This is a genomic window from Bacillus sp. CPT56D-587-MTF, from assembly GCF_058792335.1.
Map to the genome: position 1 here is coordinate 5,297,843 of NZ_JBYTEF010000001.1, position 57,671 is coordinate 5,355,513.

At 35.8% G+C, this 57,671-nt stretch carries 46 protein-coding genes and 6 pseudogenes (2 of these 52 running past the window's edge); 30 read left to right on the top strand and 22 right to left on the bottom strand.

Annotated elements, in window-relative coordinates; genetic code table 11:
- From AC3WVZ_RS27505 to AC3WVZ_RS27520, 4 genes and pseudogenes are all read right to left on the bottom strand, one after another.
- Nucleotides 1-370 (bottom strand): annotated as a pseudogene (locus AC3WVZ_RS27505) (IS1182-like element ISBth7 family transposase); its annotated part reaches 1,000 nt to the left of the window's first position; the annotation flags it as partial.
- A 135-nt stretch (nucleotides 371-505) separates the two neighbouring features.
- Entirely contained in the window at nucleotides 506-799 is a 294-nt protein-coding gene (locus AC3WVZ_RS27510; protein ID WP_000953396.1) for a DUF3817 domain-containing protein, read from the bottom strand.
- Between the two features lie 209 nt (nucleotides 800-1,008).
- The gene (locus AC3WVZ_RS27515) at nucleotides 1,009-1,830 is read right to left on the bottom strand and encodes a Cof-type HAD-IIB family hydrolase (protein WP_233935700.1); all 822 of its coding nucleotides are present in this window, start codon (nucleotides 1,828-1,830) and stop codon (nucleotides 1,009-1,011) included.
- A 227-nt stretch (nucleotides 1,831-2,057) separates the two neighbouring features.
- Nucleotides 2,058-3,341: a purine/pyrimidine permease gene (locus AC3WVZ_RS27520; RefSeq protein WP_233935701.1), complete on the bottom strand. Its 1,284-nt coding sequence runs from the start codon at nucleotides 3,339-3,341 to the stop codon at nucleotides 2,058-2,060.
- Nucleotides 3,342-3,436: 95 nt separating this feature from the next.
- Between AC3WVZ_RS27520 and AC3WVZ_RS27525 the strand changes: the two genes are divergently transcribed.
- The 3 genes from AC3WVZ_RS27525 (at nucleotide 3,437) to AC3WVZ_RS27535 (ending at nucleotide 5,156) form a co-directional block, all read left to right on the top strand.
- Nucleotides 3,437-4,429 carry a potassium channel family protein gene (locus AC3WVZ_RS27525; RefSeq protein ID WP_000993980.1) on the top strand — a complete coding sequence of 331 codons (993 nt, stop codon included), beginning with the start codon at nucleotides 3,437-3,439 and terminating at the stop codon, nucleotides 4,427-4,429.
- Nucleotides 4,430-4,435: 6 nt separating this feature from the next.
- Nucleotides 4,436-4,723 (top strand): YwdI family protein, encoded by a 288-nt coding sequence (locus AC3WVZ_RS27530; protein ID WP_063219918.1) that lies wholly within the window; start codon nucleotides 4,436-4,438, stop codon nucleotides 4,721-4,723.
- Between the two features lie 64 nt (nucleotides 4,724-4,787).
- Nucleotides 4,788-5,156, top strand: coding sequence for a DUF423 domain-containing protein (locus AC3WVZ_RS27535; protein WP_000688315.1), 369 nt, complete (start codon nucleotides 4,788-4,790; stop codon nucleotides 5,154-5,156).
- Between the two features lie 31 nt (nucleotides 5,157-5,187).
- Here AC3WVZ_RS27535 and gerQ read toward each other — a convergent pair whose 3' ends face one another.
- The 4 genes from gerQ to hemQ all read right to left on the bottom strand — a co-directional run bounded on the left by gerQ (nucleotide 5,188) and on the right by hemQ (nucleotide 8,600).
- Nucleotides 5,188-5,616 carry a spore coat protein GerQ gene (gene gerQ / locus AC3WVZ_RS27540; protein ID WP_000068652.1) on the bottom strand — a complete coding sequence of 143 codons (429 nt, stop codon included), beginning with the start codon at nucleotides 5,614-5,616 and terminating at the stop codon, nucleotides 5,188-5,190.
- 27 nt (nucleotides 5,617-5,643) lie between these two features.
- A complete protein-coding gene (cwlJ, locus tag AC3WVZ_RS27545; RefSeq protein WP_000538169.1) occupies nucleotides 5,644-6,066 on the bottom strand; it encodes a cell wall hydrolase CwlJ in 423 nt (140 codons plus the stop codon).
- Between the two features lie 319 nt (nucleotides 6,067-6,385).
- Nucleotides 6,386-7,657, bottom strand: coding sequence for a serine hydrolase (locus AC3WVZ_RS27550; RefSeq protein ID WP_100651790.1), 1,272 nt, complete (start codon nucleotides 7,655-7,657; stop codon nucleotides 6,386-6,388).
- 199 nt (nucleotides 7,658-7,856) lie between these two features.
- Nucleotides 7,857-8,600: a hydrogen peroxide-dependent heme synthase gene (gene hemQ / locus AC3WVZ_RS27555; protein WP_001287595.1), complete on the bottom strand. Its 744-nt coding sequence runs from the start codon at nucleotides 8,598-8,600 to the stop codon at nucleotides 7,857-7,859.
- Between the two features lie 255 nt (nucleotides 8,601-8,855).
- Between hemQ and pta the strand changes: the two genes are divergently transcribed.
- The gene (gene pta, locus AC3WVZ_RS27560) at nucleotides 8,856-9,827 is read left to right on the top strand and encodes a phosphate acetyltransferase (protein WP_000067215.1); all 972 of its coding nucleotides are present in this window, start codon (nucleotides 8,856-8,858) and stop codon (nucleotides 9,825-9,827) included.
- 48 nt (nucleotides 9,828-9,875) lie between these two features.
- Here the strand turns inward: pta and lipL are convergent, their stop codons facing one another.
- Together lipL and AC3WVZ_RS27570 are read right to left on the bottom strand one after the other, a co-directional pair.
- On the bottom strand, nucleotides 9,876-10,721 hold the full coding sequence (gene lipL / locus AC3WVZ_RS27565) for an octanoyl-[GcvH]:protein N-octanoyltransferase (RefSeq protein WP_050229024.1): 846 nt from the start codon (nucleotides 10,719-10,721) through the stop codon (nucleotides 9,876-9,878).
- A 128-nt stretch (nucleotides 10,722-10,849) separates the two neighbouring features.
- Nucleotides 10,850-11,542, bottom strand: a complete 693-nt coding sequence (locus AC3WVZ_RS27570; protein WP_000868358.1) for an RsfA family transcriptional regulator — start codon at nucleotides 11,540-11,542, stop codon at nucleotides 10,850-10,852.
- Nucleotides 11,543-11,826: 284 nt separating this feature from the next.
- Between AC3WVZ_RS27570 and AC3WVZ_RS27575 the strand changes: the two genes are divergently transcribed.
- The 6 genes from AC3WVZ_RS27575 to AC3WVZ_RS27600 all read left to right on the top strand — a co-directional run bounded on the left by AC3WVZ_RS27575 (nucleotide 11,827) and on the right by AC3WVZ_RS27600 (nucleotide 17,838).
- A complete protein-coding gene (locus tag AC3WVZ_RS27575; RefSeq protein WP_233935702.1) occupies nucleotides 11,827-12,051 on the top strand; it encodes a YuzB family protein in 225 nt (74 codons plus the stop codon).
- Nucleotides 12,052-12,363: 312 nt separating this feature from the next.
- Complete coding sequence (locus tag AC3WVZ_RS27580; RefSeq protein ID WP_000388294.1) at nucleotides 12,364-13,419, top strand: FecCD family ABC transporter permease; 1,056 nt, start codon at nucleotides 12,364-12,366, stop codon at nucleotides 13,417-13,419.
- Complete coding sequence (locus tag AC3WVZ_RS27585; RefSeq protein WP_001260757.1) at nucleotides 13,416-14,432, top strand: FecCD family ABC transporter permease; 1,017 nt, start codon at nucleotides 13,416-13,418, stop codon at nucleotides 14,430-14,432. The genes AC3WVZ_RS27580 and AC3WVZ_RS27585 overlap by 4 nt, the downstream gene beginning before the upstream one ends.
- A 15-nt stretch (nucleotides 14,433-14,447) precedes the next feature.
- A complete protein-coding gene (locus AC3WVZ_RS27590) occupies nucleotides 14,448-15,260 on the top strand; it encodes an ABC transporter ATP-binding protein (RefSeq protein ID WP_000212068.1) in 813 nt (270 codons plus the stop codon).
- A gap of 189 nt (nucleotides 15,261-15,449) precedes the next feature.
- A complete protein-coding gene (locus AC3WVZ_RS27595) occupies nucleotides 15,450-16,388 on the top strand; it encodes an ABC transporter substrate-binding protein (protein ID WP_000787724.1) in 939 nt (312 codons plus the stop codon).
- Between the two features lie 145 nt (nucleotides 16,389-16,533).
- Nucleotides 16,534-17,838 (top strand): HD domain-containing protein, encoded by a 1,305-nt coding sequence (locus AC3WVZ_RS27600; RefSeq protein ID WP_000262730.1) that lies wholly within the window; start codon nucleotides 16,534-16,536, stop codon nucleotides 17,836-17,838.
- Nucleotides 17,839-17,877: 39 nt separating this feature from the next.
- Here AC3WVZ_RS27600 and thmT read toward each other — a convergent pair whose 3' ends face one another.
- Nucleotides 17,878-18,063, bottom strand: a complete 186-nt coding sequence (gene thmT, locus AC3WVZ_RS27605; RefSeq protein WP_001147171.1) for a 2-hydroxymuconate tautomerase — start codon at nucleotides 18,061-18,063, stop codon at nucleotides 17,878-17,880.
- A gap of 112 nt (nucleotides 18,064-18,175) precedes the next feature.
- Here thmT and AC3WVZ_RS27610 point away from each other — a divergent pair, with 112 nt between their 5' ends.
- Nucleotides 18,176-18,850, top strand: a complete 675-nt coding sequence (locus AC3WVZ_RS27610) for a site-2 protease family protein (protein ID WP_000372445.1) — start codon at nucleotides 18,176-18,178, stop codon at nucleotides 18,848-18,850.
- Nucleotides 18,851-18,875: 25 nt separating this feature from the next.
- Nucleotides 18,876-19,385 (top strand): YwhD family protein, encoded by a 510-nt coding sequence (locus AC3WVZ_RS27615; protein ID WP_000136678.1) that lies wholly within the window; start codon nucleotides 18,876-18,878, stop codon nucleotides 19,383-19,385.
- 34 nt (nucleotides 19,386-19,419) lie between these two features.
- Here AC3WVZ_RS27615 and AC3WVZ_RS27620 read toward each other — a convergent pair whose 3' ends face one another.
- Both AC3WVZ_RS27620 and AC3WVZ_RS27625 read right to left on the bottom strand, forming a co-directional pair.
- A complete protein-coding gene (locus AC3WVZ_RS27620) occupies nucleotides 19,420-21,471 on the bottom strand; it encodes a transglycosylase domain-containing protein (protein WP_000372958.1) in 2,052 nt (683 codons plus the stop codon).
- A 100-nt stretch (nucleotides 21,472-21,571) separates the two neighbouring features.
- The gene (locus AC3WVZ_RS27625; protein WP_000042779.1) at nucleotides 21,572-22,297 is read right to left on the bottom strand and encodes a glycerophosphodiester phosphodiesterase; all 726 of its coding nucleotides are present in this window, start codon (nucleotides 22,295-22,297) and stop codon (nucleotides 21,572-21,574) included.
- A gap of 152 nt (nucleotides 22,298-22,449) precedes the next feature.
- Between AC3WVZ_RS27625 and AC3WVZ_RS27630 the strand changes: the two genes are divergently transcribed.
- The 5 genes from AC3WVZ_RS27630 to tnpC (AC3WVZ_RS27650) all read left to right on the top strand — a co-directional run bounded on the left by AC3WVZ_RS27630 (nucleotide 22,450) and on the right by tnpC (AC3WVZ_RS27650) (nucleotide 27,814).
- Complete coding sequence (locus AC3WVZ_RS27630; protein ID WP_000276560.1) at nucleotides 22,450-22,857, top strand: MerR family transcriptional regulator; 408 nt, start codon at nucleotides 22,450-22,452, stop codon at nucleotides 22,855-22,857.
- A gap of 5 nt (nucleotides 22,858-22,862) precedes the next feature.
- Nucleotides 22,863-24,026, top strand: coding sequence for an MFS transporter (locus tag AC3WVZ_RS27635; protein ID WP_233935704.1), 1,164 nt, complete (start codon nucleotides 22,863-22,865; stop codon nucleotides 24,024-24,026).
- A gap of 186 nt (nucleotides 24,027-24,212) precedes the next feature.
- Nucleotides 24,213-25,040: a polyamine aminopropyltransferase gene (speE, locus tag AC3WVZ_RS27640; RefSeq protein ID WP_000424696.1), complete on the top strand. Its 828-nt coding sequence runs from the start codon at nucleotides 24,213-24,215 to the stop codon at nucleotides 25,038-25,040.
- Between the two features lie 217 nt (nucleotides 25,041-25,257).
- The gene (gene speB, locus AC3WVZ_RS27645; RefSeq protein ID WP_001209831.1) at nucleotides 25,258-26,130 is read left to right on the top strand and encodes an agmatinase; all 873 of its coding nucleotides are present in this window, start codon (nucleotides 25,258-25,260) and stop codon (nucleotides 26,128-26,130) included.
- Nucleotides 26,131-26,410: 280 nt separating this feature from the next.
- Nucleotides 26,411-27,814 (top strand): IS66 family transposase, encoded by a 1,404-nt coding sequence (gene tnpC / locus AC3WVZ_RS27650; protein WP_100910632.1) that lies wholly within the window; start codon nucleotides 26,411-26,413, stop codon nucleotides 27,812-27,814.
- Nucleotides 27,815-28,045: 231 nt separating this feature from the next.
- Here the strand turns inward: tnpC (AC3WVZ_RS27650) and AC3WVZ_RS27655 are convergent, their stop codons facing one another.
- Complete coding sequence (locus tag AC3WVZ_RS27655; RefSeq protein ID WP_000996319.1) at nucleotides 28,046-29,083, bottom strand: PTS sugar transporter subunit IIC; 1,038 nt, start codon at nucleotides 29,081-29,083, stop codon at nucleotides 28,046-28,048.
- 233 nt (nucleotides 29,084-29,316) lie between these two features.
- Here AC3WVZ_RS27655 and AC3WVZ_RS27660 point away from each other — a divergent pair, with 233 nt between their 5' ends.
- Entirely contained in the window at nucleotides 29,317-29,721 is a 405-nt protein-coding gene (locus AC3WVZ_RS27660) for a YxeA family protein (RefSeq protein WP_233935705.1), read from the top strand.
- On the opposite strand, the pseudogene AC3WVZ_RS27665 reads toward AC3WVZ_RS27660, so the two are convergent.
- Nucleotides 29,705-30,691, bottom strand: a pseudogene (locus AC3WVZ_RS27665) (S66 family peptidase). The gene AC3WVZ_RS27660 and the pseudogene AC3WVZ_RS27665 sit on opposite strands and share 17 nt — an antisense overlap.
- A gap of 202 nt (nucleotides 30,692-30,893) precedes the next feature.
- On the opposite strand from AC3WVZ_RS27665, the gene AC3WVZ_RS27670 reads away from it, so the two are divergent.
- The 5 genes from AC3WVZ_RS27670 (at nucleotide 30,894) to AC3WVZ_RS27690 (ending at nucleotide 34,637) form a co-directional block, all read left to right on the top strand.
- Nucleotides 30,894-31,331 (top strand): YwiB family protein, encoded by a 438-nt coding sequence (locus tag AC3WVZ_RS27670; protein WP_000414867.1) that lies wholly within the window; start codon nucleotides 30,894-30,896, stop codon nucleotides 31,329-31,331.
- Nucleotides 31,331-33,001, top strand: coding sequence for an arginine--tRNA ligase (argS, locus tag AC3WVZ_RS27675; RefSeq protein ID WP_001086454.1), 1,671 nt, complete (start codon nucleotides 31,331-31,333; stop codon nucleotides 32,999-33,001). The genes AC3WVZ_RS27670 and argS overlap by 1 nt, the downstream gene beginning before the upstream one ends.
- 152 nt (nucleotides 33,002-33,153) lie before the next feature.
- Nucleotides 33,154-33,681, top strand: coding sequence for an RNA polymerase sigma factor (locus AC3WVZ_RS27680; protein ID WP_000391642.1), 528 nt, complete (start codon nucleotides 33,154-33,156; stop codon nucleotides 33,679-33,681).
- On the top strand, nucleotides 33,668-33,973 hold the full coding sequence (locus AC3WVZ_RS27685) for an ECF-type sigma factor negative effector (RefSeq protein WP_000656684.1): 306 nt from the start codon (nucleotides 33,668-33,670) through the stop codon (nucleotides 33,971-33,973). The genes AC3WVZ_RS27680 and AC3WVZ_RS27685 overlap by 14 nt, the downstream gene beginning before the upstream one ends.
- Nucleotides 33,966-34,637 (top strand): anti-sigma factor, encoded by a 672-nt coding sequence (locus tag AC3WVZ_RS27690; RefSeq protein ID WP_233935707.1) that lies wholly within the window; start codon nucleotides 33,966-33,968, stop codon nucleotides 34,635-34,637. The genes AC3WVZ_RS27685 and AC3WVZ_RS27690 overlap by 8 nt, the downstream gene beginning before the upstream one ends.
- A 26-nt stretch (nucleotides 34,638-34,663) precedes the next feature.
- Here the strand turns inward: AC3WVZ_RS27690 and AC3WVZ_RS27695 are convergent, their stop codons facing one another.
- The 4 genes and pseudogenes from AC3WVZ_RS27695 to map all read right to left on the bottom strand — a co-directional run bounded on the left by AC3WVZ_RS27695 (nucleotide 34,664) and on the right by map (nucleotide 47,198).
- Nucleotides 34,664-35,038, bottom strand: coding sequence for a hypothetical protein (locus AC3WVZ_RS27695; protein WP_000738221.1), 375 nt, complete (start codon nucleotides 35,036-35,038; stop codon nucleotides 34,664-34,666).
- Between the two features lie 146 nt (nucleotides 35,039-35,184).
- Entirely contained in the window at nucleotides 35,185-36,585 is a 1,401-nt protein-coding gene (locus tag AC3WVZ_RS27700; protein ID WP_233935709.1) for a M28 family metallopeptidase, read from the bottom strand.
- 489 nt (nucleotides 36,586-37,074) lie between these two features.
- Nucleotides 37,075-45,632, bottom strand: a pseudogene (locus AC3WVZ_RS27705) (SpaA isopeptide-forming pilin-related protein).
- A 771-nt stretch (nucleotides 45,633-46,403) separates the two neighbouring features.
- The gene (map, locus tag AC3WVZ_RS27710) at nucleotides 46,404-47,198 is read right to left on the bottom strand and encodes a type I methionyl aminopeptidase (RefSeq protein ID WP_003313889.1); all 795 of its coding nucleotides are present in this window, start codon (nucleotides 47,196-47,198) and stop codon (nucleotides 46,404-46,406) included.
- A gap of 157 nt (nucleotides 47,199-47,355) precedes the next feature.
- Here map and AC3WVZ_RS27715 point away from each other — a divergent pair.
- From AC3WVZ_RS27715 to AC3WVZ_RS27730, 4 genes and pseudogenes are all read left to right on the top strand, one after another.
- Nucleotides 47,356-48,140: pseudogene (locus tag AC3WVZ_RS27715) on the top strand (ABC transporter ATP-binding protein); the annotation flags it as partial.
- Nucleotides 48,136-48,855: an ABC transporter permease gene (locus AC3WVZ_RS27720; protein WP_002026630.1), complete on the top strand. Its 720-nt coding sequence runs from the start codon at nucleotides 48,136-48,138 to the stop codon at nucleotides 48,853-48,855. The pseudogene AC3WVZ_RS27715 and the gene AC3WVZ_RS27720, both read left to right, overlap by 5 nt.
- Nucleotides 48,856-49,986: a sensor histidine kinase gene (locus AC3WVZ_RS27725; protein WP_000570607.1), complete on the top strand. Its 1,131-nt coding sequence runs from the start codon at nucleotides 48,856-48,858 to the stop codon at nucleotides 49,984-49,986. It begins immediately after the preceding gene.
- Entirely contained in the window at nucleotides 49,983-50,585 is a 603-nt protein-coding gene (locus tag AC3WVZ_RS27730) for a response regulator transcription factor (protein WP_000619237.1), read from the top strand. The genes AC3WVZ_RS27725 and AC3WVZ_RS27730 overlap by 4 nt, the downstream gene beginning before the upstream one ends.
- A gap of 39 nt (nucleotides 50,586-50,624) precedes the next feature.
- On the opposite strand, the gene AC3WVZ_RS27735 is transcribed toward AC3WVZ_RS27730, so the two are convergent.
- Complete coding sequence (locus tag AC3WVZ_RS27735) at nucleotides 50,625-52,376, bottom strand: M4 family metallopeptidase (protein WP_001109512.1); 1,752 nt, start codon at nucleotides 52,374-52,376, stop codon at nucleotides 50,625-50,627.
- Nucleotides 52,377-52,544: 168 nt separating this feature from the next.
- Here AC3WVZ_RS27735 and plcR (AC3WVZ_RS27740) point away from each other — a divergent pair.
- Nucleotides 52,545-52,826: pseudogene (gene plcR, locus AC3WVZ_RS27740) on the top strand (transcriptional regulator PlcR); the annotation flags it as partial.
- A 119-nt stretch (nucleotides 52,827-52,945) separates the two neighbouring features.
- Here plcR (AC3WVZ_RS27740) and tnpC (AC3WVZ_RS27745) read toward each other — a convergent pair.
- On the bottom strand, nucleotides 52,946-54,349 hold the full coding sequence (tnpC, locus tag AC3WVZ_RS27745; RefSeq protein WP_233935200.1) for an IS66 family transposase: 1,404 nt from the start codon (nucleotides 54,347-54,349) through the stop codon (nucleotides 52,946-52,948).
- A 102-nt stretch (nucleotides 54,350-54,451) separates the two neighbouring features.
- On the opposite strand from tnpC (AC3WVZ_RS27745), the pseudogene plcR (AC3WVZ_RS27750) reads away from it, so the two are divergent.
- Together plcR (AC3WVZ_RS27750) and AC3WVZ_RS27755 are read left to right on the top strand one after the other, a co-directional pair.
- Nucleotides 54,452-55,000 (top strand): annotated as a pseudogene (plcR, locus tag AC3WVZ_RS27750) (transcriptional regulator PlcR); the annotation flags it as partial.
- Nucleotides 55,001-55,120: 120 nt separating this feature from the next.
- Entirely contained in the window at nucleotides 55,121-55,267 is a 147-nt protein-coding gene (locus AC3WVZ_RS27755) for a quorum-sensing peptide PapR (protein ID WP_000734730.1), read from the top strand.
- Nucleotides 55,268-55,283: 16 nt separating this feature from the next.
- Here AC3WVZ_RS27755 and AC3WVZ_RS27760 read toward each other — a convergent pair whose 3' ends face one another.
- Nucleotides 55,284-57,671 carry the 3' portion of a DUF4084 domain-containing protein gene (locus AC3WVZ_RS27760; protein ID WP_002184091.1) on the bottom strand. The gene runs 291 nt beyond the window's last position, so the window shows 2,388 of its 2,679 coding nt (coding positions 292-2,679); its start codon lies off the right edge, out of view; the stop codon is at nucleotides 55,284-55,286.

Below are 57,671 nucleotides of genomic sequence, written 5' to 3' on the forward strand. Positions count from 1 at the left end.
TTTCTTCGAAAATATTTGTATGAATAAAACGAGTACGACGATTCCAACTGATTGTAGAGTGATCCGGAATAGTATCCGATAGAGAAAACCCTAAAAACCAACGGTAGGCAATATTCGTTTTAATTTCCTTTTCCAATTGACGCTCAGAACGAATACCGTAAAAATATCCAATAAACATCATCTTAAATAAAACAATAGGATGAATGGACGGGCGTCCATTGTTTTCACAGTAATAAGGGCGTAACTTCTCTTCAATAAAATCAAAACTAATTGTCGCTTCAATTGCACGAAGGAAATGATCTTGTGGAACCAACTCTTCTACAGAAACAGATACACGCTCATCACGATGATTTTTTAAAGCACCCATCATAAAAAATCTCTCCTTTTCCTCTTTTTTATCAGTGTTGACACATAAAAAGAGGTTCAGACACAAAAACAGGCTGTGGAGAAGACTTTCTCCACAGCCTGAAAAGGTAGTTAACAGTTGTTAACTACCTTTTTATTATCATTGTTGCTCGTTCTTTAATTTTGCATCTAGTACAAAAGTACCAAATGGGATAACTGATGAAACGAATGCTCCAAGTGCCCATAAAATTGATTTACGGTGTACGATTGTTACTTGAATTACTGCAAAGATGAATAGAATAAATAGAACACCATGAGCCATGCCTGTAATTTTAACAGCTGTTGCAAATCCTGCGAAATATTTCAATGGCATTGCTACAAATAATAGTAATAGGAAAGAAATACCCTCAACTAGTCCAATTGCTCTTAATCGTCCGATTGGTGTAGATAACATAAAGTAGCCTCCTTTAACGTATGCTTGTATATAGTAAATTTGTATTCTTTTTCAAAATAAAATAGTCTATTTTGTTTCATTATATACAAAAAGAAAGTTTACACTACGAGAATAGTGCAAAGTTCAAAATATAGTCACAAAAGCATGAGAATTTAAATAAAAACCTATTTGAAGTATTTGACTTCAAATAGGTTTTGTGAATGAAAATATTAAACAAGTACATCCGTTTTTAAAACGAATTTCTCTACAACTTTTGCAACACCATCGTTCATATTTGTATCTGTTACGTAGTTCGCAATTTCTTTAATATCATCAGGTGCATTGCCCATTGCAACGCCAAGACCAGCAAATTCAATCATTGCTTGGTCGTTATAGCTATCGCCCATTGCGATAACTTCTTCACGCTTAATGCCAAGCTTTTGAATCAGTTTGTTTAAGCTCGTTCCTTTTGTAACACCGGCTTCTGTAAATTCTAAGAAGAATGGTTTCGAACGCATCACGCTTAATTGGCCTTCTAGTTGTTTTTGTAGTTTTGATTCTACTATTTGTAAGTGTTCCGGATTTTCTACCATTAATACTTTTACAACTGGTTGTTGTACAGCTTCTTTCAGATTATTTACTTCTACAATTGGCATACCTGTAATTTGACCTTCAATTTCTGTATAAGAGTTGTTTTTTTCAGTAATAATATCGTCACCAATGTATGTGTGGATCCAGACGTTTTCTTCTTTACTAATATCGTATAGACTGTGAACGATTTCAGGAGATAACGTACTACTGAATAATTCTTCATCTGTTTTACAGTTAATAATTTTTGCACCGTTAAATGAAAGAATGAAGCTACCATACTCTTCTAAATGTAGTTCTTTTGCGATTGTACGCATTGCGAATGTTGGACGTCCAGAAGCAAGTACAACCTTTACGCCTTGCTCTTGTGCAGTCATTAACGCTTCTTTCGTACGAGGTGAAATAGTATGGTCATCACGTAATAAAGTATCATCTAAATCTAAAATAATCATTTTATAAGTCATATAGAAAATTCCTTTCTTTAATTGAAATCAAAATACATGTTCATGAAGATGTTGAGGAATAATAGTAAGACATCAAACCTCTTTGAAAAGAAGTAGATAAATTATTATGAGTTGTTGCTCATAATATTGGTTAATAATCATTGGGGAAGAATAAAACCCCAATGATTAAAGTTTGATTTTATCGTAACAACTCTAAAGGTAGAGTGCAATAATGGAAGTTTTCCAATTTACGATATTTGTTTTGCAGCGGAACGAGAAAATAGTATTTCTAGCAAGATTGCCATTACAGATCCAAGAACGAGACCATTACTTAAAAACGATGCTAGAAATGGTGGAAGTGTGGAATATGCTCCTGCTGGAACAAACATAACTCCGACTCCTGTAAAGATTGAAAGACCGGCTACTTTAAATAATCGTTCTTTATCCTGGACAGTTTCGTATTCTCGAAAGGCGAGACCAATCATGCTTGCGAATACAGGATAAATAGCGGCATAACCAACTGCAACAGGGATTGCTGCAAAGAATGAAGTAATCTTTGGAAATATACTAACAACAATAATAAAGCTTGACCCTAATATAAACGGGAGACGTTTATAAATATTAGTCGTTGCAATAAAACCTGCTGTTCCAGAAATAGCCACAGGCCCAATAGCTGAAAATAGGCCGCCTAGCAATTGGTTGATTCCTGTTATAATGCCAGCTTGTTTAAAACGATCTGATGCAGCGTTTTCTTCATATTTAGAGACAACCTTTTGTACAACGCGAATACTTGCTAACATATTTGTTAGAAGTAAGAGTGTAACGAAAATGACCGTAATTACCATGTTCCATTCAACACGAGGCATTCCGAAAACAAATAAGGATGGAAAACGGATTATGTCTGTCACTGGTGTTATTGGATTAGATAATCCGAAACATGCGAATAATATCCAGCCGCATACGATACTGAAAAGAACGGAATATTGTCCAATAATAGGTAGCTTCATGATGAAAAAGGATAGTAAAATAACAATGAGTGAAAGAATAAATACGTTAGGTTGTACTTCTGTATGTTTTCCATCAAGGCCAAACATTCCCTTTAAGAAGGAGCCACTAAGCTGCGCGACAAGAAGAAATAAATACGTTCCAATGACTGTCGGTGTAAAATAGCGAACGAGTTTATCAATAAGTCCAAAAACGCTAAGAATAATACAAATAATACCGCTTAATAAGAAAGCATATTGAAGAACTTTAAGTGTCTCATTGCTTGATCCAAATAATACGACGCCTAAACTTGCGTAAAGGGAGAAAATTCCCCACCAAAGGCCAGCAGGACCTTCTTGAATAGGAAGTTTATGCCCAAATATAGCTTGCAAGAGACCAGCAAAGCCTAGAACAAATAACGTTCTTTGTACGAATGCGATAGCTTCAGCGCCATCAAGACCATAACTAGTTGCGACACTAATTGGTACAATAAGGCTTCCAGCTAAAATAAATAGTGCCCATTGTAAGGCGGAAAGAAATGTCTTCATTATATCAACCTCTTTCATAGATTCCGTATCTAGTATATACGTATTTTATTTCCACTGGCAAAGATTGTAGATAGAGAAAAGAGTTGAAACACGGTATGAATGCACGTAAGCAATTATGGATAGCAGTTATATGTATGACTTTTGTTGTAATTCTAGGAACGATAGGATTTATGACGATTGAAGAGATTAGTTTGTTTCAAGCATTTTGGATGACAATGATTACTGTATTGACTGTTGGATACGGAGATGCTGTTCCTGTAACGCAAGCGGGGAAAGTATTTGCGCTTCTTATTATTCCTGTTGGCGTAGGTATTGTTACGTATGCAATTGGGGTAGTGGCAGCTATGATTATTGAAGGGAATTTATTTCATGCAGTACGGAGGAAGAAGATGGATAAACAAATAGCGCAGTTGAAAAATCATATTATAGTATGTGGTTGCGGTAGAGTGGGGCTTCAAGTTGTACATGAATTGCAAGAAAAGAATATTCCATTTGTCGTTGTTGATAAAGATGAAAGTATATTGGAGCAGGAAAAGCTTTTATTTGTACATGGAGATGCAACGGAAGATCAAGTATTACATAATGCCGGAATTTTAAAAGCAGCTGGTTTAGTTGCTATTGTTGCAAATGATGCCGAAAATGTATTTATTACATTAACAGCAAGAGGGTTAAACGATACGATTAAAATTGTGGCGAGATCTGAAAAGCCAGAAACTGAAGAGAAATTAAGGCGTGCCGGTGCAAATAAGGTTATTAATCCATCTAGTATGGCGGGTATTCATATCGCAAAAGGTATTGCAAATCCATTAACCGTTCATTATATTGATACAGTGTTGTATGGAATAGAACAGTCATTTGTCATTGAAGAAATTCTAGTTGGAAAAGATTCAATATTAGTTGGTAAATCGTTACTAGAGAGTAATGTAAGGAATCAGTTTGATGTAACAATATTAGCGATTTCAAGAAATGGGGATATTATACATAATCCAGCAGGGCAGGAAAAATTGAAAGAACGTGATATGATAATAGTATTTGGTTCAGTAGAGAAATTGGGGCAATTCGAGAAAGAATTACAAAGTACGAGGTGAGAAGAAATGCAAATATCTAGCGACAAGATTTTAAATAAAATGGCGAATGAAATTGCGAAGGCAAAAGGTAGTGAAGGACAAAAGTCAAAAGAACATTTATTAGTTGTGCGTGCTTTATGTGACTTATTATTAGATGAACAAGTTGAAACATCTACATATAGAGAACCGCAAATTCCATCGCAAGTAATTGGATCACAACCAGTAACAACTATGCAACCAATTGCACCTGTTTCTGGGGAGCCAGTATATATAAAAGAAAGTGATGCAAACGGTAATTCTTTATTTGATTTTTAGAAGATAAATCGTTTGGCTTATATGCAAAAATTGCTTATGATAAAGGTAAAAAAGGGGAATTATGATGAAAATTTTCTTTTTACTAGGTTGTATTGCAGCGGGGCTATCTGTTGCATTAGGGGCCTTTGGAGCACACGGTTTAGAAAATAAAATTTCTGCAAAAATGTTAGAAGTGTGGAAAACAGGCGTTACATATCAAATGTTTCATGCAGGTGGACTATTCGTAGTTGCTTTATTGATGGATAAGGTTCAATCATCACTTTTAACTACTGCTGGTTGGCTAATGGTAGCTGGAATTATTATGTTCTCAGGTAGTTTGTATGCATTAAGTACGACAGGTATTAAGTTCTTTGGTCCAATTACACCTCTTGGTGGTGTAGCGTTTATTGTGGCGTGGATCCTAGTAGGGACTGCAGTTGTAAAAGGATTATAAAAAAACAAAAGCTGGCATTTGCCAGCTTTTTTTATGGTCTTGGAGTATAAGTTGCTTGTTGACTAGGTAAATACGTAATTTCTTCTGGAAATTCTACGTAATCTAAGTAGATCATTAGTAGTAAATAGCGTTTTCCTGATTGCGGTTCACTAATAACGATATGGTCACGGCCAGCTGCTTCAATAATACCTGTATAAGATTGTGTGCCAAGGGAACTGCCACGTTCATAGGTCATTACAACCGTAGCTTGCTTACCTTTGTTTAAACGAAGGATATTTTCAATATAGGATTGCTCTAGAGGTAACATGCCTTGAGAAATTGCATATTGAGCTTGCGCAGCTTGAGCTGTTTGTTGTTGCATCGCTTGCTGCTGTTGTTGAGTCATTTGTTGCGGTTGTACATAAGTTCCAGATGGTTGATAAAAACCTGTTCCATAGTACGGATTTTGTTGCTGTGCCATTCAAAAATCCCTCCTCATTTTCATCTCTTAATATACGCTAGGGCAGTCTTCGCCAGATGGTTGGAAGAAGCAGTGCTTTTTGAAGCGACCAGAGTTTTGTTGGTTATACCAAGTTGGCGGACAAGGACCTTCAGGTCTAAAGAACCATAAGGCAAAGTTAGCGGGCCAAAAACGTTGTCCTTGAATAGTTCGCCTTGCTAAGGCGATATCTTGTTCCCTGGCTCTTTGATAAAAATACCCTTTTTGTGTTGCCTCAAAACCACCAGGATTTTGATAAACCATTTGACGTAAATTACGTATTTTTCTAAAATCTAAACAATTTCCGCGGACACGATTTACTCCAACGTTTCCGACCATTAACATTCCTTGTTGCCCTTCTCCTTCGGCTTCAGCACGCATCAGTCTAGCCAACAACTTTACATCTTCTTCGTTATAAGCAATAACGCCCATTATGTGTCACCTCTCTTTTTGTAATACCTTTTGGAAAGAGGTTTATCCCGCATTAACGGGCAGTAAGACTCCTGCCCTAAAATTTGGTTGAAGTAAAGAAATTAGATGGGAGATCAAACTGCCCGTAAACGCCCGATTGGTTCAACTAATAATCAGCGGGGGATTCCCCCACTGATTAAAGTTTCACTTTATTTCTAGATGAAGTGTGTAACAATTACTAGTTCATACGTATGAGAAAAAGGACTCAGATATGACAACCAAACGAAGTTTTACATTGAGAGTGGAAAATAAAAAAAGCTAGCGTGAGCCAGCTTTTTTATTAAAAAATTTTAGACCATAAGTTTGAGAAGAAATCACCAATAGAGCGCATTGTTAACACAAACCAATTTGCTTTTTCAACTTCCTCTGTCGTTTTTGCAGTAACTTTCATACTTTTACTACCGTCTAAGAAACCATATTTATCAGTTGATTCTAAAGTAATTGAGCCTACTTTGGTATCTTTCTTAATAGGGGCAACTAAATGTCCATCTTCAGAAAGAGATTTATCTAATTCAGTTCCAATTTTATAAGGCTCTTTGCTACCTTTTTTCGCAATTACTGTTATTTCTTTTTCGGGTGCAACAGTTACTTGGTCTTCTTTCCCTTTTACTACAGAGATTGTATTGTTTTTATTAACTTTTAGTTTTTGTTTTTCAAAGTTATTAAATCCATATTCGATTAATTCACGAGATTCCGTGAAACGTTCATCCATTGATTTTGTTTTAATAATAACCGAGATAAGACGTACATCACCACGTTTAGCAGTAATGGTAAATCCGTATCCAGCTGTATCAGAACTTCCGGTTTTTAAACCATCAGTACCTTCATAAGCGAAAGCAGCTCCTGGTAACATCCAATTCCAGTTTTCCATACGAATTGGTTTTGGGTGATTGTCTGGGAAGTTTCTAAATCTTTGTTTTGTATCCTCTAGCATTTCTGGATACTTTGTAATCATTGCTTTTGAAAGCATACCCATATCACGAGCTGACATAGAGTTTTCTGCATTTGGATCAGTACCCTCAGGATGTTTTCCTTTTAAGTCAGCGTTATTTAAGCCAGTAGCGTTTACAAATTTATATTTCTTTAATCCTAGCTTTTTAGCATGTTCATTTGCAAGATTTAAGAAGTTTTTCTCACTTCCTGCAAGAAGTTCTGCTAAAGCAATACTAGATCCATTTGCGGAGAATATAACAATAGAATGATATAATTCTTTTACAGTATATTGACGTCCTTTTTCGAACGGTACATTAGAGAATTCATTATTACGAGAGACTTCATAAGCGTAATCAGAAATATTTACTTTCGTATCCCATGTGATTTTTCCTTCTTTAATTGCTTCTAAAACAGCGTAAACAACAATTAATTTTGACATACTAGCAATAGCTAGCAATTCATCTGGATTTTGCTCGTGAAGTATTTTTCCTGTATCTGCATCAAATAAAAGTGCAGCAGCCGCCTCAATATGTATTTTTTCTTCCGCATGGGATGTTGTTACTACTAAGGAAGAAATTGACAATACAAGCAATAGTAAAATAGACAAGATTTTTTTCATATAGATTATCACCTTCGCATCGTTATTTAGCATATAGCTCGTATCATTTTAGCATATCTTTACATATAAAAAGGTTACAATTTTACAAGAAATTTGAAAAAATGTTGGTTTTTCTTCAAAAGTGTAGAAAAAAGGAGATTTTTGAGGATAAATATAGAGAAGAATAAAAAAAGGAACGAATTTCGTTCCTTTTCACCATTTATATGTGTAAAAATTTCTCTACTTTTTCGTCTGGTAAAATGTTTCCAACGAAGAATGTTCCAAATTCACCATAACGAGCACTTACTTCATCGAAGCGCATTTCGTATATAAGTTTCTTAAATTGAAGAACATCGTCAGCGAATAATGTTACGCCCCATTCGAAATCGTCGAATCCAACAGATCCTGAAATCACTTGGCGTACTTTACCTGCGTATTGACGACCAATTTTACTATGGCTGTACATCATTTTTTTACGTTCTTCCATAGGAAGCATGTACCAGTTGTCATCACCTTGGCGACGCTTATCCATTGGATAGAAGCAAATATGATTTGCTTTCGGTAATTCAGGATATAAACGAGCTAAAATTTGCGGGTTTTGGTATGGATCCTCATCAGCTGGAAGGTAGTTGCTTAATTCAACAACAGATACGTAAGAATATGCAGGGACCATATATTCAGCTAAAGTTGTTTTATTCAATTCTGTCTCAATTTCATTTAACTCTTCCATTGTTGGACGTAAAATCATAAGCATAATATCAGCTTTTTGGCCAACAACTGTATACATTGCGTGACTACCTTTTTTCGCAGTAGCTACTTCGTTCCATTTTTCAACGACATTTAAAAATTCAGACACTGCTTGTCCGCGTTCGTCGCTAGATAATGTTTTCCATGCAGCCCAATCAATAGAACGTAAATCATGTAAACAATACCAGCCATCTAACGTTGTTGTTGCTTCACTCATTCTATTCACCTCAGTTAATGATAGTTTTACACGTTAACTATAGCATATATAGTTTTAAAATCATCTATATAAAACCTTGGCGCATAAAATTGTCACATTTAAGTGTTTAAGCAAGGTGAATTTAACGGCTGAATTTTATGAAAATATAATCATTTTTATTTTATCTATTTTTTGGGAGCTATAAGTTTAAAATATAGAAGAAAAGCAGTATTCTTAAAGATAGAGTTTTTTTAACATATGTAGGAGGGTTTATTCGTGAGCAACTTATTTACAACAGTAAAAGAAAAAGTTCAAGGAAAAGGCATTTCTATCGTACTTCCTGAAGGAACTGATGAAAGAATTTTAGGCGCTGCAGAGCGTTTAGCGAAAGAAGAGTTAGTAAAACCAATCTTAGTTGGTAATAAGGAAGAAATTAGCGCAAAAGCTGCTAGCATGAATTTAACATTAGCAGGCGTTGATATTTACGACCCAGCTACATACGAAGAAATGGATGCAATGGTAGCATCTTTCGTTGAACGCCGTAAAGGTAAAGCAACTGAAGAAGACGCTCGCAAAATCCTTAAAGACGAAAACTACTTCGGTACAATGCTTGTATACATGGGCAAAGCACACGGTTTAGTAAGTGGTGCAGCTCACTCTACAGCTGATACAGTTCGTCCAGCACTTCAAATTATTAAAACAAAACCAGGCGTTACAAAAACTTCTGGCGTATTCATCATGGTACGTGAAGAAGAGAAATATGTATTCGCTGATTGCGCAATTAACATTGCACCAAACAGCCAAGATTTAGCTGAAATCGGTATCGAAAGTGCGAAAACTGCTGAGTTATTCGGCATTGATCCACGCGTTGCTATGTTAAGCTTCTCTACAAAAGGTTCTGCGAAATCTCCAGAAACAGAAAAAGTTGTAGAAGCAACTCGCATTGCAAAAGAAATGGCTCCTGAGTTAACTTTAGATGGAGAATTCCAATTCGATGCTGCATTCGTACCATCTGTAGCTGAGAAAAAAGCTCCAGGTTCTACAATTAAAGGTGATGCTAACGTATTCGTATTCCCAAGCTTAGAAGCTGGTAATATTGGCTACAAAATCGCTCAACGTTTAGGTAACTTCGAAGCAGTAGGACCAATCTTACAAGGCTTAAACATGCCTGTAAATGATCTATCTCGTGGATGTAACGAAGAAGAAGTGTACAAGTTAGCTTTAATTACAGCAGCTCAAGCACTTTAATTCTATAATGAATTGAAATAAAGACCGTCGCTATAATAGCGACGGTCTTTATTTTTCTAAGCCAAGTGCTTTATTATTACGATCAATAATACGTTGTAAATTCGTCTCATATAAAGGAATCTCGTCTATTGTTAATTGAGATGGTGTTAACTTTGAAGCGAATTGCTGCAATGTTTTTAAAAGACGCATCATTAAATCTTGTACTGTAATGGTTTCACCAAGTAATTCTGAGAGTGAGGCCATCGTACTTGGTACAATTTCAGGGTACGTAAAGCGTGTTTCTTCTCCTTGAATTGCTAGGTTGTAGAAATCACGAACGAGTGCGGCACGCTCAGAGCCACTTCCGGTAGCACAGAGATAAATTTGGACAGCGACCCCCCCGCGAATACGACGTTGTGAAATACCAGCGAATTTTTGATCGCGAATACTTAAGTCATAACTACCAGGACAGTAAGAGCCAACAATTTCTTTTGCCTCGATAGTAACGTCGTAATCCTTTAACATCTCCTTAATTAAATGCCACATTGTATCGTATCCAAGATCAATATCAATACCTTTTTCTGTTTCTTGGAATAAAAGTGATACGTTTAAAACACCTTCATCAAGCACGACTGCAAGCCCGCCAGAATTACGAACAATAACATTGAAGTTGTGTTGTTTTAAAAAAGAAATACCTTCTTCTAAATGCGGAAGGCGTGAATCTTGAATGCCAAGGACAATTGTATTGTGATGAACCCAAGAACGCATTGTTGCGGCTGACTTGCCATTTCCAATGCTTGTGCATAATGTGTCATCCATTGCGAATGACTGAAGTGCATGGAATGTTGGTCCCAAACTAGACTGATCTACAATGCGCCACTCTGGCTGAGATAAAATGGAACGGGAATTGCTCATATAACTAACCCCTTATCTTTAAAATGACAATCTCTATTATAGCAAAAAATGAAGAATGGAGTTTTCTCACATATAAAGGGGGAGCTTAAAGGTGAAATAATAAAAAGGATGCATTGCATGCATCCTTTTTATTCTGCAATTTTTTCTAAATTACCGTTTCGGTCCATTCGGAAAGATGTTTGAGAACGTTCTTCGTCATCCATGACTGCCAATTTACGAGCACGGTTCATAATGTTCATAAGTGTTTCGTAATCTTCTTGTACAGTATGAGATTGCTTTTCTAATTTTTCTAGTTTCTTTTCTAGTTCCTCATTCCGAAGGATTTGTGCTTTAATTTCTTGTTTCAATCTCGTATTCTCGTTTTCAAGAGCTGTCACTTTTATATTTGAAGATCCGACTGTTTGTAAAAAATAAATAACATCTTGCATTGTCATAGAGCTTCTTGCAGCAGGAGCAGTAGATTCTTGATATGGAATAGCTTCTTTATATTGTACGATTGATTCTTCTTGTACTAATTCTTCATAATCAGTTATCGAATCTGAAGCTGGTGGTGTATAAAGTAAACGTTTTTTCGCTTGTTCACCGCTTGCAGCACGCATTTTATCTTTACGATGTTTTTTTGCTAGTTGAAGAGCTTGTTCATAGCTATAGCGAACAACAGCATTCCAGCGGAAACCACAAGCAGCAGATGTACGATTTAACTGATCCCCTACTTCCTCAAATGCATTTAATTGCGTACTTCCTTCTCTAACATGACGAAGTACCGTTTCAGCAAGTAATAAATCATCCTCATCTGTCCAAGCATCTTGTCTTACTTTCATAGATTCAACTCCCTTTCTTTTTATGAACTTCCTATTTTTATAATGGGCAAAAAAATAAACTTTTATACAAAGCTTTTAAAAATATGGTAGATTTCGATGAAAGGTAAAAATTTTCCCATGAATGGTGAGCGCTTCTGTAGGAGAGCATATAAATATGTATCATTATGTAGAGAATAGGCTTTGTAGGGAAACTTGCAACGAGCTTCAAAGAGCGGTAAAATACCATTTAGTGTTTATTTTTAAATGTACTTGAGAAAAGTTTAAAATAGAGGAAGTGTTATGTAATGGGAAACGAGTTTCGCGTGTGCGATGACTGTCAGGCAACGAACATTAAAACGTTAGTTCTGAAGTTAAAAAAAGTAGATTCATGTGCAACGATTGAAGTTGGATGTCAGTCTTACTGTGGTCCTGGTCGTAAAAAATCATTCGCATTTGTAAATAACCGTCCAGTTGCGGCTCCAACAGAAGATGAGTTAATCGTGAAAATTGAAGCAAAGTTAAATAAGTAAGAAAAAGAAGAGTGAAAAGATTACTCTTCTTTTTTTATGCCCATAAGAGGAATGATTTATTCTGCGAAAGTACTCTTGTGTGGACGAACATTTTCTAAAGGATGAACATAACTTTTGTATTAAAATACCAATTTGTATAAATTTATATTTCAAAATAATGGTTGACAGTCTTTTAAAGCGATAGGTAGAATAGAAGTGTCTGATTCTGAGAATCATTATCAGGGAAATAACAATTCACCTAATTTTTTTATTACTATTTGAGAATAAATTTCATTTCAATAAATATATGTTGTTGGTTAGGATGGTTGAGGGATGGAAGCGAGCGCAAGCAGTATAGAACAGCAAGAAGAGAATGTTAAAGAGATTAAGAGCAGACCGCTCATCGCTTCTATTATTTTAGTAGCGGGTACAATTTTGTTAGCTTTAAGTATGGCAGTTTCTATTTCTTTTGGGGCTGCAGATATTAGTTTAAAGACTGTATGGCAAGCTGTATTTCAGTTTGATGGATCTATTACACATCATAACGTAATTCAAGAGCTTCGCATGCCTAGAGCAATAGGGGGCGTAGTTGCAGGTGCCTTTTTAGCGGTATCAGGAGCAATTATGCAAGGTATGACGCGAAATCCACTTGCTTCACCATCGTTAATGGGGATTACAGATGGAGCTGTATTTGGAATTGCAATTATGTATGCATTTTTCCCTAATTCACCTTATTTAATGTTTGTTATCGCATCTTTTATTGGAGCTGCGTTTGGTGCAAGCATTGTATATGGAATTGGATCTTCTTCACCAGGTGGATTAACACCTGTGAAATTAGCTTTAGCAGGTGCAGCTATTAGTGCTTTATTAGGGGCAATTTCATCTGGAATCGCATTGTATTTCAATCTTGCCCAAGAGGTGAGTATGTGGAATGCAGGCGGAGTCGCTGGAGTGAAATGGCAAAGTATTAATATGTTAGTGCCAATTGGCCTTGTTTGTCTTTTTATCGCAATTATGATGTCGAGATATATTACAATTTTGAGCTTCGGTGAAGAAATTGCGATTGGACTTGGTCAAAATACGACATTGATTAAATTTATCGGAACAGTACTTGTTCTTGTTTTAACGGGTTCCGCAGTTTCCATGGCAGGATCAGTTGGATTTGTTGGTCTTGTAATTCCGCATATGACTCGTTTCCTCGTAGGCTCGGACTATAGATGGGTTATTCCATGTTCTGCGGTCTTAGGTGGGCTGTTAATTGAATGTGCAGATATGTTATCTCGCGTTATTAACCCGCCATTTGAAACGCCAATTGGAGCAATTACAGCGCTAATTGGGGTTCCATTCTTCCTCTACTTAGCACGTAATGAAGGGAGAGGAAAGATGTGAGGACGAGTGTCTTAACAAAAAAGAACATTTCTATATTAACGATTTTAGTAGGACTAATCGTTTCTATATTTCTTATTAGTTTAAATACAGGAACTTTTAAAATCCCGCCAATGGACGTATTAAAGTCATTGGTTGGACTAGGGGCTGAAGATCAGTCTGTTATTTTATTTGAATTCCGTATGCCGCGTATGGTAATTGCTATACTAGTCGGATCTGCTTTAGCTATGTCAGGCGCGATTTTGCAAGGTTTATCACGAAATCCTCTTGCTGATCCAGGTATTATAGGTATTAATGCTGGAGCGGGATTAACAGTTGTTATATTCGTCTACTTCTTCTTCGGGAAAGTAGGGACTGGTACATTTTTATCTGTATTCATTCTCCCATTCTTCGCACTAGTTGGAGCAATATTAGCAGCGGTAATTATTTATTTACTAGCATGGAAAGACGGCGTTTCATCGACTCGATTAATACTAGTCGGTATTGCCGTTGCAGCTGGATTTGGAGCTGTTAGTTTAATTTTCTCTATGAAGATGACATCTAACGATTTTCGTTTTGCTACGATTTGGCTGGCGGGAAGTCTATGGGGTACAGATTGGAAATTCGTATTAAGTGTACTTCCATGGATGGTTATTTTCTTACCGCTTGCTATAAGTAAAGCACACATATTAAATGTAATGAACCTAGGCGATTCTACAGCAGTTGGCCTTGGTGTAAACGTAGAAAAAGAAAGACGTAAATTATTATTTATTGCAGTTTGTTTAGCAGGGGCATCTGTTGCTGTTGCCGGCGGAATTGGCTTTATCGGTTTAATGGCCCCGCATTTAGCAAGGCGCCTTGTTGGTGGTAAACATCAAATTATGTTGCCCACAGCTGCGCTAATAGGAACGTTTTTACTTTTATTCGCAGACGTGATTTCAAGAAGTGTACTAACAACTTCAGAAATACCAGTCGGTCTTGTTATTTCTGTAATTGGTGCACCGTATTTTATTTATTTACTTATGAGGACAAAATAAAGGGAGGCTTTTCGTATGGCAACTTTAGCGGTGGATGCGGTATCGGTTGGCTATAATGAAGGTTTAATTATTGATGGATTAACAGTTGAAATTCCGGAAGGGAAAATTACAACAATTATTGGACCAAATGGTTGTGGGAAGTCCACATTATTAAAAACGGCGTCTCGTATTTTGAAGGCAAAGCAAGGTACTGTTTATCTTGACGGAAAAGCAATTGAGAAACAGCCAACGAAAGAAATTGCAAAGAAAATGGCGATTTTACCACAAACTGCAGAAGTGCCAACGGGTCTTACTGTATTTGAGCTTGTGTCATATGGAAGATTCCCCCATCAAAAAGGGTTTGGCACGTTGAAAGAAGAGGATTATCGCTATATTAACTGGGCACTTGAAGTGACAGGAATGAAAGAATTTGCGAATCGTCCAGCAGAAGCGCTATCAGGCGGTCAACGTCAACGTGTTTGGATTGCAATGGCTCTTGCACAAGGAACAGAATTACTTGTATTGGATGAACCAACGACGTACTTAGATATGGCTCATCAATTAGAAGTATTAAACTTATTGAAAAAGTTAAATGAAGAAGAAGGTAGAACGATTGTTATGGTTATCCATGACTTAAATCACGCTTCTCGTTTCTCCGATCATATGATTGCATTAAAAGCAGGTAAGTTAATGAAACAAGGAACGCCAGATGAAGTTATGACAAGTGAAACACTTCGTAACGTATTTGAGATTGAAGCTCAAATCGTTCCATGTCCAGTAAACTGTAAGCCAATTTGTTTAACATATGATTTAGCGATGATTAGTAATCAATTGCGTAAAAAAGCATAAGTAGAACCCCCTCGTGAAGAGGGGGACTTCTAATGGACGTTGAGCTTCTTATATAAGAATGGGAAGTTGAACGCCCGTTAGAATGGGTTATTAACAACAATTAATAAATATATATTAATTAATTGTTATATTTGTTTCTTATAGTTCGTTGTAACTTATAAGATAAATACAGCTAGAAGGAGTGGGAACATGAAGAATTTTAAAATGGCACTATTAGCAATGGTACTAGTTGTGACTTCTGTACTATTTGCAGCTTGTTCTAACAAAGAAGAAGAAAAGAAGGCAGATGCAAAGACTGAAGAGCGCACTGTAAAACATGCAAAAGGGGAAATTAAAATTCCTGCAAACCCAAAGAAAATTGCTGACCTTAGTGGTTCAACAGAAGAATTATTAATTTTCGGTATGAAACCGGTTATTACTGCTAATACATCTCAAGAAAAAATTGATGCACATATTGAAAAGAAACTAAAAGACGTTAAACCAGTTGGTTCTGCTTGGGGCGATAAAATTAACATCGAAGCAGTAGCTGCTGCAAAACCAGATTTAATTCTTGTAAATAATCGTCAAGAAAAGATTTATGACCAATTATCTAAAATTGCACCAACAGTTATGTTAAACACTCCATTAGATCAATGGCGTCCAAAATTTGAAGAAGTAGGTCAAATCTTCGGTAAAGAAAAAGAAACAAAAGAATGGTTCAAAAAGTATGATGAAAAAGCAAGCAAATTACATGACAAAATCGTCGCTAAAACTGGTGAAGCAACATTTATGAAAATGGCTGCATATCCAAATGCTTTCCGTGTATACGGTGACTACGGTTACGGTAGCGTAATCTTTAATGATTTAAAACTACCAGCAGTTAAAGGGACACCAACTGATAAACCGTTAGTACAAGTACAAAAAGAAGCTTTAATTGATTACAACCCAGATTACTTATTCGTGTTTACAACTGGTGACGGTTCTCAGCGCTTGAAAGAATTCCAAGAAGAATCAATTTGGAAAAACATGAACGCTGTTAAAAACAACCACGTATTTACAATTAAAAATGAAGACTTAAACAAAGGTTACTTCCCACTTGGGAAAGATATGATCTTAGACGAAGTTGCTGAATTCGTTTTAGGTAAATAATGTATAAAGGAAATCACTTTTACTTCGGTAAAGGTGATTTTTTCTTTTTATAAAGGGAATTAATACAGTCTTTCATTTCTTTCTGTTTCTCATTTCGTTTATAATATAAAGTAAGAATGTAGTAAAGAAAGGGGGATGTCGGAAAGTGGTATATTTAAACGACAAACTCAGCGAAACAAAAGTGTTTAAAGACCCAGTACATAAATATGTGCACGTGCGTGATCGTGTTATTTGGGATTTAATCGGAACGAAAGAATTTCAACGCTTGCGCCGTATTAAGCAGCTTGGAACGACATTTTTTACATTTCACGGTGCAGAGCATAGTCGCTTTACTCATTCGTTAGGTGTATACGAAATTATTCGTCGTATGATTGATGATGTGTTTGATGGCAGACCAAATTGGAATGCTGAAGATAGATTGTTATGTTTATGTGCGGCATTACTTCATGATGTCGGCCACGGCCCATTTTCTCACTCGTTTGAAAAAGTATTTTCATTAGATCATGAGAAATTTACGCAAAAGATTATCGTTGGCGATACGGAGATTAATGATGTATTAAGTCGTGTTGATAAGGAGTTTCCACAAAAGGTAGCAGATGTAATTGCAAAAACGTCTACTAATAAATTAGCGATTAGTATGATTTCGAGTCAAATTGATGCGGATCGTATGGATTATTTATTAAGAGATGCTTATTTTACAGGCGTAAAGTACGGAAACTTCGATATGGAACGTATACTGCGTGTAATGCGTCCGTATGGGAATCAAGTAGTCATTAAAAATAGTGGTATGCATGCTGTTGAGCATTACATTATGAGTCGTTATCAAATGTATTGGCAAGTATATTTCCACCCGGTAACGCGAAGTGCAGAAGTTATTTTAACGAAGATTTTACACCGTGCGAAATCACTGCACGAGAAGTATTATACATTTAAAAATCATCCTGTTCATTTCTATTCTTTATTTGAAGAAGAAGTAACAGTAGAGGATTATTTAAAGTTAGACGAGAACGTTATGTATTACTACTTCCAAGTATGGCAGGAAGAAGAAGATCCAATTTTAAGCGATTTATGCCGCCGTTTTATGAATCGAAATCTATTTAAATATGTAGAGTTTACAGATAAACACGGTTTAGATAATTGGATGGAATTAAGTAGTTTATTTAAAAAGATTGGACTTGATCCGGAGTATTATTTAGTAGTTGATTCAACATCAGACTTACCGTATGACTTTTATCGTGCAGGAGAAGAAGAGGAGCGTCTACCAATCCTACTTCTTATGCCAAACGGAGAGCTTAGAGAGCTTTCACGTGAGTCGGATATTGTTGAGGCGATTACAGGTAAGAAAAGAACGGATCAAAAGCTATTCTATCCACATGATTTAATCTATGAAGATGGAAGAAAAGGAAAATATAAAGAGAGAATTATTGAGTTGTTAGAAGGAAAGAAATAAGAAGCAGCTAATGGCTGCTTCTTATGAAAAAACTTGAAATTATTTGTCGCTTAAGCGTTTTCCGCCAACTGCATAATGGTTTTTAGACATTTCTTCGATGAAAACAACGATGTTTTCTTCAGGAGCACCAGTTGTTTCGCTTACTGCTGCTGTTACTTTCTCAGCAAGAGCTTTCTTTTGTTCTTCTGTGCGTCCCTCTAGCATTTTCACTGTTACGTATGGCATGTACAATCGCTCCTTTTATGTAAGTTACACTCTTATTATAGCGGATTATGGGGAAGAACAATCGAAAAAACAAATAATTTCTTTTTTTGACATATGGAAGAGGAGATGAAGTATGGATCAGTTATTTAGATATCCATTGCACGAAATTCCGTTAGTAGCAATGGCAATTATTATTGCACTATCCGTTCATGAATTTGCACATGCATATGTTGCATATAAATTTGGGGACGATACAGCAAAGAGACAAGGGCGTTTAACGTTATCACCGATGGCCCATTTAGACCCTATCGGTTTGATTGCAGTATTAATTCTTGGATTCGGTTGGGCAAGACCAGTTCCTGTTAATCCATATAACTTTAAAAGACCGCGTCTGGCAGGTATATTAGTTTCAATTGCAGGGCCGATTAGTAACTTAATTTTGAGTGCAATTGGTTTAATTATTTGGTATAGCTTATTAAAATTTGGTGTATTATACTCAATTCCATCTGCAGTGGCAGATACGTTAGCTCAATTTTTCCAGATTTTTATTATGCTGAATATCGTTTTACTTGTATTTAACTTATTACCCATCCCGCCACTTGATGGGTATCGCGTAGTGGAAGATTTAGCGCCAGCAAATATTCGCGCAAAAATGACACAGTATGAAAAATACGGGGCAATTGCGTTATTAATTCTCGTTATTACACCGCTTAGTAATTACACAATTCAACCTATTTTCCAGGTAGTTATTCCGCATGTATTTGTATTTTTAGACAGCATCATTGCGCCTATTTTTGGCCTTTTATAATTTTTAAGTGAGGAGGATTTTACATATGACAGAGAAAAAGAAAAAAATCGGTTTTAATATCGTGAAAAATGATTCAACAGATGGACATGGTGGGTTTGGTGTTGGAGCATTAAGCTTAGAAAACATTTCACCTGTATTTGTTGATGTACTAGAGAAGACTGCATTCGTTGATATCGGTGCGATGCATGCGCGTAGTACAGTAGAAAAAGGTATTAAGTTTTTAACAAATAAAGATGAAGTTCCAAATGGAAAACCATTTTGGCTTGTTTGGGTAACAATTGAAAGAACTGCGACAGGTGCGTATTACGCAGGTGTAACAGCTTGTGAAATGACAGTTGACCGTGAGATTCGCCGCGGATATAAATCACTTCCAGAACACGTAAATAAAATGGATAAATCATTGAAGCGTCACATTATGGTTGACCATATGGATGAATCATCTAAAAAGGTACTTGGTACGTTCTTGAAAGAACATAATGAAGCGATTTGGAACGAATCTAGTGAAGAATTGCGCCGTGCATTATTAAGTGAATAAAAAATAGCTGACGGATGCCCGTCAGCTATTTTTTTTACCAAGGAAGATATTTTTTCCACCAACTTGTTTTTTTCTTTTCTTCAGTTGTTTTTTCAAATTCTTCTTTATCATCGACGTGATCCATACAATATTCAGTCGGTTCGGTACCTTTAGCGAAATACATTTTCACAGAAATAGGACAATTTTTTGTAGCAATTTTACCGTTCTCTGGATTGATATTAACCGCTACGACGTCACTTGGTTGTTTAAATTCTTTTTTAGGCTGTCCATCTAAGCCCTTCTCCATCGTATCAGTCCATATTTTCTTCGCATACCCCTGTTCTGCTACGTTTGAAATAGATTTAGGTTGATCATATCCGACCCATACACCTGTTACGATTTGCGGAGTAAATCCGATCATCCAACTATCCGTTTCAGTAGAACCAGATTTGCCGGCATATGTTCTTGATAATTTTGATAACATCGATTGGCCAGTTACAGCAGCATAACTGCTTAGTTTCTTATTAAACATACCAGTCATCATTTCTTCCATTACAAATGCTTTGCTCTTGTCGAGAACTTGTTTACTCTCTAAATGAGCATCGTATAATATATTTCCTTCATGATCCATAATGCGGCGAATGAAAGTAGGTTTTACTTCTTTTCCACCGTTTGCGAACATGCTATAAGCGTTAACCATTTCAATTGGTTTTACTGGTGATGTACCGAGAGCTAGAGAAGGCACATCTTTTAATGCACTTTTAATTCCAAATTGTTTCGCTGTTTTTGCTAGCGTGTCATCTCCTAAAAACAAATTCGTTTTCACAGCATAAATGTTATCAGAGACTGCGAGAGCTTGTGCCATCGTTACGAAATCATCTGCATAATAATCTTTATAGTTCTTCGGTTTATACTTTGAAACGCCGTCACCTAGGGTGAATACAGTATATTCGCTTTTTAAGCGCGTAGCAGGCGTGAATCCTCGTTCTAATGCCGCATAATATAGAAATGGCTTAAATGTAGAACCAGGCTGACGAACGGCTTGTGTAGCCCTGTTAAATTGACTCATATTATAATCAGTTCCACCAACAAGAGCAGCCACTTCACCTGTCGTTGGATTCATAGAGACGAGAGCAGTTTGTATGTTTGTTGTGTCAGGTATATGATCTTTTACAGCTTGTTCTGCTACAGCTTGTAGTTTAGGGTCTAGCGTTGTATAAATTCGTAAGCCACCTCGTTGTAAAGCTTGTTCGTCTAATCCAACATCACGAAGAAGCGAAGCTTGTACAGCATCTTGGAAATATGGTGCGACCTCTGCTACTTTTTTCGTATCTAATGAGGCAAAAGTTAGTGTCTCTTTCTTCGCTAAGGTTGCTTGTTGCTTCGTAATATATCCTTGCTTCACCATTTCATCTAATATGAGAGCTTGTCGTCCTTTAGCGCGATCCTCTTTCAAAAAGGGAGAATAGACACTTGGCCCTTTCGGGATACCTGCCAGCATACTAGCTTCTGCTAATGTTAACTCTTTTGCCGTTTTATCGAAATATAGACGGGACGCAGCTTCGATGCCATAAGCGCCATGTCCGTAATAAATTGTATTTAAATATCCTTCTAAAATATGATTTTTATTATAGTTTACTTCAAGGCGGATAGTGTACATTGCCTCTAATAATTTTCGTTTCCACGTTTTATCATGATCTAAATACAGATTACGCGCGTATTGTTGTGTAATTGTACTAGCTCCTTGTACCTTTGCCATCGCTTTTAAATCAGCAACAATTGCACCTGCAATCCGTTTCACATCGAAGCCGTGATGTTTATAAAATCTTTGATCTTCAATAGAAAGGGTCGCTTCTTTTACATAAGGTGAAATTTCATTAAGAGAGACATTGTAACGTTTTTGAATTTCGTTACTTTGTCCAATAACAGTATCATCGTTTGCGTAAAAGACGCTTGTTTGCGGGACCGCAACAGGAGGAGGTCCCATAATTTTTGCAACTATAATAATAACAAAAAAAGAAAAAACGAAGAAAAGGACGCACGAAAACATTGCGGTGAAGAAAAGACGTTTATATTTTTTAAGTTTTGGATTCATAGTTTGATCCATCTTTTTTCAGCCCCTCATTAATACAAGCGTTATTGTATTAGTATTGAGGGTTTTCGTTTATTTTAAACAATGAAATTTCGAAAATAAAAAGCTCCTTCCATTAAGAAAGGAGCTCAAAGGCACGTGCTGGCCAATCGGTAATGATGACATCTACACCATAATCAATCATAGTTTGTAAATCTTTGTATTCGTTAATTGTATATGGACGGAAAACATATCCTTGCTCTTGTGCTAACTGCACAAATTCTTTCGTTAATAACTGGAAGTTTGGATGTAATCCACTTGCTTCTCTATGTTTTGCTTCGGAAATTGGATCAGTAAGTGGTGTATCATATAAAATTGCTCTTGGGATTTCAGGAGCAATTTCTGCTAATAATGAAACAGAGTCATGGTTAAATGATGAAAATACAATTTGATTAGAAAGATGATATTCACGCACAAGTGCAACAGCTTTTTCCTCAATATTTGGGTAATGAATAACATCTGTCTTTAATTCAATATTTAGTTGTAAGTTCGTTGTGGAAAGCCAAATGAAAACCTCACGCAACGTTGGGATTTTTGCTTCATGGAAAGAAGGGTCTTTATAGCTACCAGCGTCCAATAATTGTAGTTCCTCTACCGTTTTTTCAGAAACAAGTCCAACGCCATTTGTTGTACGATCGACGGTTTCATCGTGAATTACGACAAGTTCACCATCTTTTGATAAATGGACATCGAGTTCAATTCCGTGAGCACCAATGCGTTCTGCTTCTTGGAAGGCAATCATCGTATTTTCGGGATGTGTTCCTTTTACTCCGCGGTGAGCGAAAATAAGTGGTTTACTCATGTGAAATTCTCCTTATTATCTCTTTTCTTTTATTATGAAACTGCTTTAGGGAAAATACAATTGAATATGACAAACATTTACAAAAGTCTAACAGTTGCAGAAAAGTTAACGTTAACGTAAAATGTAATAATCAAGTGAAGGGAGGAATAAACATGTATAAAATTGATGAAGTAACAAAGCAAGTCGGTTTAACAAAACGTACACTTCGTTATTATGAGGAAATTGGTTTAATTCATCCCCCAGAACGTAGTGAGGGAAATATCCGTCTGTATACGGATGAGGATATTGCCAGAATTAAAAGAATTGTAGAAGCGAAAGAAGTGCTAGGAATCACACTTCAAGAAATGCAGCATTTCTTATCACTAAAAGAAAGAATGGAGCAAAGAAGAAATAGCGAAAATCCTCGTGATCGTGAAGTGATTCAAGAAATTAAAGATATGCTTGAAAAACAAGTGCAAACGTTAGACGAAAAAATGGAGCAAATGCAACGTGTAAAGGCAGAACTAGAAGATAGTTTACATCGTGCAGTAACATTTTTAGAGAGCACAAAAGGAGAGTAATCAAAATGGAGAGCAAACAAAAACTAGGGAGATTGATTACAGTGGTGGCTACCTTCCTTGCCTTTTCGGGTATAGGAGTAGTCGACCCAATTTTGCCGATTATTGCAGAGAAAATTGGTGGATCGCATTGGCAAGTTGAAATGTTATTTACCGCTTATATTTTAACGATGGCAATTATGATGTTACCAGCTGGTATATTTGCATCGAGATTTGGTGATAAACGGATGATGACAATCGGTCTTGCGATTGTGACTGTATTTGCGTTTATATGTGGTATGTCACAAACGATTGCTCAATTATCTCTTTTCCGCGCTGGATGGGGATTAGGGAATGCGATGTTCTTCGCGACGGCGATGACTTTATTGATTGCATTAAGTAAAGAAGTTCATGAAGCAGTAGGATTATACGAAGCAGCTATCGGCTTAGGTATGGCTGGCGGACCGTTATTAGGCGGGATATTAGGTGGTCATTCTTGGCGTTATCCGTTTTTCGCGACGAGTATTTTAATTTTCTTAGCATTTATTTTAGTATTCTTTTTTGTAAAAGAACCAGAACGAAAAGTGAAGCGTAAGGCTGCTGGCGTAGGGGGATTACTTAACCTGGTGAAGTATAAACCATTTATGCAAGGTGCCATTTCAGGGATGCTATACTACTACGGATTTTTTGTCGTGTTAGCATATTCACCACTTATTATGCATTTATCAGCTATTCAATTAGGCTTTGTATTTTGCGGATGGGGACTCGCGTTAGCTTACGGTTCTGCAATTTTAGCACATAAGCTAGAAGGGAAATATGAACCAAAAACATTATTGAAGGGTAGTTTACTCGTATTTGCGATTTTCTTAATTGCACTATTCTTTGTGAAAATTATGTGGTTACAAATTACTCTTATCGTTTTATCAGGATTGGCGTCTGGCTTAAACAATGCATTATACACAAGTTATGTAATGGATATTTCACCTTATGAAAGATCTGTTACGTCAGGTGTTTATAACTTTGTTCGTTGGTTAGGTGGTGCGATTGCTCCGATTTTATCAGGAATTATCGGTCATACTGTTTCACCACAAAGTCCGTTTTTAGTAGGTGGAATTGTGGTGTTAGTTGGTTGTATTATGATCCTAATTCCAATTCGTAAACCAGTAGAAATAGAGACAAAAGCCCTTTCTTAAGAAAGGGTTTTCTTTCCTTTTACGGTGCAAACCCTTTCCGCACATATGTTAGAACCCTCTGACTAAAATATATTTTCGGTATTTTTGTACTTTTAACTATACATTTTGGATGTTTTGTTTTATTTTTGTTAGGGGACATTAATGATGTCCCTATTATAAATTTGCATTGAAAGGCGTGATTGTACGATGGAACTATGGTTCACTGAAAAACAAACAAAACATTTTGGGATTACGGCGCGTATTAACCGCACATTACATACGGAGCAAACAGAATTCCAAAAACTTGATATGGTTGAAACGGAAGAGTTCGGAAACATGCTTATTTTAGATGGCATGGTTATGACAACAGAAAAGGACGAGTTCGTTTATCACGAAATGGTAGCGCACGTACCTTTATTTACACATCCAAACCCTGAAAACGTATTAGTTGTTGGTGGCGGTGATGGTGGTGTTATTCGTGAAGTGTTAAAACACCCAAGTGTAAAGAAAGCAACTCTTGTTGAAATCGATGGAAAAGTAATTGAGTACTCTAAACAATACTTACCATCAATTGCAGGCGCATTAGATAATGAGCGTGTAGAAGTAAAAGTAGGAGACGGTTTCCTACATATCGCAGAAAGCGAAAATGAATACGATGTAATTATGGTAGATTCTACTGAGCCAGTAGGACCAGCAGTAAACCTATTTACAAAAGGCTTCTACGCTGGAATTTCAAAAGCGTTAAAAGAAGATGGTATTTTCGTTGCACAAACGGACAACCCTTGGTTCACACCAGAGTTAATTACAACTGTGTTTAAAGACGTAAAAGAGATCTTCCCAATCACTCGTTTATACACAGCAAACATTCCAACTTACCCAAGTGGTCTTTGGACGTTCACAATTGGATCTAAAAAACATGATCCATTAGAAGTAAGTGAAGAGCGTTTCCACGAAATCGAAACGAAATACTACACAAAAGAATTACACAATGCAGCATTCGCATTACCGAAATTTGTTGGCGATTTAATTAAGTAAGAGAATTGTATCAAACAAATAAAGTGTAAGTAGCTCATTTAAGGTGTTTGTCCAGAAGACTTGAACATGCTAGCTACTTACACTTCTGTAGAGAAAATCGTCTTCTTGTTGTTAAAAAGAAGACCCGGTAAATCGAGAAAGAGGAGCAATTCGCTCCAAATTTGAGAAATAGTGAAAGGTTGGGATACCTTAAGTTCCACATAAGGAGGAAAAGAATATGCGTTTTGATGAAGCTTATTCAGGTAAAGTATTTATTAAAAGTCATCCAAGTTTTGAAGAGTCAAAGGTAGTTATTTATGGGATGCCTATGGATTGGACAGTAAGTTACCGTCCGGGATCTCGTTTTGGCCCTGCACGTATTCGTGAAGTATCAATCGGTCTTGAAGAATATAGCCCGTATTTAGATCGTGAACTAGAAGAGGTAAAATATTTTGATGCGGGTGATATCCCATTACCATTCGGAAACGCACAACGCAGCTTAGACATGATTGAAGAGTATGTATCAAAACTTTTAGATGCCGATAAGTTTCCACTAGGTCTCGGCGGTGAGCACCTAGTGTCTTGGCCAATTTTTAAGGCAATGGCAAAAAAATATCCGGATTTAGCAATCATCCACATGGATGCTCATACTGATTTACGTGAATCGTATGAAGGGGAGCCTTTATCCCACTCTACACCAATTCGTAAAGTGTGTGATTTAATTGGTCCGGAAAACGTATATTCTTTCGGAATTCGTTCTGGAATGAAGGAAGAATTTGAATGGGCGAAAGAAGTAGGTATGAACTTATACAAATTTGACGTATTAGAACCGTTAAAAGAAGTATTACCGAAACTTGCTGGCCGCCCAGTCTATGTCACAATCGACATTGATGTATTAGACCCAGCTCACGCTCCAGGAACAGGAACGTTAGAAGCTGGCGGTATCACATCTAAAGAATTATTAGATTCCATCGTAGCAATTGCAAATTCAAATATAAATGTAGTTGGAGCAGACTTGGTAGAAGTAGCTCCAGTCTACGACCATAGTGATCAAACACCAGTCGCAGCAAGCAAATTCGTGCGGGAAATGCTGCTCGGTTGGGTAAAATAAAAGTGAAGCCGACTGTTTAGGCCCGGCGGCTAAGGTTCTTTCCTGCAAAAGGCGCTTTTTGCCTCGAAGGAAGAAGCGAAGCCACCGATCATTCTAGCCACTGCAGCTAGATAAAATAAAAGCCCTCTATATGATTAGAGGGCTCTTATTTTTTCGTTATGTGTCGGTAAGTCGATATGTAACTACTCAGCCACCTTTCGGTGTCTTTTTTAAATTTTACTAGTTTCATATGCCTCCCATTTGTAAATACTGAGTATATCAAACAGGGGAGGTGAATCTTATGGTCGATCGAAAAATTATTTTAGATACATATAAAAAAGGACCTGAAGCTGTTATTTCTTTATTTGAAGAAACATTTTCTAAGTTAGAAAAACGTATACAAGAACTAGAAAATGCTTCAAAAAAAAACTCCAAAAATAGTCATAAGCCACCTTCTACAGATGGTTTGGGTAAGCCCGTTACAAAAAGTTTGCGCAAACCGTCTCATCGTCAAACGGGTGGCCAGTTGGGCCACAAGGGACATACTCTTGGTTTGACAGCGACTCCAGATCATACGATTACACATTCTCCTACATATTGTACTTGTTGTCATACTTCCTTGAACCACGAGCCTGTAAAAGGGTATCGCATTCGCCAAGTGTATGACTTACCACCTATTCAGATCGAAGTGACAGAACATAAAGTAGAACAGAAAGAATGCCCACATTGCCATTCTATCCAAGAAGCCCAATTTCCTTCGACAGTATCTCGTCCTGTTCAATATGGTCCAAATATAAAAAGACTGATTCCCTATTTAACGCATTATCAATGCATTTCTTTGAAGCGAACAAAAGAATTCTTTCAGGATTGTTTTGGACATTCTATAAGCGAAGGAACCCTGGTAAATCATACACAGGCTTTCGCTTCTCAATTGCAGCCATTCATAAAAGAAGTAAAGGAAAAGATTCTGCAGTCTCCTGTTGTCCATTTTGATGAAACTGGTATGCGTGTAGAAAACAAAACACAATGGTTACATACTGCCAGTACACCGGAGGTGACATTGCAACATATTCATCAAAAACGTGGAAAAGAAGCAATGGATGCTGGAGAAATCTTGCCATCTTTTTCTGGAATTGCGATGCATGATGGTTGGAAATCGTATGATGCGTATACAGATTGTCGTCACGTTTTATGTAATGCCCATCTCTTACGAGATTTACAAGGAATTATAGATAGTACTGGAGAACAATGGGCACAACAGATGCAGAAATTTCTAACGCAAGCGTTGACGATGAAAAAGCAATCCGAAGGTACCATGCCAAAAGCGACGCAAAAGAATCTGTTTATTATGTATCAATCCATATTGAAAGAACAACAGATTCTTTCCACGAAACAAAAGAAGAAAGGAAAGCAGACGCCTTCTCAAAATTTATGGAATCGCTTCGTCAAGTATTCTGACAGAATTCTAGCGTTTTTAGAACATCCAGCCATTCCATTTGATAACAATCAAGCAGAACGGGATATTCGGATGACGAAAGTAAAACAGAAAGTGTCTGGGACTTTCCGAAGTAAGAAAGGCGCAGAATCTTTTTGTCAGATACGAAGCTTTATGAGTACCATGAAAAAACAAAAACAATCGGTCTTACAAGCGATAAACCAAGTCATAGAAACTAGAACGGTTCCTTGGAATAACACGACTTCATAAGAGAATTTCTCTATTTGGCATAGATTCTTTCTCTGATTGGAGTATTTTCTTTTCATGTTTTCGAATCGGAAACATGTATTTGGCCTGTTTTTTTATTTGAAGAAGCTGAGTAGTTACGTCGATATATTAAAAAAATCGCTGATATAATTCGAGTTGCGCCGATATAATTTCATTTACTGTTACGCAACACAAAAAAGAGCTATTCCTAAACGATGGGAATAGCTCTTTTTCTTATGCAACCTTCTCTTCCGAAGTAACTCCGCGAATTTCATCAGCAGAGCGGATCGGATATTTACGGAACACAATAGATCCGATGTATCCGACAATAGTGGTAACGATCCCACATAATATAGCAGCAATTGTTACTTTTACAACGTCATTAAATCCGAATAAGACAAGAAGTCCTGGGATTGGTGATGCTGTTCCTGGTGCATTATTAACGAGCTGGAACAGAGAGGTAATAATACCAGCAAGTGCACCGCCAACGAAGTTTGTCGCATAAATTGGAATCGGATTTGCTGAAACAACATCGGCTTGTGTTAAAGGCTCGATTGCTACAGCAATTGTATCTTTCTTTGAACAAATTTTTAAGCGTTTAAAGAAAATAAAGTTCATTGGGGCTGAAGCTGCTACAGCCAGACTACCAATTGCCATTGGTAAACCTGTTAATCCAAGCATTGCAGTTAGTGCCATAGAACTCAGTGGAGAGGTAGAAATAACTGTTATTAATCCACCAAGCATAATACCCATAATGATAGGACTTTCTGTAGTTGCAACTGAAATCATAGAACCGATTTTACCAAGTGTGGCGTTAACGAGCGGATCCATAAGCATTGCCATTCCGCGTGAGATTGGTGCAGCGATAAATAGGATTGCTAAAAATTCCACACCAGCTGGTAATTTCTTTTCGAGAAATTTCACGACGAAGGCACAAACGTATCCAGCGAAAAATCCTGGTAAAATACCAAATCCACTAGTAGCGATACCAATTAAAACAGCATATACGGGGGAAACACCGATTGCTAATGCGACTAAAATCGCTGCTGCGACACCGCTCATACTACCGGAAGCTTCTCCTACTGATTGTAAAAAGTCATTATGAAACATTTCTCCACCTATATAACGGTGAAATGCTTCAATAAGAAAACTTGCAATTGCTGCATTAGCTAAAGCGCCCATCGCCTTCATTCCGTAAGGCGCACGGTAACTGAAAAGTGTAAATAGACAAAGTACAACAAGTAATAGTGCTAAACCTTGCAAGATAGCCATTTGAAAACTGTCTCCTTTGATTTTTGTAATAAAAATTCGTATCATTCAATAATAATATAAAAGTGTATGAAACGGAAAAATTTTTTCTTGGGAACTGGTTGTAAGAAAAAATCCCTTACAATAATGTAAGGAAAGTGTAAGACTTTTAGATAGAGTATAGTATGCTCTTTTCCGTATAATACAAGTATAGATATAATACTAGCGAGAAAGAAGTGCAAACAGGAGGTTCATGTATGAAATTGGTAATTAAAGTTTTAGCTGTATTCGCCATTATTCTAGGTGGAACAGCGTATTATTTGAACACAAAAACAGAAGGTGTACATGCTTTTGTAGACAACTTCTTTTCAAATAAAGAAATACAAGATTATTATGCGGTTATAGATAAAGGTGAGAAAAAAGACGGAGAATACTTGTATACTTTTAAAGGGTATACAGAAGATGGAAAGTTACAAGTTATTAAAAGAATGATGAACCGTGAATTGCATACGGGGGCGTTTATAAAAATTTATGCAAAAGGTATGCAAGGAAAAGGATGGGCTGAAATCCCGAAAGAATCCATTCCGCAAAAAGCGTTGGAAAAAATAGAAAAACCAAAAAAGGAGCGACTCATTCGCTCCTTTTTTAGTACGTTAAAATAGTGATAGATGTCTTCTCTTTGTGAGAAATAATTTTTGCATGTCCACCAATTGGAAAAGTGAAAATCGGGGTTGTATGCCCGAAACTTGCGTTTGCAATGATAGGGATATGTGCAAGTTCAGGTTTTGAAGCAATCATTTCTTGAATGTCTTCTATCGTACATTCTGCACCTTTTTGCATCTTTCCCATAACGATTCCCTTTATGTATTAAAACTCTTGCTGCTGCATAAGGGAATGTAAATAACGATCAAAAGTTTTAAGAGTAGATGTTCCAGTTAAACTATCTTCTTCAATAAATAAAATTTTCTCCTTTAAATTTGGCATATATGGTGTACCTTGCAGTAAGTTAAATGTGCTCATATTGCCACCGATAATATCTCCCGTAGCTTCTCCTTCTTGAATTGAAACATATCCTTCATTTTTAATAAATTCTCGATTTTCCTGATCTATATACCAAGAATCATCGCTCCATGTTTCAGATGGAAGGACTTCAATAGGCTCATTAGAAGTTAAGCACTTTAAAAAGTAATCGGTTGTATATCCGAGCCCTTTCTCCATTCCAAACGAAGAGAAATGGGGTCCTGAATATGTAACAAGCCCTGTTTTTACGTAAATTGCATTATTTAAGGCAGTAATATCAGAATAACCACAGAAAAATTTCGGGTTTTCACGAATTAAATCATAATCGAGATGTTTCAATAAACCATTTGAGTTGTATCCGCCAAGTGTAGTCAAAATAGCTTTTACATTAGAGTCTCGAAATGCTTCATGGAGGTCTTGAATGCGGGAAGAAATAGAGGAGGAAGCAAATCGATCTATCTCATCAGCATATTTTGAGAATGTAACTTGAAAGCCCATGTCAGTTAATCTTTTTATAGCAAGTTTTCTATTTTCATTTGAAACAATACTTAAACTACACGATGGTGAAATCACTCGTATTTCAGCACCCTTTTTTAACTTTGTTGGTATCACTACATTCACCTCTTTAATTGAAAGAATATTTAGATTTAAAAAATATTTTATCATATGAAATAAAGTAGAAGTGAATTATTTTTTGAAATGGAGTTTTCCTGATTTTTCAGCAGACAGACAGAGTCTTTTTTTGATATGATAGGAAAAGTGATTTATTATAAGTAGTATTTAATATCTATAACATTTGAAAGGTGTGCAAGACGTGGAGAAACAACTTGCAGGCTTGCCGGTACACGTTCATTTCGTAACAGAAATCCGTGAAGGGGCGAGGAAGGAAACCGTTGCTTTTGAAGCAAATGGTCAATACTATGTAAAAGGTCAAGGTACATATGTAACATTCCAGGAGCCGAACGAACAAGGCGAAGTGAAAACAATTATTAAAATTCAAGATGAACAAGTTCTTATTATGCGTTCAGGTGCTGTTTCTATGCGTCAGACGCATGTGAAAGGTGAATGGACAACTGGTACGTATACGAGTGAACTTGGTACGTTTGCATTGCAAACAAAGACTGATAACGTTCTTTTTAAATGGTCGGATGAAAAGAAAAAAGGACAACTCTTTTTAACGTACGCATTGCTTCTAAGTGAACAAGAAGCTGGCAGATATACTATTACAATTAATTTGAAGGAGGCAAAATAATGAATTCCTTAGAACAGGTAAAAGGATTGATTAAAGAAGAAATTCAGGCTGCTGTATTAAAGGCAGAATTAGCGACAGAAGAACAAATTCCAAACGTTGTATTAGAATCTCCAAAAGATAAAACAAATGGTGACTTCTCTACAAATATGGCAATGCAACTTGCACGCGTTGCGAAAAAAGCACCTCGTATGATTGCAGAAGAACTAGTTGCAAACTTCGATAAAGCAAAAGCTTCTATTGAAAAAATCGAAATCGCTGGTCCTGGTTTTATTAACTTCTATATGGATAATAGCTACTTAACAGATTTAATTCCAACAATCGTAAACGCTGGTGAAGCTTACGGTGAAACGAATACTGGTAAAGGTGAAAAAGTACAAGTTGAGTTCGTATCTGCGAACCCAACAGGTGACCTTCACTTAGGACATGCACGTGGTGCAGCAGTAGGTGACACTTTATGTAACCTATTAGCAAAAGCAGGGTACGATGTATCTCGTGAGTACTACATTAATGACGCTGGTAACCAAATTCATAACTTAGCTCTTTCTGTTGAAGCTCGTTACATGCAAGCTTTAGGCTTAGAAAAAGAAATGCCAGAAGACGGATACCATGGTGCGGATATCATTGGAATTGGTAAACGTTTAGCAGAAGAATTCGGTGATCGTTATGCGAAAGCTGATGAAAAAGAAAGCTATGAATTCTACCGTGAGTACGGTTTAAAATATGAATTAGCAAAACTTCAAAAAGACTTAGAAAGCTTCCGCGTTAAATTTGATGTATGGTTCTCAGAAACATCATTATACAAAAACGGGAAAATTGATCAAGCACTTGCTGTATTAAAAGAGCGCGACGAGATCTTTGAAGAAGACGGTGCAACTTGGTTCCGTTCAATGACTTACGGTGACGATAAAAACCGTGTATTAATTAAAAATGACGGTTCTTACACATACTTAACGCCAGATATCGCGTATCATCGTGATAAATTAGAGCGTGGTTTCGATAAGTTAATTAACATTTGGGGTGCTGACCATCACGGTTATATTCCACGTATGAAAGCTGCTATTCAAGCACTTGGTTACGATAAAGACACGCTTGAAGTAGAAATCATCCAAATGGTACAACTATACCAAAATGGTGAAAAAATGAAGATGAGTAAGCGTACGGGTAAAGCAGTTACACTTCGTGAGCTTATGGAAGAAGTAGGCGTGGACGCAATGCGTTACTTCTTCGCAATGCGTAGCGGTGACTCTCATTTAGACTTCGATATGGACTTAGCTGTATCAAAATCTAATGAAAACCCAGTATACTATGCACAATACGCTCACGCTCGCGTATGCAGCATCCTTCGCCAAGGTGAAGAATTAGGATTAGCTACAGGCGGAGACGTTAACTACAAACTTGTTACTTCTGAAAAAGAAGTAGAGTTACTGAAAAAACTTGGTGAATTCCCAGCGGTAGTTGCGGATGCAGCACAAAAACGTCTACCACACCGTATTACAAACTATGCATTTGAATTAGCAGCAACATTACACAGCTTCTACAATGCAGAAAAAGTATTAAACCAAGATAATTTAGAATTAAGTAAAGCTCGTTACGAGTTAATGAAAGCAGTACGCACTACACTTCAAAATGCATTAGCAATCGTAGGAGTATCTGCACCAGAAAAAATGTAATAAAGAAAAGCGGAAGCGGACTTTCGTTTTTAAATAAAAGGCAATCACACGATGTTGTGATTGCCTTTTTATGTGGAGATAATAAAAAAATAAAATTTTATCAAACAAAAAGGGAATTTGCGTCGTCTTATATAAATGACAGGAGGCTTATGATGGAAGAAAAGGTAGAAGAATTAATTGATATATATAAGAAGCAAATATATTCCTTATGCTATAAGTTAGCAAAGACGAAAGAAGACGCGGAAGATATTTTTCAAGAGACATGGATAAAAGTTTTTTCATCGCGGCACCAACTTTCTTACGTGGAGAATTATAAAAAATGGATTACTACAATTTGTGTTCGTACGTTTTATGATTTTTATCGTAAGAAAAAAAGGTGGAAAGATCGAATATTGGATTTGTTTCATAAAGAGGATGGTGGAGAAATAGATTTCGCAGATGATGTGAATATATCAGAAGAATTTATTCAAAAAGTGGAAGCGGAAATGATACGGGAAGTTATACAGCTATTGAATGAAAAATATAAAACCGTGCTCGTACTCTACTATTATGAACAATACTCTTATAAAGAAATGAGCGAAATATTAAATATACCGATTGGTACGGTAAAGTATCGGCTTAATTATGGGAAAAAGAAAATGCGAGAACATTTGGAGGGGTTCGTTCATGAAGGAAGATAAATTTGAACAGAAAATAAAGAGCAGTTTAGCAGAAGAGATAACTCCAAGCGAAGAGCTAATAAATAACACGAAGCAGGGCGTGCGAAAGGCTCAGAAGTTAGAGAGGAAATGGATGATTTGTATTCATACCATTTGGATTGTTTTGCTAACAATTGTTATAGAACAATTTGTCACTCATTTGGATTATAAAATTCCTATGTTAATAGCCATTGTGATTATGATGCATGTATACATTCCGATATATGTTGTAATACAGTCATTTTTAAAGAAGGAGTATAAATTACATGAATGAGTTCGCTAATCCGTTTGTACTATTTGAAGTAGCTGGAGTGACGATGTTTTTAGCTTTTATAGCACTTTTAATATGTGTTGCATCATGGGTATATACAGATGCTAAAGCACATCAAATGAGTAAAGGATGGAGTGTCTTAGCGGTTATATTTCCATTTTTTATCGGTTTTTTGTTATATATGGTAAGAAGAAGTAAAAAGAAAGTTGAAGGAGAATATAAGATGAACTTTGTTAAAAAACAGAAAGTAACATTAGTTGCGATATTGGCAAGTACAATGTTTGTATTACTTAGTGGTTTTGCTTTTGCACAAACGTTAAATGACGCGTGGAAAGCAGGAGATATATATTTAGAAAATGAGAAGCCAGGGGAGACAAGTTACGAGGCGAAATTCTCATCATGGGATATTGCCGGTAAAGATATTGAACTTCAGTATGAGAAGGACACAGAAGTGACATTTTCTTATGAGACAGATGCAAAACGAGGGAACTTATGCTTTAGCGTGTATGAAAGACGAGGAGAAGGTATAAAAGAGTTAAAGGAAATCTGTGAATCGAAAAAAGGTAGTTTTACAGTTACTTTAAAAGCAAATGAAGAGTATGTATTGAATATAAGTGGATTAAAAGTGAAAGATGGATTCGTAAAAGTGAATTGGCAAGAGAAATAAAAGGGGCCCTATAAAGGACCTCTTTTTTATTGAATAGTATAAGTAACAGAAAAACTAACAGGACTATAGTAAACGTAAGGTGCATGAAATTGAACATACATATTTCCATCTGTTTTTGCAGTGAAAATTCGGCCGTAACCATCAGAATAACGTCCAATTAGGTTATGATTTGAGTCATAAACACTGTAACTAGGAGTTTTGCTGTTAGGATGAATTGTTAGTTCTTGTCCTTTTTGAAGGAAAATAGGTTCTTGTTCAGAACTACCTCCAGTTTGCAAAGAATAAAATTTTGTAAAGCTTTGTTCTTGAGCGGCAGCAGCGACTTTTGTTTCAGGAATAAACGCAGTAGCTCCAGTAATTCCTGCTAAAGTTAATGCACCTGCTAAAATCATTTTTTTCATAATAGAAAAAGCCTCCTTATTAGTTGTAATCGGTGTTGTTACAGTTAATATTGTATACGATAATGGGTAGGATAAAATATGCTTTTATGCATATATATTTTTTCTCAATAAAAGACCACTGATAAAATCAGTGGTCTTTTAAATGATTAAGCAGCTTTCTGTTCAGTTTGAGGAACAGGTTTTTGAAGCGAGTTATAAACTCCTGTTCCGATAACGTCTAATGCCATTCTCATTCGTTCAGGTGAAATGTTTTCTAATACGTTATCTTGAGGTGTATGGTATACCTTCTCAATATGATAGATTAATGGATTCCAACTATCGACACCCATCCAAATGAATAGAGCAGCAGGAATACCAGCTTCAGCAAATGGAACATGATCACTAGAACCAAATTTACCTTGTAGGACGAGGTCATTATTTAGTTGTTTACCTGCTTGCAAGGCAGCGTCTGTTACAAAGTTTGTAGAGCCATCAGGTGTCATAGCGTATAAATTCTTTGCTTTATCATAATTTGTTGCAACCATGTCGGCGTTAAAGACACCTAAAATACGGTCGCGTTCTTTCTGGGATAGACTATTCACGTAATAATCCGAACCAAGTAATCCAGTTTCTTCAGAACCAAAGGTAATAAAGCGAATTTCTTTATCAGTTTCTACATTTTGAAAAGCACGAGCTAGTTCTAATAATAATCCAGTTCCAGAAGCATTATCATTTGCGCCAGGTGCTCCGACAACACTATCATAGTGCGAGCTTACAACGACTGCTTTCTCATTACCTGTACTCTTTTTTGGTTTCTTTTTGGCGATAACATTTAGAGATGTTAATTTAGATTCATGTCTCGCTTTTAGGGAAAGAATTGTTGTCCCTTTTTTAGCGATTTCTTCTTTAAATGCATTTCCTTGCGCATAAGCAAGACCAAAGACAGGGATAGACTGCTTTTTCGTTAGGCGGGGATTGAAGGTTTGTCCATAATTTCCGCGTCCGCCAATTAAACTGTATAAAAGAACACCTTTTGCCCCTTTGCTAACAGCATTTTCAACTTGTTTATTATAGTCTGTAACTGTCGTTCCTCTTTCAAATAAAACAATTTTACCGTTTACTTCATTTGGAATATCTTCTAATTTTGTCCCACCTTGAACAAAGATAAGGGGGGCTGTAACAGCTTCTGTAGAAATGAGTGCATTAGGAGCAGCACCAGCTTGCCAATTACGTTTTGTTGATAGTGGTGATTCAATGAATCCAACGTATTGATCGGGCACCTGAAATGGTTGATATTCTACGTCATAGCCCATTGATTTAAGCTGCATACCAATGTAACGAGAAGCCCATTCTTCGGATTTTGTTCCACCGGGGCGAGGGCCAATTGTTTCAGATAAGAAACGAACATGTTCAATCGCGCGGTTTGGATCAATCTGTTTTGTAATAGATGGAGTTTGTGTAACCTCTGACGTGGAATCCGCTTTTGCTTGCCCAATTGGAGCTAAGCTAACAGCGAGTGATACAGCAAGCAAAGAGCTTACTATTTTTTGTTTCAATGATTTTCTCATTTTTTCCTCTCCTATTCTTCTATTCTCTGTGACTGACAAAAGAAGACGGATAATGACTTTATTTTACCTTCGAGTCTTTTATTTTTCAATATTCTGACATTGAGAAATAAAAACAATATATGCATATTTGCATATTTTTGAGGAAGATATGTATGCTATCATTTTAAACGAAGGTTCGCTTTCTACTCTGAAAGCTCCTACATTGCATGAATCTAGTGTACCCAAACTTTAGATTATGTAGAGAAATGGAACCACTGTAGGGTTTCATTTCTCATGTTTGAATCAGTTGATGGTAATTATGTTTCCGCATTTCATAATTATTATCAGTGATATATGTAAGGCATCCATATGAAAATAAGAGGCTGTTCAAAGGTTTTCCGTACTTTTGGGCAGCCTCACCCCGTTAAAAGGACGATACTTTATGTATCGTCCTTTTTGTATAAAAAAACATCCAATCAATTGAGAGATTGATTGGATGTGAAAAAATTATTAATAATTTTTTTTGCGTTTTGTAGCCAAAATACTTAATAATCCAGCTAGTAGAAGAAGGATACCTACTGTTTGTGTAGGGTCTTCTTTATGACCTGTATTTGGAAGGTGTTTATCCGTATTTCGATCATCTTGCTGTTTGTTATCTGTTTTATTCGATGTTTCTTCGGAAGTTCCGTTTTCGTGTTTCTCAGATGTTTCATTGCCTTTGTTCTCTTCTTTATTTGGAGGAGTAACTGGCTTGTCATCTCCACCTGACGAAGATTCAATCTTTTTATTTGAAACTGTAATTTGTAGTGGTGTAGCTTGGGCTTTATCAATTGTAAAGTTTATTGGTGATGCATCTAATTGATAGCCTTTAGGAGCCTGTGTTTCTACTAATTGATAATTACCAGGTTTCAAATCATTTACGATTACTTTTCCGTGTTGGTCTGTTTTTAAACCTTCTCGGATGATTTTTCCATCTTGGTCTAAAATATTGAAAATGGCACCTTCAAGTGTTCCATGGTGATCAATATCAACTTTAGTTAACTCAATTGAACCTGTTGTTAAACTATTTAAAGCTGTAACAGAGGTAATCTGAGATTGTCCTTTCGTAATTGTGAAAGGAATTGGTTTAATGTTTAAATCATAGCCAGTTGGAGCTTTCGTTTCAATGAACTGATAATCTCCCGGACGTAAATCAGAAACAGAAATCTTCCCATCTTTATCAGTAGTTAAATCAGTGCGAACAATTTTACCTTTCGCATCGATGATGTTAAACACTGCATCAGAAAGTTTTGTATCTGGATTTATATCATCCACTTTTACTAATTCTACAGCACCCTCAGTTAAACTATTTGTAGCAGTAACTTGGAGCTTTTCTTTTTGGCTTTTCTTAATTGTAAACTTAATAGGTGTACTATCTAATTTATAGTGTTCAGGAGCTTTCGTTTCAACAAACTGATAGTCCCCAGGACGTAAATCAGAAACAGAAATTTTTCCGTGTACATCTGTTGTAAGCTCAGTACGAATGTCGTTACCATTCAGATCAGTAATTTTAAATACCGCATCTTTAAGAGCAGTACCATCTACATCATCCACTTTAGAAAGTTCCACAGCGCCTTTCGTTAAGCTATTTGTAGCTGTAACGGAGATAGGATCAGCTTGGCTCTTTGTAATTGTGAATGGAATCGGCTCTTTGTTTAAATCGTAGTGTTTCGGAGCCGTTGTCTCGATGAATTGATAATCACCAGGACGTAGGTCAGAAACGCTAATTTTACCTTGTTGATTCGTAACAAGATTTTTGCGAATTACAGTACCATTCATATCCACAATTTTAAATACTGCGCCTTCAAGAGTAGTGCCATCGACGTCATCCACTTTAGAAAGTTCCACGCCGCCTTTTGTTAAACTATTTTTCATAGTAACGGTAGCAATAGCTTTTTGGCTTTTTTCAATTGTAAATATAATTGGTTTTTTGTCTAAATCATAGTGTTCAGGAGCCGTTATTTCAACGAATTGATACGTACCAGGACGTAAGTTTTCGATAACGATTTTACCTTCGCTGTTTGTTTTTAAATCTGTTTTAAGTACTTTGCCATCTTGATCTAGTAAATTAAATACCGCATCAGCAAGTTTTGTTTGAGTGTTTAAATCATCAACTTTAAGTAATTCGATACTACCTTGTTTTAAGCTATTTGTAGCAGTTAAAGAAATAGCTTTCTTCTGTCCTTTTTCAATAGTGAATTTGATTGGTGTTTCATCTAAAACGTAATGCTTCGGAGCTTTCGTTTCGATAAATTGGTAATCACCAGGACGTAGGTCGTTAATTTCGATTATTCCTTGTTCATTTGTAACAAGGTCTTTATGAACTACATCACCATTCATATTAACAATTTTAAATACTGCATCTTTAAGAACAGTGCCATCAACATCATCAACTTTAGAAAGTTTAACTGCACCCTTTGTTAAAGTATTTGTAGCAGTGACATGAAGAGTTTCAGTTTGGCTCTTTTTAATTGTAAATACGATAGGTCTTTTATCTAAATCGTAATGTTCAGGAGCAATTGTTTCAACGAATTGATACGTACCAGGACGTAGGTTTTCAACAACAATTTTACCTTCATCATTTGTTTTTAAGCCTTCTTTAACTAGCTCTCCGTCTGCATCTAATAAATTAAATACGGCGTTAGCAAGTTTTGTATTTATATCAATATCGTCAATCTTTGTTAGTTCAACGCTACCGTTTTTCAAAGCATTTTTGCCTGTAACATTGATCTCTTTCGTTTGACTTCTTTCAATTGTAAATGGAATCGTTGTTTCATCTAATACATAGTGCTCAGGAGCTTTTGTTTCAATGAACTGATAGTCTCCAGGGCGTAAATCAGAAACAGAAATTTTACCGTTTTTATCTGTAACAAGATTCGTATGAACTTCCTTACCATTCATATCAACAATCTTAAAGATTGCACCTTCGAGCATCGTACGATCGATGTCGTCAATTTTTGTTAATGTTACTGCACCTTTCTTTAAACTGTTAGTAGCAGTAACAGTAATATTCTCTTTTTGACTTTTTTCGATAGTGAATGGAATAGGGTCTTTGCTTAAGGTATAGTCTTTTGGAGCTTTTACTTCAATAAATTGATAGTCTCCAGGACGTAAATCAGAAGCAGAAATTTTACCGTTTTTATCAGTCGTTAAACCTTTGCGAATTACCTTTTTAGTATCATGAGCGTCAACGATTATAAATTCTGCACCTTCAAGAATAGTGCCATCAACATCATCAACTTTTGTTAAAGTGACGCCACCTGTAAGTAAACTGTTTTTTACAGTAACAGGGATAGGAAGATCTTCCTTACTACCTTTTTTAATTGTGAACTTAATAGGTGTTTTGTCTAATTTATAATGTTCAGGGGCTTTTGTTTCGATAAATTGATAATCCCCTGGTGCTAAATCAGGAATAACTAATACTCCGTAATCATCTGTTGTTAAATCTTTCATAATTTCTTTGCCAGTTGCATCTTGCAATGTGAATACAGCGCCGGCAAGAGCTTTACTACTTTCCACATCATCTTCTTTAATAAGTTTAACTTTTCCTTTCGTTAAACTATTTTTAAATGTAAGTGGAAGGAGTTTTTGTTGTCCTTTTTCGATTGTAAATTCAATTGGTTCTACATTTACATCGTAATAAGTTGGAGCCTTTGTTTCGATAAGCTTATAGTTACCAGGACGTAAGTCATCTACAACTAGCATTCCTTTACTATTCGTAACAAGGTCCGTACGAACATCTTCATTAGTATCTCTATTAACGATTTTAAATACAGCACCTTCAAGTGTTTCCTTTTCATCTGCAGCATTCACTTTTGTTAACTCAATACCGCCTTTTGTTAAGCTGTTTTTAGCGGTAACAGTAGCCTGAGTTGTTTGACTTTCTGTAATCGTAAATTTAATTGGTTTTGTATTTTTGTCGTAATACTTCGGTGCTGTTACTTCGATAAATTTATAATCGCCAGGGCGTAAGCCAGTAGCGATAGCTTTACCATCCGCACCAGTTTTTACATTTTCGCGAATAACTTTCTTTTCATCATTTGCATCAACAATTTTAAATACAGCACCTTCAAGAGCTGTACCATCGATATCATCAACTTTTGTTAATTCAACATCTCCTGGTTTTAAAGCATTTTCAGCTTTCACAAGTAGAGTTTCTTTCTGACTTCTATCGATTGTAAATTCAATAGGTTCTGCTCGTAAAACGTAATGTTCAGGAGCAGCTATTTCAATAAATTTATACGTACCAGGACGTAGGTTACTAACTTTAACTTTACCGTGTTTATCAGTAGTTAAGTTAGTGTGAGGGGAAACGTCATTATTATTTGTATCGACAAGTTTGAATACCGCACCTTCTAGTGGTTTTTTCTCACCAAACTCATCAACTTTTAATAATTCAACCTCGCCCGTTTTTAAGCTGTTATTTGCCGTAACAGTAGCAAGAGCTTGTTGGCTTTTATCAATTGTAAACTCGATAGGGTTTGTACTTAACGTATAATCCTTAGGAGCTTCTGTTTCGATAAATTTATAAGCACCAGGCTCTAAATCTTTAACGGTAACTTTTCCATCTGAACCTGTTTTTATATTTTCACGAATTACTTGTTTCTCGTCATTCGCATCGACAATTTTAAATACAGCACCTTCAAGGGCAGTGCCATCGACATCATCGACTTTCGTTAAAGTGACACCACCTTTAATGAGGTGATTTGTCGCTGTAACAGTAAGTGCTTTCTGTTGGCTCTTTTCAACTGTAAATTTAAGCGGTTTTTTATCTATTTCATAATGTTCAGGTGCTTTTTCTTCAACAAATTGGTACTCTCCAGGAAGTAAATTTTTCGCTTCGATTTGTCCGTTACCATTTGTCGTTAATTTGGTATAACCAGGAATTCTTTTGTTATTTCGGTCCCGTACACTAAATACTGCACCTTCTAAAGTATTACCCTCTTTATCAACTTTTGTTAGGATAACTGAGCCTCTAATCAAGTTGTTTTGGGCCTCTTTATTAATTACTGTTGTTTGATCTTCCTCGATTGTAAATTCAATAAGTCGATCATCTAATTGATAATGTTCAGGAGCCTTTATTTCTTTTAAGTAGTAAGTTCCTGGTTTTAAATTATCTACAGTAATTTGTCCTTTATCATTTGTTATTAATTCTTTATGTTCAGGAATGACATTATGGTTTTGATCAAGCAGAGAGAAAACTGCATTTTTAAGCTTTTCTTTGTTATGAGCATCAGTCTTTGTAAGTACTACTTTTCCAACAAATTTCTCGTTTTTAAGAGTATATGTTGTAGTTTCTTCTGCACCAAGCTTAACAAGTTTACCTGCTTTTAATTCTTTACTAATGACATAGCCATCAAGAGTTTTCATTTCTCTGAGCAGATATTCATCGCGTTTTAAGTTGTTAAACTGAGCGATACCATTTTTGTCTGTTGTAATTGTTCGAATAGCAGTTGTACCTGTGCGATCGAATAAAGTAAATACTACGCCAGATAAAATTTTATTTGGATCTGCATTATCTACTTTTTTAATTTGAAGGTTTCCGCGTCCCTTAGTAGCAGAACCGCCTCCAGATCCAGAAGATACTTTAACTACTATTTCTTCAATTTTTTCAGTTTCTGTTAATTTCAAACTATTACCAGTAATCTTCGCTTTATTGCTTACCTTTTCATTATTATCTGCATTAATGAGTGAACGGTATTCTAAAATATAAGCTCGATCAATAGTATGAAGAAATTCAATTGTAAATTGTTGTTTCCCCGTATTGTTGTCTGTTGTTATTTTGAGTTTATAGTCTTTTCCTTCTTTTAATTCGTTTGTTGTATCTTTCGTTAAAGTGCCATCCACGGCTACTGTTGTCCCATATAGGTGGAATGACTTTTCATCGAGAATTTGATTGTCTGTCGGATCGTCTGTTACGACAGCATTTTCAATCGTTGATTGACTTGCATTAATAGAAACGCTCCAATCAATGTACTTGTCATTTTGTTTTGCTTTTTTCGTAACGCCGCTACCACCATTTTTGATCTCGAATGCACCATGAATATTGGCGATAGTTTCCGATCCATCTTTTAATTTGGCGTAATTATCATAGCGCTTATTAATTTCTTCACCTGCAAGTGAAGTTTTAAAGCTGATATGGTACGCTGTTTTAATTTCATTTTTAAAATGAATCGTTAATGTATTTTTATTATCTTTCGTTGCATTTTCTACCGTATATTCGTCAGGGGAAACAAGTGCCCCTAATTTATAACCGTCTGCACCACCAGTTAATTCCATATGATGAATCTCAATGGAGTCTGGTATAAGTTTTTGATTGTTTTCTAGTACGTCAACGATAGAAGGGTCTTTAATAGTCCTGTTATTATAGTTAAACCCTATGTCCCATTTGATTTTTTTCGTTTGGGCATTGTAAGAACCGTATTTAAATCCGTTTCCTTTTGTATAGCCGTCAGGATTGAATCTATCATGAGATTTACTATTTTTATCGTTCCCATTTATATCTTTCCATGATAACTCAGCTGTATTTTTGAATGATTTATTATCATCCTTTTTAGATAGAGTCTCGTAATTAAAGTCTGTTGTGTACGTGATGGTTAAAGTTTTATCCATATTAGACTTATAACTACCAGCTAGTGTTACTTTGAATCCGTCAGCTGTTACATCAAGTGTGTAATCAGAGTCTAATTTCAGTTCAGTTGATCCATCAGTAATTTTGAAACTATCTTTTTGTAATGTAAGTCCACTATAGTCAAACGTATCAGTGATAACAGCATCATTTAACACGTAATTGTTATCATTTACAATAATTGTCCATTTCGTTGTTTTCTTATTGTAATCTGTATCGTTTGCATTTTTATTATGTTTCTTTATGATGTTTTGTTGTTGTAATGTAACTTTGTTTGTTTTACTCCATTTTCCATCTGCAATAATTGTATTTTCGATTTCGCCATCTTGTATAACATCATTCTTGGCTTTCGATGTATAAGTAATCACATAGGCACTATTAATATCTTCATTAAATTGTAAATCAAATCCCTCATCGGTTTCTTTTACAGTAAAGTTTGTGGCGTTGTCACCTGTAACAAGTTTTCCGTTATTATCATAAGAAGCATTTTTAACCACGATAGAACTTGCATCAACTTTATGAGATTTGTCCAAGATGTCTTTTAAAAGCGCATCAGATTGTTTAATATCTCTTTGGTCACCGTTGAAAGTAATTGTCCATTCAATTGTTTGTGTTTTTGGATTATATTTACTAGTTTTCTCTAGATGTGTACCGCGTGAAACAGTTACAGTTGCATTTGCGGATACATCTCCTTGATTCTTGCTGGATACTTTTGCTTCATTTTTGAAACTAGTAACACTTTCGTCAGTAATTTTTGTCGCATATTCAATTTGATATGCTTTTTTCGTTTCATTTTTAAAAGCGATATTTAATTTATCGGAGGATGAAGTGAGTGTATATTCTTCTTTACTAACTTCGGCTCCACGAGTCGTTTTCCCGTTAATATCTACTTCTAACTCATAAACCTTAATAGAATCTTCATTGAGACTGGCTCCATTTGGAATATTGTCTTGGAAGACAGCGTTTGTAAGAATGTCTTTTGTTTTGTTCATTTCGACTGTCCAATTGATTTGATTCGTATTAATCGGTCTATCAGGTATACCTTTTTTATTCATAGATTTCTTTACATTAGGTTTGAAATCAAGCTCGATAATAACGTCTTGTTCTTTAATTGGGAAAGGAATTTTTTGTTCCGTAGTCCCTTTAATTTTTGTTTTATTGAATTCCGTACCAACTTTTAAATGACCATCTATATTAGGATTGTCTTCAACGTACTCGTTAAAAGTCATAGTTACTTTCCGTTTAAGTCAACAACGAACGTCCCAATTTCATGTCCTGTTCCATCAACTAAAGGCTGTGTAATGGTGTTGTGGACGATAAAATATTCCGGAAGTTGGAAAATATAGTAATCTCCCTTTTTTACTTTTAATGATTCTAAAACTTCCCATGTAAAATCGATATTGGCAGCAGAATCAGGATTTGGACGATTATCTGTATCATTAAATGGTTTTCCGTCTTTATCTGTTAATTTTACGCTTGTTAAAATATTTTCTTTAATTTGCTTAGGTGATGGGTCTGGATTTTCAACAGGTTGCCCTGTTGTGTTATCACCAGGGTTCTCAGTAGGTTGCTGTGTCCCGCCATCTTTTGGCTGTTCAGTAGGCTGCTGAGGATTCCCGTCTTTCGGCTGTTCCGCAGGTTGCTGAGTGTTCCCGTCTTTTGGTTGTTCCGCAGGTTTCTGCTGTGTCTCACCATCTTTTGACTGTTTCGCAGGCTGCTGAGGATTCCCATCTTTTGGTTGTTCCGCAGGTTTCTGCTGTGTTTCACCATCTTTTGGCTGTTCAGTAGGTTGCTGTGCGTCACCGTTCTTTTGCTCTTCGGTAGTCTGCTTAGTATCATCACTATTAATAGTAGGTGAAGTAGGGTTATCTACTTGAACAGGAACTGAGATAGTCTTAGCTACTGTACCTAGAGGGAAAGTGAGTGGGACGGCTTTTATGCCAGGTTTTAAATCTGGATTGAATACAGTGTCAAATTTAATTTTTCCCTTAACACCTTTTGAATCTTTTACTGAATTGTTAAAGACTATTTTCATTTTGTTATCGTTTGCCGTAACAAAATATTGACCAATAATTTGTTGATCTGCCATCAAGTTTCCTTGTTGGTCATTTTTTACTTTTAATGCGTTAGGTATTTGAAGAACTGTTGCATCTTTTTCTTGTGCAATTTGATGATCTTTTATTGACCAAGCATATTCTAGGTGAATGATTGATCCTGCATTTATTAAGTTTTTAGGATTTAATGCTTCGTCAATAATATGATTCGTTGCATCTTTCATTTCAACAGTGTCAAATAAGGAATCTCCTGTTAAGGTTTCCGCTTTTACTTGATTGTATGGAAAACTAGCAAGTTGCGAAAATAGTACGAATACAATTAAACATACATTGAAAAGTTTTTTCATTTTTCCTCCTCTGAACATTCATTTGTCCATTGGGGACTTATTCCACATGAACAAATGGAATATTAAAAGTATTTGTTATAAGCTATTTATTTTTGCTATCCCTCCGTTTCTATACGCGTTCTCAGACAAACAGGATTATGTTCAAAGTAAAATTGTTTAACGTAAAACAAAATGTATATTTACACAGTTCTATGGAAATATACACAATTCGACAAAAAATGTCGAAAAAAATACTGATATAAAGAATGATATCAGACCTTTATATGTGAGATAGTTTTCATGTATATCTAGTAAAAAAGAATGGTTATAAAGGTAAGTTTTACGATACATACTAACCAATGTAGTGTATCCCTTTGTGAAGGCTTATTTTTGCCTTAAAGTTATGTGGAGATAAAAAGCTAGATAGGGTTGGTTTTGGTCAGAATGAAGACAATACGTACTTTGAAAATAGTCATTTATTTTGTCTAAAGAGAGTTGTGCGATTAGTGGACCGAAGTTGAAAGATGATAGTTTCTTACATTGTTAGAGGAATATAAGGATTACAGAATATTCGACTAACACGTTACTACGGTCATTTTTGAGACTGTTTAAACAATAAGAAAGAAGGTGTTTTTAGTTACAATATCTTTTTAGTAAAGATAAGCTTAAGTAACCTCCGCTAAAGATTATATACTTAAATGATAAAGAGTTCAACAGTAGTTCACATATTTTCCCAAAAATAAAAACGGCTGTTTTATGTGGAATAAATCTACAAAACAGCCGTTTTTGGTATTAGATTTCTGTTAAAATTATTGGTTCGCCGCGCGTTACGACAACCGTATGTTCACATTGTGCAACAAGACTTTTATCGGGTGTAACGAATGTCCAGCCGTCGTCACCACGTTCAATAATATGATCAGCTTTCATAGAGATGAACGGTTCTACAGCGATAACAAGACCGTCTTTTAGAAGCGCATTATCCATTGGATCATAGTAACTTAAAATGTGATTTGGTGCTTCATGTAAGCTAAGACCAATGCCGTGACCAGTTAAGTTTTGAATAACATTGTATCCACTTTTATGTGCGAAGTTTGAAACAGCACGACCAATTTGATTTTGTTTTGAGCCAGCTCTAACCTTTTTCATTGCTGCCCAAAATGCATCAACCGCTGCTTGGCAAAGCTTTTCTTTTGCTTCGTCTTCTCCAAGAACAAATGAGATACCTGTATCTGCATAATAGCCATCAAGTGCAGCAGATACATCGACGTTTACTAAGTCGCCTTCTTTTAATACGCGATCTCCTGGAATACCATGAGCAACTTCCTCATTTACACTAATGCAAGTTACACCTGGGAAATCATATTCTTTTTCAGGTGCAGAAATAGCACCATGCTCATCTAATACTTTTTTACCGATCAAATCAAGCTCTTTCGTTGTCATACCTGGCTTCGCTTGTTTTTTCATTTCTTCACGTGCAAGCGCAACGATGCGGCCGATTTTTCGTAAGCCTTCTAAATCTTGTTCATTACGAATAATCATGAAAACCACTGTCCTTCCTCGAATATATATCTTATCCGATTGTATCATGTTTATTTTCGTCCTGCTACTCGCTTGCGGTATGCGGGTTGATTCCTCTCATAAAGAATACATGACAATTGTCATATCGATGTCATGACGCATCATACTGTTTCCTAAGTTTTCCAAGTAATACAATGTAAATATAAGAAACAGCGGGGGTGGAGAGATGGAAAAGATTATTGAAGTAAATGGTGTTTCTAAAACATTTAAACATAAAAACGCAGTAAATAATGTTTCATTTCATGTAAATAAAGGGGAAATAGTAGCGTTACTTGGTCCGAATGGTGCGGGGAAAACAACGACGATGTCGATGATGCTTGGATTAAAGGACCCGACAGAAGGTAAGGTCTTTATATTTGGAAAGAGTCCAAAGCATAGAGATGTTCGTAATAGCCTCGGTGCGATGCTGCAAGAAGTAAGTGTCATTGATAGTATTACGGTGGAAGAGGCAATCGAGTTATTCCGTAGTTATTATACGAATCCTATAGCGAAAGAAACGTTACTGCAGTTATCAAATTTAGAACCAGAGCGAAAGCAAAGATGTGAGAAGTTATCAGGTGGGCAAAAAGAAGGTTGAATTTTGCGCTTGCACTTGCGGGAAATCCAGATTTGTTATTTTTAGATGAGCCGACAGTCGGAATGGATATTACGTCTCGAAGAATGTTTTGGGAAACGATTCGAAAGTTAGCAAGTGAAGGGAAAACAATTATTTTAACGACGCATTATTTAGAAGAAGCAGATGCTTTAGCAAATCGTATCTTATTATTTGCGAACGGAAAGATTATCGCAGATGGTACACCAGACGAAATGAAAGCGACGATTTCGCGAAAAACAATCACATTTTACTCGAAGGAAAGCATTCCTACAAAATTACTAAAGGAATTACCAAATGTAACAGAAGTAAAGTCAAGCGAAGGACGCTTCATTTTAACAACGGAGGATACGGATGCAATGCAAAATAGAAATTTTACGTACATTCCGCAATAAATTATTTATCTTTTTCTCATTATTAATGCCTGTTATGTTTTACTACATTTTCACAAATGTTGTTCAAGTACCACAAAACGGAGATGCGTGGAAAGCACATTATTTAATTTCGATGGCAACTTTCAGTATTGTAGGGACTGCACTCTTTAGTTTCGGTGTGAGACTTTCTCAGGAAAGAGGGCAAGGATGGACACATCTTCTAAAAATTACACCGCTTCCAGAGGGAGCATATTTAACAGCAAAAATTATCGCTCAAACAGTAGTAAATGCTTTTTCAATATTAGTTATTTTTATTGCAGGAATACTAATTAATCATGTTGAGTTAACGGTAGGGCAATGGATAGGTGCGGGATTATGGTTATTGTTAGGGGTAACACCATTTTTAGCGTTAGGAACAGTAATAGGTTCCATTAAGAAGGCGGACGCAGCTGCTGGCTTAGCAAATATTTTAAATATGAGTTTAGCTATAGTTGGCGGGTTATGGATGCCGATTGAAGTATTCCCCAAAATATTAAGAACGATTGGTGAATGGACACCGACATACCATTTCGGAAGTGGTGCGTGGGATATTGTAGCTGGAAAATCAATTGGATGGGAAAATATCGCGGTATTAGGAGGTTATTTCCTTATATTTGTTGTAGTATCAATATATATAAGAAAAAGACAGGAAGCGGTATAAATGATAGAGAAGAAGAGGATTGAGATTTTTCCGAAACATATGGGATTCTTCCCGTATATGTGGTTTGTTTATCTGTTATTTCCAATTTATCACTTAGCGCAGGCATCAGGATGGAAGCTTGTAATAGGAAGCGGTATGTTGATAATTTTTATCGTCACATACCGTCAGCTTTATTTTGTTCAGAGGACGTTTGTTTTTTGGGCGTGTATTCAAATGGTACTCATCTTTTTATTTGCTTTATTTTATAATCCTTTTATGATATTTTTTGGCTTTTTCACAGCAAGTGCGATGGGATTTGCGCCAAATAAGAAAGTATTTCGAGTGCTGTTATGTTCGTTAGTTATCATGCTTGGAGCATTTTTATTTGTAAATATGAATCAACTAACAACTACAAGTTTAGTAAATATCGTTCCAATGTTTATTTTAATGCTTCTTACGCCATTTGGTATGCGCAATTTTAATCAGAAAAAGATGTTAAGAAATCAATTGGATCAGGCGAACGAGCAAATTAAAGACTTAGTAAAACGTGAAGAACGGCAGCGGATTGCAAGAGATCTTCATGACACATTAGGGCATACGTTATCTCTTATTACTTTGAAAAGCCAGCTTGTAGAGAAGTTAATTGTGAAAAATCCAGAGCGTGCAAGTGCGGAAGCGAAGGAAATTACACAAACGTCTCGTACAGCCTTAAAACAGCTGAGAGAATTAATTTCTGATATGCGTATGATTACGGTAGAAGAAGAGCTAGAGCAAATAAAAGCGATCTTACAAGCAGCTAATATTGAATTAGAAGTGAGGCAAGAAGCAAGATCGAGCTCGTTATCACCAATTGAACAAAATATTGTCGGGATGTGTTTACGTGAGGCCGTTACAAATGTTGTAAAACATAGTAAGGCAACGCGGTGCGCAGTTTCTGTATTAGAATCACAAGGTGAACTGATTTTGAAAGTAGAAGATAACGGAATCGGTTTAACAGATCAAAATCATGATGGAAATGGTATTCGCGGCATGAAAGAACGAATTGCTCTTATTGATGGATTTGTTGAACTAGGTACAATCAATCCAGGGACGTTATTAACGGTAAAAGTTCCAGTTGTTATTAGAACAGGAAAAGATGAGGTGAGGGCATGATTCGAATTATTATTGCAGAAGACCAGCGGATGCTTCGTGGTGCATTAGGGGCCCTGCTTGATCTAGAAGATGATATCGAAGTAATTGGGCAAGCTGCGAACGGGGAAGAGGCGTTAGAATTAATTGAATCGTTAAAGCCAGATGTAAGTATTATGGATATTGAAATGCCGATTCAAAGTGGATTGGATGTCGCTGAGACTTTAAAGAAAGAAAAATCATCATGCAAAGTAATGATTTTAACAACATTTGCACGGCCGGGATATTTTGAAAGAGCAATGAAAGCTGGTGTGCACGGCTATTTATTAAAGGATAGCCCAAGTGAAGATTTAGCGGCAGCAATTCGTAATGTAATGAAGGGGAAACGAGAGGTCTCCCAAGATTTAATGTTTGGCTTATGGCAGGAGCAAAATCCGTTGTCAGATCGCGAAAAGGAAGTATTGTTGCTTGCGAAAGAAGGAAAGACGGCAAACGAAATTGCGAAGGCACTTTATCTTTCGCCGGGTACAGTACGTAATTATATTTCTGAAGTATTAGCGAAGCTTGATGCGAAAAATAGAATTGAGGCAATTACAATTGCGGAAGAAAAGGGTTGGATATAAAAAGAAGGTTACCTATGAGAGGTAACCTTCTTTTTATAATTATTGTACTTCTATTACTTGATTTACTTTTTGTAACGGTTTGTAACCGTGTGCTTCAAATGCCTTTGCAAATTCATTTGATACGGCAGTGCCATATAAATCTTTTGCAGCTTGTACGATATGAGATTGAAGTGATTCAAAGTCTTCAGCGGAAGTTGCATAATTTTGCAATGCACGCATAACAACTTTACTTACTTTTTCATTTCCTTGTTTTTGAACAGCAACACCGTTATATGTTTTACCTTCAGCTAATTGATATAATACGTGACTGATAATACCAGAATTCACGTGTGATTCTTGATTATTACCATCGTTATAGAAATCTTGTAAATTTGTATATAGTTTATGACCGCCGTCACCAATTTCCCTTGGGATATCACGAATTGTTAGGCCACCTAATGTATCGCCCATAATCCAGTTTCCTTTATCTTTCTTTACGTAATATTCGATTTGTGTACCCCAGAAATCCGCTAATCCCTCGTTTAGTGCAGATGTTTCAGCGCTTGGATATCTCACGACTTTATTTTTCGTCGTGCCACTGAATACAGCATGTCCAAATTCATGAGCTGTTACATCAAGAGCGGATGTTAGTTTTCCGTCTAAACCATCACCAAATACCATTTGGTTCCAAGCGGGATGCCAAAATGCATTTACATAGTCTTCTTTTACACCATCACTAACTTCAGTAGAATCAAAACCGTGTACACTAGCAACAACTTTTGAATCTTTATTGTCGTAACTTTTTAGATTATGTTCTTTCTTAAAGTAATCGTAAATATCACTCATGTTCTTCATAGCGCCCGCGGCTTCTTTATCTGCAAAATTAGGAGTACTACTTGAAATTAGTGTCCCTGGATAACCAGCTTGACTATATCCTCCAAGGGAATCGGCGTAGTTTGCATTATAAATATAAATACCATTTCCGCGTGATAAATCCGCTAAATAAAATTTTCCATCAGTTCCTTTGGCAATATTGAAAGAGATGTTTTCTTGAAGTGCATTTTTCCCAGTTCCTTGCTCACTTGCAGGGGATAATCTAGGTGATGTTACTTGATTTATAGTCTTATTCTCTTTGTTTTTAATGAACTTTTCTTGGAAAAGTACTTCTCCAGTTTTTAAATCAACGATAGCATTGCCGTTTATAATTTGTTCATTGTTTTCATAAGTAAATGTAATAACAGTTGCGAATGTATAATAGCCATCTTTTTTCTTATAAACAACGGTTTCGCTAGAGAATTCTGTCTCAACTGCATCGCTTGGAATTTGAACTATATCGCGTAATTTAGATTTTACTTCATTTTTCGACAAAAAATTTGTTATAGTAAGATTAGGTTGTTGATTTAAATTTTGAACAACTTTACCACTAACAGTTGTGATTACTCCATTTTTATCTACTTTTACAATGAGATCTTGGCCATATACTTTATAGTTTTTATATGTTTGTGCAAGGCGAACTTCGGTTTGATTTTCTTTGGTTTCTTTATTTGTAGGTTGGAAATCTACATTTTTTTCAGTAGTGACTTGTTCTTGTTGAGCTTTCGCCCCATTTACCTCACCTTTTAAATACTTTTTAGCAATATTTTCTTTCGTATCATTTTGAGGTTGTGTTAATTTCCCGATTGTTAAACCAGGCTGAGCAATTTCAACTTTGACTGCACTTTTGTCTAATTCTTGAGCATGAATAGCTTCTGTTGATAAAGGGCAAAGAAGACCGAATGTAACGAAAGCACTAGCAAGTTTTCTATAATTCATCTATAACACTCCTAATCTATTATTGTATGTGAGATGAATTGTATGAAAAATTTGCCGAATTTTATATATATTATGCATTATTTCATATCAAAAATTGTCGAATTCACATTATTGTAGTGGTATGACAACTCAAAAAATTAGATTGTTCTAATGGGATGGTGAGTAAGTATGCACGCAGAAAAATTAGGAAGTGAAATTAAGAAAATTAGGGTGATGAGAGGATTAACACAGAAACAGTTATCCGATAATATATGTCATCAATCGGAAGTGAGTAGAATTGAATCGGGTGCGGTATACCCAAGTATGGATATATTGCAAGGTATCGCAGCAAAATTACAAGTTCCTATTATTCATTTTTATGAGGTACTCATTTATTCCGATATTGAAAGAAAAAAACAGTTTAAAGATCAAATCATTATGCTTTGTAAGCAAAAAAGATATAAAGAAATTTAGTAACTACTCAGCTTCTTCAAATAAAAAAACAGGCCAAATACATGTTTCCGATTCGAAAACATGAAAAGAAAATACTCCAATCAGAGAAAGAATCTATGCCAAATAGAGAAATTCTCTTATGAAGTCGTGTTATTCCAAGGAACCGTTCTAGTTTCTATGACTTGGTTTATCGCTTGTAAGACCGATTGTTTTTGTTTTTTCATGGTACTCATAAAGCTTCGTATCTGACAAAAAGATTCTGCGCCTTTCTTACTTCGGAAAGTCCCAGACACTTTCTGTTTTACTTTCGTCATCCGAATATCCCGTTCTGCTTGATTGTTATCAAATGGAATGGCTGGATGTTCTAAAAACCCTAGAATTCTGTCAGAATACTTGACGAAGCGATTCCATAAATTTTGAGAAGGCGTCTGCTTTCCTTTCTTCTTTTGTTTCGTGGAAAGAATCTGTTGTTCTTTCAATATGGATTGATACATAATAAACAGATTCTTTTGCGTCGCTTTTGGCATGGTACCTTCGGATTGCTTTTTCATCGTCAACGCTTGCGTTAGAAATTTCTGCATCTGTTGTGCCCATTGTTCTCCAGTACTATCTATAATTCCTTGTAAATCTCGTAAGAGATGGGCATTACATAAAACGTGACGACAATCTGTATACGCATCATACGATTTCCAACCATCATGCATCGCAATTCCAGAAAAAGATGGCAAGATTTCTCCAGCATCCATTGCTTCTTTTCCACGTTTTTGATGAATATGTTGCAATGTCACCTCCGGTGTACTGGCAGTATGTAACCATTGTGTTTTGTTTTCTACACGCATACCAGTTTCATCAAAATGGACAACAGGAGACTGCAGAATCTTTTCCTTTACTTCTTTTATGAATGGCTGCAATTGAGAAGCGAAAGCCTGTGTATGATTTACCAGGGTTCCTTCGCTTATAGAATGTCCAAAACAATCCTGAAAGAATTCTTTTGTTCGCTTCAAAGAAATGCATTGATAATGCGTTAAATAGGGAATCAGTCTTTTTATATTTGGACCATATTGAACAGGACGAGATACTGTCGAAGGAAATTGGGCTTCTTGGATAGAATGGCAATGTGGGCATTCTTTCTGTTCTACTTTATGTTCTGTCACTTCGATCTGAATAGGTGGTAAGTCATACACTTGGCGAATGCGATACCCTTTTACAGGCTCGTGGTTCAAGGAAGTATGACAACAAGTACAATATGTAGGAGAATGTGTAATCGTATGATCTGGAGTCGCTGTCAAACCAAGAGTATGTCCCTTGTGGCCCAACTGGCCACCCGTTTGACGATGAGACGGTTTGCGCAAACTTTTTGTAACGGGCTTACCCAAACCATCTGTAGAAGGTGGCTTATGACTATTTTTGGAGTTTTTTTTTGAAGCATTTTCTAGTTCTTGTATACGTTTTTCTAACTTAGAAAATGTTTCTTCAAATAAAGAAATAACAGCTTCAGGTCCTTTTTTATATGTATCTAAAATAATTTTTCGATCGACCATAAGATTCACCTCCCCTGTTTGATATACTCAGTATTTACAAATGGGAGGCATATGAAACTAGTAAAATTTAAAAAAGACACCGAAAGGTGGCTGAGTAGTTACGAAATTTATAATAAAGTATGGAATGAGCTGAAAAAGGAAGAATATCATCCTGAATTCCAGCAATTTCTTCAATGGCAATATCATGTAGCAGCTTACATATTAAAGAAAATCGATTACGAATATTGTATTTTAGAATTAAAAAAATTGTTAAATCAACAGTTAGCTGGAATAGACGTATACCAAAATCTTTATATAGAAAATGCGATTGCAAATATTTATGCTGAAAATAGCTATTTTAAGAAGAGTATTGAGTTATTTGAAGATATATTAAAACAATTAGAGGTATTGCATGATAATGAAGAATTTGAAGTGAAGGTAAGATATAATCATGCGAAAGCATTATATTTAGATAATCAATATGAAGAGTCACTTTATCAAGTAAATAAAGCGATTGAAATATCATGCCGAATTAATAGTATGGCATTAATTGGACAGCTATATTATCAAAGAGGTGAATGCCTAGGGAAGTTGGAGTACGATGGGGCAGAGGTTGAAGATGCATATAAAAAGGCAAGCTTCTTTTTTGATATATTAGAAATGCATACATAGAAAGAAGCTCTCGTAAATAAAATCAGTAGATAAATATCCTAAAAAATGGGTATGCATAATTGCATATAATAGAGATAAATTTTCATGATATATTAAAATAAAAAATGTGGGTGATGGAATATGAAGAAATTACTTATTGGTAGTTTATTAACGTTAGCGATGGCATGGGGTATTTCATTAGGCGATACGGCATTAGAGAAAAGCCATATAATTTCTCATAACGATCAAGAGGTACAATTAGCTAAAGATTTACCTTTTGAATATTAAAAAACAACCGTCTTACTTAGGCGGTTGTTTTTTTATGGAGTAACATCCAAACGTCTTTACTAGAAACAGGTTTGCTAATAAAGAATCCTTGAATGTGATCACAATTTTGTTTATGTAAAAATTCCCATTCTTCTTCCGTTTCTACACCTTCTGCAATCACTTCTAAATTTAGTTGTTTTGATAGTGTAATAATGGAAGAGACAATTGCTTCTTCTAAAGGGCTAGTTGTAATTCCACAAATAAACTCTCGAGCGATTTTTAATGTGTTGATTGGATATTTTGTTAAATAAGCTAAAGAACTATAACCAGTTCCAAAGTCGTCGATTGAAATTTGAATACCGAGATTTTGAAGTTGTTCTAGTTTTGCAACTACAGATTGATTTTGATTAATTGCGATGCTTTCCGTAATTTCAATATCTAGTGCTTCTGGTTTCAGTTCTGTTTCTTCCAATACCTTTGAAATAGTTGGAATTAAATCTGCATGGTTAAATTGAACAACAGATAAATTTACACCAACTTTTAAATGAGAGAAACCTTGATTATGCCATCTTTTTGCCTCTAAACAAGCAGTACGTAAAATCCAATTGCCAAGTTCAATAATAAAACCAGTTTCCTCTGCTAGAGGGATAAATTGGGCAGGAGATACGATACCGAGTTTTGGATGCTTCCAACGTATTAATGCTTCAAAACCGATAATTTGTTTTGTTTTTGTGCTTACTTGTGGCTGGTATTCAAGGAAAAATTCATTTTGTTGTAATGCTTTTGAAAGTTCACCTTCTAAGAATTGAATTTCATTTTGAGCGATACTCATTTCTTTTGAGAAGAAAACAAATCTGTTTTTTCCATTTGCTTTCGCACGATACATAGCCATATCAGCATTTTTCATTAACTCATTTACATCAGTTCCATAATCAGGGTACATCGCAATTCCGATACTTGGTGTAATAGAAAGTTCTTCGCCTTGAATGAAGAATGGTTTGTTTAAAATAGTTAAAATCTGTTCAGCTATAAAAATTGCACTTTTTTCTGAGTACATTTCTGGTAATAGAATTGTAAACTCATCTCCACCTTGGCGAGCGACGATATCTTTTGAACGCAAGCAACCGCGTAATCTTTTTGCTACTTCAATTAATAATAAATCTCCAACGTCATGGCCAAGTCTATCGTTAATTTTTTTAAATCGATCTAAATCAAGGAATATGACGGCGACATCATTTGCGTTAGTTTGGGCTGTATTTAAAATGGCTTTTAAATCTTTTTCGAACTTTCGACGATTTGGTAATCCAGTAAGTGCATCGTGAAAGGCTAAATGTTCTACTTGTTTTTGTTTTTCATATAAGGTGGTAATATCACGTGCTATCCCAAACATTCCGACCACTTCTTTGTTTATAAAAGTAGGGATAAGTGTAATATGGAGATAATAATAATAGCCTTCTTGTTCTTTTGTACGAACTTCTAACGTTTGTGGCCTACCTTCCTTTGTAATTTGTAAAGCCTTCTTTAGTAGTTCGTGGTCTTTTGAATCAATGAAGTGTACCAGAGAATAGCTTGCCACTTCGCAATAATAGGCAGTAAATAAGCTTTCGCACGCCTTATTAGATTGTTGAAAAATGCCATTCATATTTAAAGAGAAAACGGCATCGGGATGGTCTTCGAATAAAGATTTATAACGTTGTTCACTTTTTGATAATGCAAATGCACCTTCTTCAACTTCGTCCTCTAGTTGTGTAGTCAACTGTTCATATGTATGAATTAGTGCTTGATTATCTTTCCACATGTAAAGTTGCCGCAAGAATAACAAAATAAGTGATAATACGAGACCGATTAACATGAATTTATCATCCCAAGGTTGAATGATAATAAAAGAAAAAGTAATAATTATACTAAAATAAGGTAGTATAAAACGTACATAATCGAATCGATAATATTTTGTTTTCGTTTCATGCTGCATTGGTTTATCTAAAATATATAGTATGGAAGAAAGTCCAATTAATAAAATAGAAGCAGTGTGTATTAAATAATTAATTTCAGCAGAAGTTTTCATCCCAAAATTCAATTGAAACAGATGAATATAACCGTATACGAGTATAATAGTGAAACCGATAATTAATGCAATTCTACTAGAAGAATATTGTTCTCTTCTATATAGGCTAATAACGGCGTAAATTACTAATGATTGTGCAATGAAATACCCAATTAAAATCCAAGTATCCTTTGTTAACATGCGGAAGCTTGAAAGGTCTAAGATAAAAGTTAAGGTGAAATAAATGTTCATAATAATAATAAAGATGCTATCGAATGAAAATTGAGAAAGCCCCTTAATAGAATAATTTTTTATAAACTTTATAGCAAATCCAACAAAGAGCAAAATATATTGTATGATAAAAAAAGGTAATGCTTTATA

What these genes read in the sequence shown, in the direction of transcription:
- AC3WVZ_RS27510 (WP_000953396.1), bottom strand. Translation starts at nt 799, where the DNA reads ATGTTATCTACACCAATCGGACGATTAAGAGCAATTGGACTAGTTGAG.
- AC3WVZ_RS27515 (WP_233935700.1), bottom strand. Translation starts at nt 1,830, where the DNA reads ATGACTTATAAAATGATTATTTTAGATTTAGATGATACTTTATTACGT.
- AC3WVZ_RS27520 (WP_233935701.1), bottom strand. Translation starts at nt 3,341, where the DNA reads ATGAAGACATTTCTTTCCGCCTTACAATGGGCACTATTTATTTTAGCT.
- AC3WVZ_RS27525 (WP_000993980.1), top strand. Translation starts at nt 3,437, where the DNA reads ATGAATGCACGTAAGCAATTATGGATAGCAGTTATATGTATGACTTTT.
- AC3WVZ_RS27530 (WP_063219918.1), top strand. Translation starts at nt 4,436, where the DNA reads ATGCAAATATCTAGCGACAAGATTTTAAATAAAATGGCGAATGAAATT.
- AC3WVZ_RS27535 (WP_000688315.1), top strand. Translation starts at nt 4,788, where the DNA reads ATGAAAATTTTCTTTTTACTAGGTTGTATTGCAGCGGGGCTATCTGTT.
- gerQ (WP_000068652.1), bottom strand. Translation starts at nt 5,616, where the DNA reads ATGGCACAGCAACAAAATCCGTACTATGGAACAGGTTTTTATCAACCA.
- cwlJ (WP_000538169.1), bottom strand. Translation starts at nt 6,066, where the DNA reads ATGGGCGTTATTGCTTATAACGAAGAAGATGTAAAGTTGTTGGCTAGA.
- AC3WVZ_RS27550 (WP_100651790.1), bottom strand. Translation starts at nt 7,657, where the DNA reads ATGAAAAAAATCTTGTCTATTTTACTATTGCTTGTATTGTCAATTTCT.
- hemQ (WP_001287595.1), bottom strand. Translation starts at nt 8,600, where the DNA reads ATGAGTGAAGCAACAACAACGTTAGATGGCTGGTATTGTTTACATGAT.
- lipL (WP_050229024.1), bottom strand. Translation starts at nt 10,721, where the DNA reads ATGAGCAATTCCCGTTCCATTTTATCTCAGCCAGAGTGGCGCATTGTA.
- AC3WVZ_RS27570 (WP_000868358.1), bottom strand. Translation starts at nt 11,542, where the DNA reads ATGAAAGTAAGACAAGATGCTTGGACAGATGAGGATGATTTATTACTT.
- AC3WVZ_RS27575 (WP_233935702.1), top strand. Translation starts at nt 11,827, where the DNA reads ATGGGAAACGAGTTTCGCGTGTGCGATGACTGTCAGGCAACGAACATT.
- AC3WVZ_RS27580 (WP_000388294.1), top strand. Translation starts at nt 12,364, where the DNA reads ATGGAAGCGAGCGCAAGCAGTATAGAACAGCAAGAAGAGAATGTTAAA.
- AC3WVZ_RS27590 (WP_000212068.1), top strand. Translation starts at nt 14,448, where the DNA reads ATGGCAACTTTAGCGGTGGATGCGGTATCGGTTGGCTATAATGAAGGT.
- AC3WVZ_RS27595 (WP_000787724.1), top strand. Translation starts at nt 15,450, where the DNA reads ATGAAGAATTTTAAAATGGCACTATTAGCAATGGTACTAGTTGTGACT.
- thmT (WP_001147171.1), bottom strand. Translation starts at nt 18,063, where the DNA reads ATGCCATACGTAACAGTGAAAATGCTAGAGGGACGCACAGAAGAACAA.
- AC3WVZ_RS27610 (WP_000372445.1), top strand. Translation starts at nt 18,176, where the DNA reads ATGGATCAGTTATTTAGATATCCATTGCACGAAATTCCGTTAGTAGCA.
- AC3WVZ_RS27615 (WP_000136678.1), top strand. Translation starts at nt 18,876, where the DNA reads ATGACAGAGAAAAAGAAAAAAATCGGTTTTAATATCGTGAAAAATGAT.
- AC3WVZ_RS27620 (WP_000372958.1), bottom strand. Translation starts at nt 21,471, where the DNA reads ATGGATCAAACTATGAATCCAAAACTTAAAAAATATAAACGTCTTTTC.
- AC3WVZ_RS27625 (WP_000042779.1), bottom strand. Translation starts at nt 22,297, where the DNA reads ATGAGTAAACCACTTATTTTCGCTCACCGCGGAGTAAAAGGAACACAT.
- AC3WVZ_RS27630 (WP_000276560.1), top strand. Translation starts at nt 22,450, where the DNA reads ATGTATAAAATTGATGAAGTAACAAAGCAAGTCGGTTTAACAAAACGT.
- AC3WVZ_RS27635 (WP_233935704.1), top strand. Translation starts at nt 22,863, where the DNA reads ATGGAGAGCAAACAAAAACTAGGGAGATTGATTACAGTGGTGGCTACC.
- speE (WP_000424696.1), top strand. Translation starts at nt 24,213, where the DNA reads ATGGAACTATGGTTCACTGAAAAACAAACAAAACATTTTGGGATTACG.
- speB (WP_001209831.1), top strand. Translation starts at nt 25,258, where the DNA reads ATGCGTTTTGATGAAGCTTATTCAGGTAAAGTATTTATTAAAAGTCAT.
- tnpC (WP_100910632.1), top strand. Translation starts at nt 26,411, where the DNA reads ATGGTCGATCGAAAAATTATTTTAGATACATATAAAAAAGGACCTGAA.
- AC3WVZ_RS27655 (WP_000996319.1), bottom strand. Translation starts at nt 29,083, where the DNA reads ATGGCTATCTTGCAAGGTTTAGCACTATTACTTGTTGTACTTTGTCTA.
- AC3WVZ_RS27660 (WP_233935705.1), top strand. Translation starts at nt 29,317, where the DNA reads ATGAAATTGGTAATTAAAGTTTTAGCTGTATTCGCCATTATTCTAGGT.
- argS (WP_001086454.1), top strand. Translation starts at nt 31,331, where the DNA reads ATGAATTCCTTAGAACAGGTAAAAGGATTGATTAAAGAAGAAATTCAG.
- AC3WVZ_RS27680 (WP_000391642.1), top strand. Translation starts at nt 33,154, where the DNA reads ATGGAAGAAAAGGTAGAAGAATTAATTGATATATATAAGAAGCAAATA.
- AC3WVZ_RS27685 (WP_000656684.1), top strand. Translation starts at nt 33,668, where the DNA reads ATGAAGGAAGATAAATTTGAACAGAAAATAAAGAGCAGTTTAGCAGAA.
- AC3WVZ_RS27690 (WP_233935707.1), top strand. Translation starts at nt 33,966, where the DNA reads ATGAATGAGTTCGCTAATCCGTTTGTACTATTTGAAGTAGCTGGAGTG.
- AC3WVZ_RS27695 (WP_000738221.1), bottom strand. Translation starts at nt 35,038, where the DNA reads ATGAAAAAAATGATTTTAGCAGGTGCATTAACTTTAGCAGGAATTACT.
- AC3WVZ_RS27700 (WP_233935709.1), bottom strand. Translation starts at nt 36,585, where the DNA reads ATGAGAAAATCATTGAAACAAAAAATAGTAAGCTCTTTGCTTGCTGTA.
- map (WP_003313889.1), bottom strand. Translation starts at nt 47,198, where the DNA reads ATGATACAATCGGATAAGATATATATTCGAGGAAGGACAGTGGTTTTC.
- AC3WVZ_RS27720 (WP_002026630.1), top strand. Translation starts at nt 48,136, where the DNA reads ATGCAATGCAAAATAGAAATTTTACGTACATTCCGCAATAAATTATTT.
- AC3WVZ_RS27725 (WP_000570607.1), top strand. Translation starts at nt 48,856, where the DNA reads ATGATAGAGAAGAAGAGGATTGAGATTTTTCCGAAACATATGGGATTC.
- AC3WVZ_RS27730 (WP_000619237.1), top strand. Translation starts at nt 49,983, where the DNA reads ATGATTCGAATTATTATTGCAGAAGACCAGCGGATGCTTCGTGGTGCA.
- AC3WVZ_RS27735 (WP_001109512.1), bottom strand. Translation starts at nt 52,376, where the DNA reads ATGAATTATAGAAAACTTGCTAGTGCTTTCGTTACATTCGGTCTTCTT.
- tnpC (WP_233935200.1), bottom strand. Translation starts at nt 54,349, where the DNA reads ATGGTCGATCGAAAAATTATTTTAGATACATATAAAAAAGGACCTGAA.
- AC3WVZ_RS27755 (WP_000734730.1), top strand. Translation starts at nt 55,121, where the DNA reads ATGAAGAAATTACTTATTGGTAGTTTATTAACGTTAGCGATGGCATGG.